The 56,725-nt window shown below is 60.8% G+C and carries 55 protein-coding genes (1 of these 55 only partly in view); 28 read left to right on the top strand and 27 right to left on the bottom strand.

Annotation, left to right across the window (positions count from 1 at the left end; genetic code table 11):
* Positions 1-48: 48 nt before the first annotated feature.
* Positions 49-774 (bottom strand): GNAT family N-acetyltransferase, encoded by a 726-nt coding sequence (locus BT119_RS21815; RefSeq protein ID WP_072366914.1) that lies wholly within the window; start codon positions 772-774, stop codon positions 49-51.
* 574 nt (positions 775-1,348) lie between these two features.
* Here BT119_RS21815 and katB point away from each other — a divergent pair.
* Both katB and BT119_RS21805 read left to right on the top strand, forming a co-directional pair.
* Positions 1,349-2,854 carry a catalase KatB gene (gene katB / locus BT119_RS21810; protein ID WP_003370364.1) on the top strand — a complete coding sequence of 502 codons (1,506 nt, stop codon included), beginning with the start codon at positions 1,349-1,351 and terminating at the stop codon, positions 2,852-2,854.
* 60 nt (positions 2,855-2,914) lie between these two features.
* On the top strand, positions 2,915-3,490 hold the full coding sequence (locus BT119_RS21805) for an ankyrin repeat domain-containing protein (RefSeq protein WP_003370362.1): 576 nt from the start codon (positions 2,915-2,917) through the stop codon (positions 3,488-3,490).
* 12 nt (positions 3,491-3,502) lie between these two features.
* Here the strand turns inward: BT119_RS21805 and BT119_RS21800 are convergent, their stop codons facing one another.
* From BT119_RS21800 to BT119_RS21790, 3 genes are all read right to left on the bottom strand, one after another.
* On the bottom strand, positions 3,503-5,596 hold the full coding sequence (locus tag BT119_RS21800; protein ID WP_032609924.1) for a hybrid sensor histidine kinase/response regulator: 2,094 nt from the start codon (positions 5,594-5,596) through the stop codon (positions 3,503-3,505).
* Between the two features lie 213 nt (positions 5,597-5,809).
* Positions 5,810-6,034: a DUF6434 domain-containing protein gene (locus BT119_RS21795; RefSeq protein ID WP_072366912.1), complete on the bottom strand. Its 225-nt coding sequence runs from the start codon at positions 6,032-6,034 to the stop codon at positions 5,810-5,812.
* A gap of 108 nt (positions 6,035-6,142) precedes the next feature.
* On the bottom strand, positions 6,143-7,027 hold the full coding sequence (locus BT119_RS21790) for a LysR family transcriptional regulator (protein WP_003436246.1): 885 nt from the start codon (positions 7,025-7,027) through the stop codon (positions 6,143-6,145).
* Positions 7,028-7,126: 99 nt separating this feature from the next.
* On the opposite strand from BT119_RS21790, the gene BT119_RS21785 reads away from it, so the two are divergent.
* Together BT119_RS21785 and BT119_RS21780 are read left to right on the top strand one after the other, a co-directional pair.
* Positions 7,127-7,606, top strand: coding sequence for a multidrug/biocide efflux PACE transporter (locus BT119_RS21785; protein WP_003370354.1), 480 nt, complete (start codon positions 7,127-7,129; stop codon positions 7,604-7,606).
* A gap of 103 nt (positions 7,607-7,709) precedes the next feature.
* The gene (locus tag BT119_RS21780) at positions 7,710-8,543 is read left to right on the top strand and encodes a PhzF family phenazine biosynthesis protein (RefSeq protein ID WP_003370352.1); all 834 of its coding nucleotides are present in this window, start codon (positions 7,710-7,712) and stop codon (positions 8,541-8,543) included.
* Positions 8,544-8,549: 6 nt separating this feature from the next.
* Here BT119_RS21780 and BT119_RS21775 read toward each other — a convergent pair whose 3' ends face one another.
* Positions 8,550-9,701 carry an MFS transporter gene (locus BT119_RS21775; RefSeq protein WP_003370349.1) on the bottom strand — a complete coding sequence of 384 codons (1,152 nt, stop codon included), beginning with the start codon at positions 9,699-9,701 and terminating at the stop codon, positions 8,550-8,552.
* Positions 9,702-9,925: 224 nt separating this feature from the next.
* Between BT119_RS21775 and rarD the strand changes: the two genes are divergently transcribed.
* Positions 9,926-10,810, top strand: coding sequence for an EamA family transporter RarD (rarD, locus tag BT119_RS21770; protein ID WP_072366911.1), 885 nt, complete (start codon positions 9,926-9,928; stop codon positions 10,808-10,810).
* Positions 10,811-10,813: 3 nt separating this feature from the next.
* Here rarD and zapE read toward each other — a convergent pair whose 3' ends face one another.
* Positions 10,814-11,929 carry a cell division protein ZapE gene (zapE, locus tag BT119_RS21765; RefSeq protein ID WP_072366910.1) on the bottom strand — a complete coding sequence of 372 codons (1,116 nt, stop codon included), beginning with the start codon at positions 11,927-11,929 and terminating at the stop codon, positions 10,814-10,816.
* Between the two features lie 87 nt (positions 11,930-12,016).
* Positions 12,017-13,462: a SulP family inorganic anion transporter gene (locus BT119_RS21760; protein WP_003370343.1), complete on the bottom strand. Its 1,446-nt coding sequence runs from the start codon at positions 13,460-13,462 to the stop codon at positions 12,017-12,019.
* A gap of 144 nt (positions 13,463-13,606) precedes the next feature.
* Between BT119_RS21760 and ampC the strand changes: the two genes are divergently transcribed.
* The gene (gene ampC, locus BT119_RS21755) at positions 13,607-14,764 is read left to right on the top strand and encodes a class C beta-lactamase (protein WP_072366909.1); all 1,158 of its coding nucleotides are present in this window, start codon (positions 13,607-13,609) and stop codon (positions 14,762-14,764) included.
* Here ampC and ada read toward each other — a convergent pair.
* Both ada and BT119_RS21745 read right to left on the bottom strand, forming a co-directional pair.
* Entirely contained in the window at positions 14,753-15,859 is a 1,107-nt protein-coding gene (ada, locus tag BT119_RS21750; protein ID WP_072366908.1) for a bifunctional DNA-binding transcriptional regulator/O6-methylguanine-DNA methyltransferase Ada, read from the bottom strand. The two genes, ampC and ada, sit on opposite strands and share 12 nt — an antisense overlap.
* Positions 15,860-15,928: 69 nt before the next feature.
* On the bottom strand, positions 15,929-16,594 hold the full coding sequence (locus BT119_RS21745) for a DNA-3-methyladenine glycosylase family protein (protein ID WP_072366907.1): 666 nt from the start codon (positions 16,592-16,594) through the stop codon (positions 15,929-15,931).
* A gap of 261 nt (positions 16,595-16,855) precedes the next feature.
* Here BT119_RS21745 and efeU point away from each other — a divergent pair, with 261 nt between their 5' ends.
* From efeU to efeO (BT119_RS21725), 4 genes are read left to right on the top strand one after another with little or no spacing between them, the layout of a single operon-like run.
* Complete coding sequence (gene efeU / locus BT119_RS21740; protein WP_003370335.1) at positions 16,856-17,710, top strand: iron uptake transporter permease EfeU; 855 nt, start codon at positions 16,856-16,858, stop codon at positions 17,708-17,710.
* Between the two features lie 8 nt (positions 17,711-17,718).
* The gene (gene efeO, locus BT119_RS21735; protein WP_072366906.1) at positions 17,719-18,930 is read left to right on the top strand and encodes an iron uptake system protein EfeO; all 1,212 of its coding nucleotides are present in this window, start codon (positions 17,719-17,721) and stop codon (positions 18,928-18,930) included.
* Positions 18,931-18,954: 24 nt separating this feature from the next.
* A complete protein-coding gene (gene efeB / locus BT119_RS21730; RefSeq protein ID WP_003370331.1) occupies positions 18,955-20,277 on the top strand; it encodes an iron uptake transporter deferrochelatase/peroxidase subunit in 1,323 nt (440 codons plus the stop codon).
* 29 nt (positions 20,278-20,306) lie between these two features.
* The gene (gene efeO, locus BT119_RS21725; protein WP_003370329.1) at positions 20,307-21,131 is read left to right on the top strand and encodes an iron uptake system protein EfeO; all 825 of its coding nucleotides are present in this window, start codon (positions 20,307-20,309) and stop codon (positions 21,129-21,131) included.
* 676 nt (positions 21,132-21,807) lie between these two features.
* Here efeO (BT119_RS21725) and BT119_RS21710 read toward each other — a convergent pair.
* The 3 genes from BT119_RS21710 to BT119_RS21700 form a co-directional block, all read right to left on the bottom strand.
* Positions 21,808-22,578 (bottom strand): molybdopterin-dependent oxidoreductase, encoded by a 771-nt coding sequence (locus tag BT119_RS21710; protein ID WP_003370326.1) that lies wholly within the window; start codon positions 22,576-22,578, stop codon positions 21,808-21,810.
* Positions 22,575-23,195, bottom strand: a complete 621-nt coding sequence (locus BT119_RS21705; RefSeq protein WP_003370324.1) for a cytochrome b/b6 domain-containing protein — start codon at positions 23,193-23,195, stop codon at positions 22,575-22,577. Before BT119_RS21705 ends, BT119_RS21710 begins: the two co-directional genes overlap by 4 nt.
* A gap of 74 nt (positions 23,196-23,269) precedes the next feature.
* Positions 23,270-23,875 carry a hypothetical protein gene (locus BT119_RS21700; RefSeq protein ID WP_002554191.1) on the bottom strand — a complete coding sequence of 202 codons (606 nt, stop codon included), beginning with the start codon at positions 23,873-23,875 and terminating at the stop codon, positions 23,270-23,272.
* A gap of 170 nt (positions 23,876-24,045) precedes the next feature.
* Here BT119_RS21700 and BT119_RS21695 point away from each other — a divergent pair, with 170 nt between their 5' ends.
* Entirely contained in the window at positions 24,046-24,735 is a 690-nt protein-coding gene (locus BT119_RS21695; protein WP_002554192.1) for a heavy metal response regulator transcription factor, read from the top strand.
* The gene (locus BT119_RS21690) at positions 24,714-26,102 is read left to right on the top strand and encodes a heavy metal sensor histidine kinase (protein WP_044308510.1); all 1,389 of its coding nucleotides are present in this window, start codon (positions 24,714-24,716) and stop codon (positions 26,100-26,102) included. The genes BT119_RS21695 and BT119_RS21690 overlap by 22 nt, the downstream gene beginning before the upstream one ends.
* A gap of 19 nt (positions 26,103-26,121) precedes the next feature.
* Here the strand turns inward: BT119_RS21690 and BT119_RS21685 are convergent, their stop codons facing one another.
* Positions 26,122-26,790: a polysaccharide lyase family 7 protein gene (locus tag BT119_RS21685; protein ID WP_011268396.1), complete on the bottom strand. Its 669-nt coding sequence runs from the start codon at positions 26,788-26,790 to the stop codon at positions 26,122-26,124.
* A gap of 535 nt (positions 26,791-27,325) precedes the next feature.
* On the opposite strand from BT119_RS21685, the gene BT119_RS21680 reads away from it, so the two are divergent.
* From BT119_RS21680 to BT119_RS21660, 5 genes are read left to right on the top strand one after another with little or no spacing between them, the layout of a single operon-like run.
* Positions 27,326-27,778: a MarR family winged helix-turn-helix transcriptional regulator gene (locus BT119_RS21680; RefSeq protein ID WP_003305524.1), complete on the top strand. Its 453-nt coding sequence runs from the start codon at positions 27,326-27,328 to the stop codon at positions 27,776-27,778.
* Positions 27,775-29,862: an FUSC family protein gene (locus tag BT119_RS21675; RefSeq protein WP_072366904.1), complete on the top strand. Its 2,088-nt coding sequence runs from the start codon at positions 27,775-27,777 to the stop codon at positions 29,860-29,862. Before BT119_RS21680 ends, BT119_RS21675 begins: the two co-directional genes overlap by 4 nt.
* Entirely contained in the window at positions 29,859-30,068 is a 210-nt protein-coding gene (locus BT119_RS21670) for a DUF1656 domain-containing protein (RefSeq protein WP_003315925.1), read from the top strand. Before BT119_RS21675 ends, BT119_RS21670 begins: the two co-directional genes overlap by 4 nt.
* Positions 30,065-30,949, top strand: coding sequence for an efflux RND transporter periplasmic adaptor subunit (locus tag BT119_RS21665; RefSeq protein WP_003436207.1), 885 nt, complete (start codon positions 30,065-30,067; stop codon positions 30,947-30,949). The genes BT119_RS21670 and BT119_RS21665 overlap by 4 nt, the downstream gene beginning before the upstream one ends.
* The gene (locus BT119_RS21660; protein WP_072366903.1) at positions 30,946-32,379 is read left to right on the top strand and encodes an efflux transporter outer membrane subunit; all 1,434 of its coding nucleotides are present in this window, start codon (positions 30,946-30,948) and stop codon (positions 32,377-32,379) included. The genes BT119_RS21665 and BT119_RS21660 overlap by 4 nt, the downstream gene beginning before the upstream one ends.
* Positions 32,380-32,399: 20 nt before the next feature.
* Here the strand turns inward: BT119_RS21660 and BT119_RS21655 are convergent, their stop codons facing one another.
* Positions 32,400-32,942 carry a GNAT family N-acetyltransferase gene (locus BT119_RS21655; RefSeq protein ID WP_072366902.1) on the bottom strand — a complete coding sequence of 181 codons (543 nt, stop codon included), beginning with the start codon at positions 32,940-32,942 and terminating at the stop codon, positions 32,400-32,402.
* 234 nt (positions 32,943-33,176) lie between these two features.
* Here BT119_RS21655 and BT119_RS21650 point away from each other — a divergent pair, with 234 nt between their 5' ends.
* Together BT119_RS21650 and BT119_RS21645 are read left to right on the top strand one after the other, a co-directional pair.
* Complete coding sequence (locus BT119_RS21650) at positions 33,177-34,010, top strand: ion transporter (protein WP_003370300.1); 834 nt, start codon at positions 33,177-33,179, stop codon at positions 34,008-34,010.
* A 103-nt stretch (positions 34,011-34,113) separates the two neighbouring features.
* The gene (locus tag BT119_RS21645) at positions 34,114-35,112 is read left to right on the top strand and encodes a sulfate ABC transporter substrate-binding protein (RefSeq protein ID WP_058397967.1); all 999 of its coding nucleotides are present in this window, start codon (positions 34,114-34,116) and stop codon (positions 35,110-35,112) included.
* A gap of 59 nt (positions 35,113-35,171) precedes the next feature.
* On the opposite strand, the gene BT119_RS21640 is transcribed toward BT119_RS21645, so the two are convergent.
* The 10 genes from BT119_RS21640 to ccmA are packed head-to-tail and all read right to left on the bottom strand — an operon-like array spanning position 35,172 to position 42,562.
* Positions 35,172-35,579, bottom strand: coding sequence for a hypothetical protein (locus BT119_RS21640; protein ID WP_003370296.1), 408 nt, complete (start codon positions 35,577-35,579; stop codon positions 35,172-35,174).
* Between the two features lie 11 nt (positions 35,580-35,590).
* On the bottom strand, positions 35,591-36,784 hold the full coding sequence (gene ccmI / locus BT119_RS21635) for a c-type cytochrome biogenesis protein CcmI (protein ID WP_003370294.1): 1,194 nt from the start codon (positions 36,782-36,784) through the stop codon (positions 35,591-35,593).
* Positions 36,781-37,251, bottom strand: a complete 471-nt coding sequence (locus BT119_RS21630) for a cytochrome c-type biogenesis protein (RefSeq protein ID WP_003370291.1) — start codon at positions 37,249-37,251, stop codon at positions 36,781-36,783. Before BT119_RS21630 ends, ccmI begins: the two co-directional genes overlap by 4 nt.
* On the bottom strand, positions 37,248-37,784 hold the full coding sequence (locus BT119_RS21625; protein ID WP_003436201.1) for a DsbE family thiol:disulfide interchange protein: 537 nt from the start codon (positions 37,782-37,784) through the stop codon (positions 37,248-37,250). The genes BT119_RS21630 and BT119_RS21625 overlap by 4 nt, the downstream gene beginning before the upstream one ends.
* Entirely contained in the window at positions 37,781-39,754 is a 1,974-nt protein-coding gene (locus tag BT119_RS21620) for a heme lyase CcmF/NrfE family subunit (RefSeq protein WP_058416919.1), read from the bottom strand. Before BT119_RS21620 ends, BT119_RS21625 begins: the two co-directional genes overlap by 4 nt.
* Positions 39,755-39,757: 3 nt before the next feature.
* Complete coding sequence (gene ccmE, locus BT119_RS21615) at positions 39,758-40,225, bottom strand: cytochrome c maturation protein CcmE (RefSeq protein WP_003370285.1); 468 nt, start codon at positions 40,223-40,225, stop codon at positions 39,758-39,760.
* A complete protein-coding gene (gene ccmD, locus BT119_RS21610; protein WP_003370283.1) occupies positions 40,222-40,398 on the bottom strand; it encodes a heme exporter protein CcmD in 177 nt (58 codons plus the stop codon). The genes ccmE and ccmD overlap by 4 nt, the downstream gene beginning before the upstream one ends.
* A complete protein-coding gene (locus tag BT119_RS21605; RefSeq protein ID WP_003436197.1) occupies positions 40,395-41,198 on the bottom strand; it encodes a heme ABC transporter permease in 804 nt (267 codons plus the stop codon). The genes ccmD and BT119_RS21605 overlap by 4 nt, the downstream gene beginning before the upstream one ends.
* A gap of 54 nt (positions 41,199-41,252) precedes the next feature.
* Positions 41,253-41,924 carry a heme exporter protein CcmB gene (gene ccmB, locus BT119_RS21600; protein ID WP_003370279.1) on the bottom strand — a complete coding sequence of 224 codons (672 nt, stop codon included), beginning with the start codon at positions 41,922-41,924 and terminating at the stop codon, positions 41,253-41,255.
* Positions 41,921-42,562: a cytochrome c biogenesis heme-transporting ATPase CcmA gene (gene ccmA, locus BT119_RS21595; RefSeq protein WP_032609920.1), complete on the bottom strand. Its 642-nt coding sequence runs from the start codon at positions 42,560-42,562 to the stop codon at positions 41,921-41,923. Before ccmA ends, ccmB begins: the two co-directional genes overlap by 4 nt.
* Positions 42,563-42,751: 189 nt before the next feature.
* On the opposite strand from ccmA, the gene BT119_RS21590 reads away from it, so the two are divergent.
* Together BT119_RS21590 and BT119_RS21585 are read left to right on the top strand one after the other, a co-directional pair.
* Entirely contained in the window at positions 42,752-44,377 is a 1,626-nt protein-coding gene (locus BT119_RS21590; protein ID WP_003436193.1) for a flagellar hook-length control protein FliK, read from the top strand.
* Positions 44,377-44,700, top strand: coding sequence for an EscU/YscU/HrcU family type III secretion system export apparatus switch protein (locus BT119_RS21585; protein ID WP_003370273.1), 324 nt, complete (start codon positions 44,377-44,379; stop codon positions 44,698-44,700). Before BT119_RS21590 ends, BT119_RS21585 begins: the two co-directional genes overlap by 1 nt.
* Positions 44,701-44,721: 21 nt before the next feature.
* Here the strand turns inward: BT119_RS21585 and recR are convergent, their stop codons facing one another.
* Positions 44,722-45,324: a recombination mediator RecR gene (recR, locus tag BT119_RS21580; protein WP_003370271.1), complete on the bottom strand. Its 603-nt coding sequence runs from the start codon at positions 45,322-45,324 to the stop codon at positions 44,722-44,724.
* Positions 45,325-45,434: 110 nt separating this feature from the next.
* Positions 45,435-46,319 (bottom strand): LysR family transcriptional regulator, encoded by an 885-nt coding sequence (locus BT119_RS21575; protein ID WP_072366901.1) that lies wholly within the window; start codon positions 46,317-46,319, stop codon positions 45,435-45,437.
* Between the two features lie 96 nt (positions 46,320-46,415).
* Between BT119_RS21575 and BT119_RS21570 the strand changes: the two genes are divergently transcribed.
* The 5 genes from BT119_RS21570 to BT119_RS21550 all read left to right on the top strand — a co-directional run bounded on the left by BT119_RS21570 (position 46,416) and on the right by BT119_RS21550 (position 51,682).
* On the top strand, positions 46,416-47,552 hold the full coding sequence (locus BT119_RS21570) for a DSD1 family PLP-dependent enzyme (protein ID WP_072366900.1): 1,137 nt from the start codon (positions 46,416-46,418) through the stop codon (positions 47,550-47,552).
* Positions 47,542-47,934 (top strand): RidA family protein, encoded by a 393-nt coding sequence (locus tag BT119_RS21565; RefSeq protein WP_003370265.1) that lies wholly within the window; start codon positions 47,542-47,544, stop codon positions 47,932-47,934. The genes BT119_RS21570 and BT119_RS21565 overlap by 11 nt, the downstream gene beginning before the upstream one ends.
* Positions 47,935-47,953: 19 nt before the next feature.
* Positions 47,954-49,138, top strand: a complete 1,185-nt coding sequence (locus BT119_RS21560) for an NAD(P)/FAD-dependent oxidoreductase (protein ID WP_072366899.1) — start codon at positions 47,954-47,956, stop codon at positions 49,136-49,138.
* 38 nt (positions 49,139-49,176) lie between these two features.
* Positions 49,177-50,037 (top strand): GNAT family N-acetyltransferase, encoded by an 861-nt coding sequence (locus tag BT119_RS21555; protein ID WP_072366898.1) that lies wholly within the window; start codon positions 49,177-49,179, stop codon positions 50,035-50,037.
* A gap of 184 nt (positions 50,038-50,221) precedes the next feature.
* Positions 50,222-51,682 (top strand): aldehyde dehydrogenase family protein, encoded by a 1,461-nt coding sequence (locus BT119_RS21550; protein WP_060708019.1) that lies wholly within the window; start codon positions 50,222-50,224, stop codon positions 51,680-51,682.
* A 740-nt stretch (positions 51,683-52,422) separates the two neighbouring features.
* On the opposite strand, the gene rlmM is transcribed toward BT119_RS21550, so the two are convergent.
* Positions 52,423-53,496, bottom strand: coding sequence for a 23S rRNA (cytidine(2498)-2'-O)-methyltransferase RlmM (gene rlmM / locus BT119_RS21540; protein WP_003370257.1), 1,074 nt, complete (start codon positions 53,494-53,496; stop codon positions 52,423-52,425).
* A gap of 192 nt (positions 53,497-53,688) precedes the next feature.
* Between rlmM and acnA the strand changes: the two genes are divergently transcribed.
* A complete protein-coding gene (acnA, locus tag BT119_RS21535) occupies positions 53,689-56,433 on the top strand; it encodes an aconitate hydratase AcnA (RefSeq protein ID WP_058416914.1) in 2,745 nt (914 codons plus the stop codon).
* 233 nt (positions 56,434-56,666) lie between these two features.
* Positions 56,667-56,725: the beginning of a methyl-accepting chemotaxis protein gene (locus BT119_RS21530; RefSeq protein ID WP_003436183.1), read on the top strand. 1,507 nt of this gene lie beyond the right edge of the window; the window shows 59 of its 1,566 coding nt (coding positions 1-59); it begins with the start codon at positions 56,667-56,669; the stop codon falls past the right edge of the window.

Below are 56,725 nucleotides of genomic sequence, written 5' to 3'. Positions count from 1 at the left end.
ATTATTGCCTTCTATCGGCACCGCCCCGTTCGCAAATCCTGTTCGTTATCAGTGCAGCCGCACGGTGTTTGATGCGCCGGCTGCCAGGCCATCATTGCCAAGACGTTGCTCGGCGAACGTTCTCGCTTCAAGAGTCATGCGGTCCAGATGGCGATCGCGTTGCTTCTCCGCATCGACCATCGCGCTTTTGCCGTGCTGTTTGAGCAGGTAAGCGTGGATCTGCCGCACTTCGACCGAGTTGTAGATGGGCGCGATATCCATGACCGCAAGCAGACCGTCAGTACCGTGATCACGCGTGTTCATGATGACCTGCGGACCACGCGCGCCCAGCACCTGAAAGCCCATTGCCTCGAAATACGCGACTTTGCCGACCACGCAATACAGCTCTGCGTGCGGATAGCGGCTCGTCATTTTCTCCAGCATCGAGCGTGCGATGCCCTGACGGCGGTGGCTGTCGCGCACCGCCATGTAGGCTACGGCGCAGGCCTGCGGATCATCCTGCACAGGCAGATAGAGCAAAAACCCCACTACAGTTTCGGGGTCTTCATCGTCCAGCGCGACGATCAGCTCCACGGTCAGCTGCTGCGAACCGTCCATGGCATTCAGGTACAAATGCACCTCATACCCCACGCCGTACTGGTAAAGGTTGTACAGCGGGTTGCTCGGCGCGATCGCCACCAGACTGATGTCGGTCACGTAGTCGACGACCATCTGCTGGATCTGGCTACGGATGAATTCCGGCGGCGGGGTTTTCAGCAGCATGATCGTCGACATGGGACAAGGGGCTCCATTAATAGGTGTGTTTGTACGGGATGTGGCCACATGATAGCGCGTCGAGGCATTCAGAACCGATATTGTCATATTGCCAGCATGCTGCAGCGCGCCAACTTAGTTGCAACTTATACGATGATTTTAAAAAAAGAATATCAAATAGCCATCCACCCGAAAGACCACCGCAAGTATCGGTACGATCGTACCAGCACACACCACAGTCGCCAGTCTGTTACCAAATAATAAAGTTGATAATGATTCACATCTACCTGGGTAAGGGGATACAAGGAAGTTTAATGACTGTTGACATTCAATAAAAATCCAATTTTTTCAAAGGGATGCATAACTAGCAAAAAATGGAAATATAACTTGATTTACAGCGACCGAACGTGCAATCAACGCATCAGGCCAACTCGGTACAAACATCCGTTACCGGGTCCACCTTTTGTTCGAGTATTTATCTCAATCACCCCAATATATTTTTATAATCACCGTATTTCCCTCACGCGCCTAAGATTATCCGGCCTACTAAAAATATGAGGGATTCAAAATGCCGTTATTAAACTGGTCCAGACACATGGTGTGCCTGACTGCAGCCGGTCTGATTACTGTTCCGACCGTTTATGCAGCCGACACCCTGACCCGCGACAATGGCGCCGTCGTCGGCGACAATCAGAACTCTCAGACCGCAGGCGCCCAGGGCCCTGTCCTGCTGCAAGACGTTCAGTTGCTGCAAAAGCTGCAGCGCTTTGATCGCGAACGCATCCCCGAGCGCGTCGTGCATGCCCGCGGCACCGGCGTCAAAGGCGAATTTACGGCCTCTGCCGACATCAGTGATCTGAGCAAGGCGACCGTTTTCAAATCCGGTGAGAAGACGCCGGTATTTGTACGCTTCTCCTCCGTGGTTCACGGCAATCACTCGCCTGAAACCCTGCGCGACCCGCACGGCTTCGCCACCAAGTTCTACACGGCTGACGGTAACTGGGACCTGGTTGGCAACAACTTCCCGACGTTTTTCATTCGTGATGCCATCAAGTTCCCGGACATGGTCCACGCGTTCAAACCTGATCCACGTACCAACCTGGACAACGACTCGCGTCGCTTCGACTTCTTCTCCCACGTACCGGAAGCCACCCGTACGCTGACCCTGTTGTATTCGAACGAGGGCACCCCAGCAGGCTATCGCTTCATGGATGGCAACGGTGTACACGCCTACAAACTGGTCAATGCCAAGGGCGAAGTGCACTACGTCAAGTTCCACTGGAAATCCCTGCAGGGCATCAAGAACCTTGATCCCAAGGAAGTCGCTCAGGTCCAGTCCAAGGACTACAGCCACCTGACCAACGACCTGGTTGGTGCGATCAAAAAGGGTGACTTCCCGAAATGGGATTTGTACGTTCAGGTCCTGAAGCCTGAAGAGCTGGCGAAATTCGACTTCGATCCATTGGACGCCACCAAGATCTGGCCGGACGTTCCCGAGAAGAAGATCGGGCAGATGGTCTTGAACAAGAACGTCGATAACTTCTTCCAGGAAACCGAGCAGGTCGCCATGGCCCCGGCCAACCTGGTTCCAGGTATCGAACCTTCCGAGGACCGCCTGTTGCAAGGCCGTGTGTTCTCCTACGCTGACACCCAGATGTATCGCCTTGGCGCGAATGGTCTGAGCCTGCCTGTCAACCAGCCCAAGGTTGCGGTCAACAACGGTAATCAGGACGGTGCGCTGAACACTGGCCACACCACCAGCGGCGTCAACTATGAGCCGAGCCGTCTGGAACCTCGTCCAGCGGATGATAAGGCGCGCTACAGCGAACTGCCGCTCAGTGGCACTACCCAGCAGGCGAAGATCACGCGTGAGCAGAACTTCAAGCAGGCGGGTGATCTGTATCGCTCCTACAGCGCGAAAGAGAAGACTGACCTGGTGCAGAGCTTCGGCGAGTCGCTGGCCGACACCGATACTGAAAGCAAGAACATCATGCTGTCGTACCTGTACAAGGCAGATCCGGACTACGGCACTCGGGTAGCCGAAGTCGCCAAAGGCGATCTGAGCAAGGTCAAGTCCCTGGCTGCAAGCCTCAAGGACTGATGATCTGATACCCCGTCCCGGTGCTCAGTCGCCGGGACGGTTCCCGTCAGGAGAACGCCCATGAAGCATCTGATCTATGGCTTGCTGCTGTTCGCCGCAGCCGCGAACGCCACACCACCGACATCAACAACGACCCCCACTCCACCGCCCCCGGAGCTGACTGCCGAACAGACGGCCAGCCAGCTGCGCACGCTGTTTTTCGACGCCTCCCGTGAAGGCAACAACCCGATGCTGGACACGTTTATCGAGGCTCATTACGACCTTAACATCCGCGATGAACAAGGCTATACCGGTTTGATTCTCGCGGCCTATCACGGCCATGAAGACTCGGTGATACGCCTGATAGATGCCGGAGCAGACCCTTGCGCCAAGGACAATCGCGGCAATACGGCGCTGATGGGTGCGATTTTCAAAGGTGAACTGAGCATCGCCAAGCGTCTGGTTCAGGCAGATTGCGGTGCGAACCTCACCAACAATGCCGGGCAGACCGCAGCCATGTACGCCGCCCTGTTCAAACGCACCGAAGTGCTCAAGGAGCTGACCGACAAGGGCGCAGACCTGAGCATTCGTGACAGCATGGGCAATGACGTGGAAGGCTTGTCCAAGGGTGAATTCCAGGCGCCGCCCACCCGCTGACGGCTGCTGGAATCAGTCTTCGCGCTCAATCATTTCGTAGATGCGGCTGGCAAACGCTTCCATGGTGAAGGGTTTGGTGAGCACCCACATCCCCGGATCCAGATGGCCGTTGCCAATGATGGCGTTCTCAGCGTACCCGGTGATGAACAGCACCTTGAGGTCGGGTCGAATGATGCGCGCGGCATCGGCCAATTGCCGGCCATTCATACCCCCCGGCAACCCGACATCAGTCACCAGCAGGTCGATACGCGCATCGGACTCCAGCACCTTGAGCGCAGATGCGCCTTCGCCCGCCTCGATCGGAATGTAGCCCTGATCCTCCAGCACTTCAGCCACCAGCATGCGGATGGTCGGCTCATCGTCGACAATCATCACGGTGCGCTCGGTCTGCACAGGCGCCGATCCAGCAGCATCTGCAGCCTCGATCTCTTCCGGTGCCCCAACGTAATGACGCGGCAGGTAGAGACACATGTTCGTGCCCTGATCAGGCTCGGAATAGATACGCACCTGCCCGCCGGACTGGCGCACGAAACCGTACACCATCGATAAGCCCAGCCCCGTACCCTGCCCCAGTGGCTTGGTGGTAAAGAAAGGGTCGAAGGCCCGATTGATGACCTCGGGCGACATGCCTGTACCGGTGTCGCTGACACACAGCGACAGGTATTGCCCGGGGATCAGATCGCGGCTTTGTGAGCCGCGCTCGTCAATCCAGCGGTTGGCTGTCTCGATGGTAATTCGCCCGCCGCGCGGCATGGCGTCCCTGGCGTTGATGCACAGGTTCAACAAGGCATTTTCCAGCTGCGGTGCATCGATGAACGTTGACCACAACCCGACCGAGGTCACCACCTCCACAGTGATATGCGGTCCGACCGTACGACGAATCAGCTCTTCCATGCCGATGACCAATCGGTTGACGTCGACCGGCTTGGGGTCAAGGGTCTGCCGGCGCGAAAACGCCAGTAATCGGTGAGTCAGTGACGCCGCACGTTTGGAGGCATCCTGCGCAGCCCCTATGTAGCGGTCCAGTTCATTGAAACGGCCCTGGCTGACCCGTGTCTTGAGCAGTTCCAGCGAACCCGTGATGCCGGTCAACAGGTTGTTGAAGTCATGGGCGATACCGCCCGTCAACTGGCCTACGGCTTCCATCTTCTGGGACTGGCGCAAGGCTTCTTCAGCCTGGCTCAGGCGCTCCTGCTCGCGAAGCCGTTCGCTGACATCGTAGGCAAACAGGTAGGCCCCAATGGCCTGCCCCTGAGCATTGCGCAGCGTGCTGTAACGTATTTCAAAATGACTGGCCGGATCGTTCGAGTCACTGAAGCTGACACTTTCGGCGAACTCTTCGCCCGCCAACGCACGCGTCCAGCGCCGTTCAAGATCAGCCTTGCTCTGCGGCCGGTCGTCGAGCAGGTCGAGCATATTGTCACCCACCTGCGGCCGAACACCGAACAGACGCTCGAATTCGCGCAGGGCAGCGCCATTGATGGCCATCCAGCGAAAATTGCAGTCGACGACATGAATGAACGCATTGGTGCCGTTGACGACGTCGGCCAGCACATTACGCTCGGCCACCGCTTCGATAATGCGTGCTTCCAGAGTTTCGTTCAGTTGCTTGAGCGCCAGTTCAGCGCGTTTGCGTTCAGTGATGTCTTGAAACAACACCGCGACCTGCTTGCGGCTGGCCGGCTCGATGCGAAACGCGGTCAAGGCCAGATAGCGCCCTGTGGCCACCAGTTCGCGCTCGAAACGGATCGGCTTGCCGGTCCGCAACACGTCGCCGTAAAACTCCAGCCAGCCATCAGCCTCCTCGGGAACCATCTCGCGCAGCTTCTTGCCCACCACGTTGGAAATGCCGGCGTGGTACTCGTAGGCCGGGTTGGCTTCGACGTGAATGTAATCGCTCAGCGGACCGTGTGGACCGTCAAAGAACTCAATGATGCAAAAGCCTTCATCCATGGCGTTGAACAGAAAACGATAGCGCTCCTGGGATTGGGCCAGGGCGTATTCGGCCTCCCGACCGGTGACGCTCAGGCTCTCTTTAAGCGAGGCATTTTCCTGCTCCAGAGCCGCCAATCGGCTCTGGAGATGTTGTAAATCTGTCGGGGTCAAAGCGGCGGCACCTGAGGTATTGGTTGCGCCGCTTTCCCGTCATGCGGGGCGGCACAAGCACGCTACGAGAAAAACCGCTCGCATGCAAAAATAATGGCGTTTTGAGCTCAGAAATTCTGGTTTTTTTGACCCAGTCAGCGCGATAGGTACTTTTGTGAACAACATTCACGAGTACAGGGGCCACGCCGTACCGATCCCGATTGACCCGTGATATCAGTTCGACGCCGAAGCTGCGGCATGCAGGCGCAACCATTGGTCCGCGACTTGCCCCATGTTCTTGGGCTCGCCATTGTTGATCCATGCCATGAATGGCCGATCGAACCTGAACGACGCCCCGCACTGCCCGGTCATGAAACGCCTCACGTTCTGCGTGTTCCGATAGATGTCATCCACTGGCGTATCACGCGTGATGAGGTCGGAGTGCCAATTGAAAGCCATGCCTGATTCCTTCTGCCGTCGGGTTGCAGGCACTCTTTATAGCGGGATTCTGTTGCAGTCGCGAGGTTGGAAGGGCTTGTGGCGTACAGGAATTCGCTTAAACCCGTCTCACTCTCCCGCGAACGGCACCAGCGACTCCAGCAGCCACGCGCCCGCAGGCCCCAGACTGCGCTGAAACGACCAGATGACGTCCACCGCCGAGCGCCGCGGCCAACCGGAGACGTGCAGTTCTTTGAGCAGTCCGCCCGAATAGCGCGACACCAGCCAGCGCGGCAATGCCGACCAGCCAAAGCCGAACGCAGCCATGTCCATCAACAGCAGGTAATTGGGTGCCGACCAGTGCCGATGGCCGCTGGTGGGCAAGTCGTCGGTGGGGATGCTGTGCTCGATCAGCGTATTGAGGCGCAAGGCGCGATAGCGGGACAACTGTTGGTAATCGACCCGTTCCAGCGCGGCAAGCGGATGTTTGTGCGACACGAACAGACCGAAATCGGCACTTTCATCGATGGTCGCGTGACCGATTTCCGGTGGGTAGCTGGCTTGCGCCGACAGCAGCCCCAGCGACGCCCTCCCCGACTGCACCAGGCTGATGGCGTCGCCATGCTCGGCGAACACGCATTCCATCTCCAGCTCTGGAAAGCGTTGATCGAGTTCGGTCATCAGCCGCTCGAAATCAGCAAACTGGTTGGCATCCGACAGCACCAGCGTGAGCCGCGGCTCGACGCCTGCTGCAAGCCGCGCGGCAGCACGACGCAGCCGGTCCGAGGCGCACAGCAGATCATCGACACGGCCAAGCATCACCCTACCCGCTTCGGTCAGGACTGGTTGCCTGGAAGAACGGTCGAACAGCTCCAGCCCCAGGTCGATTTCCAGGCGGGCGATCGCCTCACTGATGGTCGATTGACTCTTGCCCAGACGGCGTGCGGCGGCGCTGAAAGAACCCAGCGCGGCAATCTGGGCGAAGGCTTCCAGGGCTTCTGGTGAATAACTCATGGCGCTCTCATATCGGTTTAACCGATGGTACTGATTTTCAGCTTAACGCAAACACCGATGATAATACTGCCATCCATCAGCACCAAGGACAGCGTAGTCATGAGTAACAACCAACCGCACACCGACCGGCAACCCGGCGTCGCCAGCAAAACCCTGCGTGAGCGGGCGCTGCATGCCGCGCTGTTCGAGATCGGCGGTGTGATTCTGGTCGCACCACTGCTGGCCTGGCTGATGGACCAATCGCTGGCGATGATGGGGGCCATGACGGTGATGATCTCGACCATCGCCATGTTGTGGAACATGACCTACAACGCGCTGTTCGACCGTCTGCGCAACCGCTGCGGATTTACCATGAACCTGACGGTCCGCATCCTGCACGCAACGGGGTTCGAAGCCGGACTGATTCTGGCCGTGGTGCCGCTGGCCGCATGGTGGCTGACAATCAGCCTGATGGAAGCGTTCTGGCTGGACATCGGTCTGCTGCTGATGTTTCTGCCCTATACCCTGCTGTTCAACTGGGCCTACGACACGCTGCGTGAACGCCTGATGCAGCGACGCCTGGCGAGGTGTGAGGTGTGACGCATCAGGCAGATGGATGCCGTGCATCAAATGTTCTCACTGGATAATCAAATCCTTGCCATTGCACACTGTCCCCTACTGACCCAGGCAAGGACAACCTTCTATGACAACTGAAGTACTCAAACTGGCGGCGTTCAGCGATGGAGATCGCGGTGGCAACCCGGCAGGCGTATGGATCGGCGATGCGTTACCCGATGATGCCGTCATGCAACAGATTGCCGCCGACATCGGTTTTTCCGAAACGGCGTTCGCTGCGCCTGTCGAAGCCGGCTGGCGGGTGCGGTATTTCTCGCCGCTGGCAGAAGTACCGTTTTGCGGGCACGCCACCATCGCCCTGGGCGCAGCGCTGGCGGCGCAGCAAGGCGATGGCGTGTATCAGCTGACACTCAATCAGGCGCAGATTACTGTCGAAGGCCATGCGCAGGGCTCTCTGACGTCGGCGGCGCTGCAATCGCCGCCCACGTTCAGCACGCCGATCAGCGCGCTGTTGCTGGAAGAAGCCCTGGCGCTGTTCGGCTATAACCATGCCGATCTGGATGAGCGCATTAGCCCCGCGCATATCAATGGCGGTGCCGGGCACCTGCTGTTGGCGCTGAACAGCCGCGCCAGGCTCAAGGCCATGCGCTATGACCAACAAGCGGGGCACGACCTGATGGTCCGTGAAGGCTGGGCGACGATTTTGCTGGCGTGGGCCGAGACCGATCAGTTGTTCCACACCCGCAACCCGTTTGCGTTCGGTGGCGTTTATGAGGACCCGGCCACCGGAGCGGCCACGGCGGCACTGGGCGGCTATCTGCGCGATATCGACTGGCCGCATGGCGGTTTGATAGACATTATTCAGGGCGAGGACATGGGCAGCCCATCGCGCCTGCGCGCCGAAATCCCGCAGCAACGGGGAAGCTCGATCCGGGTGTCGGGGATGGCGCGCAGGTTGTAGCGGGGATCAGGTCCTGAGTTTGCTGCCGCCGATCGCCACGCCCAGAAGCATCACGGCAACGACCATGAACGCCAGTTCAAGGCTGCTGACATGGGCGATGAAACCGATTGCCGCAGGACCGATCAGAATCCCGGCATAACCGACTGTGGTAATCGCCGGGATGGCCACGCTTTCGGGCATGGTCTTCTGCCGACCGACCGCGCTGTAGCACACCGGCACGATGTTCGAGCAACCCGCGCCTACCAATGCATACCCCAGCAGCGCCGCCTGCCAGACCGGGATCAATGTCGCGACGGCCAGACCCGCTGCGGCACACAGTCCGCCAAGAATGATCACCCGATTGGAGCCCACCCGTTTTACCACCGCATCGCCAAACAACCGCCCCAGGGTCATGGTCGCGGCGAATACCGCATAGCCCAGCCCGGCATACGCCGCTTCGACACCACGCAACGAGGTCAGGAATACCGCGCTCCAGTCGAGCATCGCGCCTTCGGCCAGAAATACGGTGAAGCACAGCAGGCCGATGAACAGCACCACGCCACGCGGGATGGCAAAGGCTGGCCCATCGGCCGGACTGCCGTAAGGCAACAGATTCGGCGCCGCTTTGGCCAGCGCAACCAACGTCAGAAATACCACGATCAGCATCGCCGTGAACGGCGAGATGCCCAGACTGAGCAAGCCGGCGACACCCGCGGCACCGACAATCCCGCCGAGGCTGAACAGGCCGTGGAAGCCCGACATCATGGTCTTGCCGCTGGCGCGCTCGACGATCACCGCCTGCACGTTGGCCGTGCAATCCACCCCGCCCATGCTCGCGCCAAACAGAAACAGCGTGGCGATCAATAGCGGCAGACTGGAAATCGTCGCCAGCAGCGGCAGACACAGGCAGATCAGCAGCGTCGAACAGACCAGCAGGCGCCGACAGCCTAACCGTGCCGCCAGTGCTCCCGCCAACGGCATCGAAATGATCGAGCCCACCCCCAGACACAGCAACAAGAGCCCGAGCGTGCCCTCATCGAGGCCCATCCGCTGTTTGACGTAAGGCACCAGCGGCGCCCACGAGGCGACACTGAAACCGGCAATGAAAAACGCGATACGCGTCGAAGACTGCTCCGCCCGAGCCTTGGCATCCTGGGCTGCGGTGCTGAAAGAGGTCATGCATGCTCCTTGTAATTTGCCGAGTACGGTCACGCCGGCCAGCGCGACAGCCTAACAAAGCTGATCGATTAGCCAAAACCTCTGATGCACTTGCACGAGGCTCGTTCCATCGTCGTGCAAGGGCCGTCCGATTTGCAGCTTTTTGCACCTCAGGCCAGTAGACTGACGACCACGCGCACCAGACAGGTGCGTAATCTGTCGAATCAGCTGTCGCGGAGGCCGTTGTGTACAAAGGTGTGGTGCTGTCGGTCCTGGCGTCAACGCTGTTTGGGGTCATGTATTTTTATACGTCACTGATGACCCCGCTCGACGGTGAAGAGATCTTCGGCTGGCGCATGCTGCTCACCGTGCCATGCGCGACGCTGTTCATGCTGGTCAGCGGTGACTGGCGGCGAGTCCGCGAAGTGGCTGTCCGGCTCAGGCAGCAACCGCCGCTGATCTTCGCGCTGCTGCTGTCTTCGGTGCTGCTCGGTGCGCAGTTGCTGATCTTCATGTGGGCACCGTTGCACGGGCGCAGTCTGGAGGTATCGCTGGGCTATTTCCTGCTGCCGCTGAGCATGATTCTCACTGGCCGCTTGGTATACGGCGAGCACCTCTCCTACCTGCAGAAAGTCGCTGCGGTGTTTGCCATGATCGGCGTGGTGCATGAGCTGTGGAGGCTGGGCAGTTTCTCCTGGGAAACCCTGCTGGTCGCGGGCGGCTATCCCCTTTACTTCGTGCTGCGTCGCAAGCTCAGGACCGATCACCTCGGCGGGCTCTGGTTCGACATGCTGCTGATGCTGCCCATCGGACTGTGGTTCATCGCCAACGGCCATCCTCAGGCCATTCAACAGGCACCGCTGTTGTACCTGCTGATTCCGCTGCTCGGGGTGATCAGTGCCTCGGCGCTGGTCAGCTACATCCTTGCCAGCCGCCTGCTGCCGTTCAGCCTGTTCGGGCTGCTCAGTTATGTCGAGCCGGTGCTGCTGGTCGGCGTCGCCCTGCTGCTCGGCGAGAGCATCGGTCGCGAGGAATGGCTGACGTACCTGCCGATCTGGATGGCCGTCGTGGTACTGATGATCGAAGGCGCCAAGCATATGCTGGCCCAGCGACGCCGGGATGCGAGCTGAGCGTCAAGACTCGGTGAAACGCTCCAACTGCATTTCCTGAAGTCGACTGAGGGTGCGCCGGAAGGCAAACGACAGATAGCCCTCGGTGTACAGCTCGTCCATCGGCACCGGCGCTTCGACATACAGCGGAATGCGCCGGTCATAACACTCGTCGACCAGCGCGATGAAGCGTCGCACGCCATCATCGTTGGGCGACAACTGCGGCAGCTCGCGATCGCCTGCGCTCACCTGCTCGACGCCATCCTCGGTGCCGCGGGCGATTTTCGCTTCGCGCTGTGCTGCCCCCAGCAGCGGCACCTCGCTGAGCAGAATCACCGAAAAGCGATCGCACAGCGCGATGAAATCCATGGCCGCCAGCGGCTGTTCGCAAAGGTCGCGGTAACGGCACCACACGGCGGTGTCGGAATGCTGAACCACGTTGATGCTGCGATAACCGAGCATGACCTGCGAGTCGTGAACCGGCTGATCCGCGCTCAACGCTTCGAAGATGCCCTGCAGGGCGCTGGGTCGACCGGCTTCGGCAATCCAGTAGCGCTGATGCAGTTGCCCGGGGTGCAGTCGGTGATCCTCGCCGCCGTCGACCGCCACGACATCCATGTACTTGAGAATGGCCGCAACCGCTGGCAGGAAGCGCTCGCGATTATGGCCGTGACTGTATAACTGCTCCGGTGGCTGGTTGGACGTGCAGACCAGCACCACGCCCTCCTCGAACATGACCTGCAGCAGCCCGCCCAGGATCACTGCGTCGCCAATATCGGTGACGAACAGCTCATCGAAACACATCACCCGCACGTCACGCGCCAGCTCCCTGGCAACCACGGTCAGCGGCTGGGAGGTGCCCATCAACTCGAACATGCGTTTATGCACCCAACGCATGAAGTGATGAAAATGCTGACGCCGGGCCGGTACGCTCAGGCTTTCGAAAAAGCGGTCCATCAGCCAGGTTTTGCCACGCCCGACCGGCCCCCACAAATAAACGCCCCGGGCCCGACCTCGAGCGTCGGCCAGCCCCTCGTAACACACCTGCAATTGCCGGGCGGCCTGCAACTGCGCCTGATCGGGTTGAAAACCACGCTGGATGGCACGTTCGTAGGCTTGCAGAGGAGAGACAGCATCCATCAGGCACACACCCTTCGCTATCGGAGAAAAGACATCCAGCCTATACGAGGCTGCGCCGCGCAACGCAACTCATCAGCTCAACTCAACTCAGGCATGCTGCACGCCGGCACGCTTGAGCAGTCGCTTGCAGCGCTCGGACAGGTGGACCACACGCAGATGCTTGCCCGCCTTGGCGTAGCGTTCGCGCAGGGTTTTGAGCGCAGCGATGGCCGAGTAATCGACAAAGCTCAGGTGGCGGCAATCCAGTGTCACCTGCGCCGGGTCTTCGGCCGGGTTGAACTGGTCGAGAAACGGTGTGGTCGAGGCGAAGAACAGCGTGCCATGCAGGTGGTAGACCTTGCTGCCGTCGGCTTCGACATGGCTGTCGGCGTACAGCTCACGAGCCTGCTGCCAGGCGAAGTTGATCGCCGCGATAATGATCCCGAACAGCACTGCAGTGGCCAGATCGGTCAGCACCGTGACCACCGTCACGGCAATGATCGCCAGCACATCGTTGACCGGCACCTTGCGCAGCACACGCAGCGAGGCCCAGGCGAAAGTCTGTTGAGCGACCACGAACATCACCCCGACCAACGCCGCCAATGGAATGCGCTCGATCAGCGGTGAGAGGAACAGCACGAACATCAGGATCATCAAACCTGCAACCACGCCCGACAGACGACCACGGCCGCCAGAACTCAGGTTGATGACGGTCTGGCCGATCATCGCGCAGCCGCCCATGCCGCCGAAGGCACCGGAGACCACGTTGGCAGCGCCCAGCGCTACGCACTCACGATCCGGATAGCCACGGGTTTCGGTGATCTCGTCGGTCAGGTTCAGGGTCAGCAGGGTTTCCAGCAGACCGACCAGCGCCATCAGAATGGCGTAAGGCGCAATGATGCGCAGCGTCTCCAGATTCCAGGGGATGTCCGGCATGGCGAATACCGGCAAGCCACCGGCAATGTGCGCCATGTCGCCCAGGGTGCGGGTCGGCAGGCCGAGCAGGTAGACCGCCAGCCCGACGCTGAGGATCGCCACCAGCGCTGGCGGCGCAATGCGGGTCAGGCGTGGCAACAGATAGACAATCGCCATGGTCAACGCCACCAGACCGAGCATCACGTACAGCGGCGTACCGCTGAGCCATGACTCACCCACCTTGAAGTGCTCCAGTTGCGCCATCGCGATGACAATCGCCAGGCCGTTGACGAAGCCCAGCATCACCGGATAAGGCACCAGCCGCACCAGTTTGCCGAGCCGCAGCAGCCCGAACAGGATCATGATCAAACCGCCCAGCAATACAGTCGCCAGTAAATACTGCACACCCTGCTGAACCACCAGCGCGACGATTACCACCGCCATCGAACCGGCCGCGCCGGACACCATGCCCGGACGCCCGCCGAACAGCGCAGTCAGGGTACAGATGATGAACGCGCCGTAGAGCCCCATCAGCGGATTGAGATGAGCCACCAGCGCAAAGGCGATGCACTCGGGCACCAATGCAAAAGATGTGGTGAGGCCTGCCAGGACTTCGGCACGTATACGGATCGTTTTCATGGGTTACCTGAGCGGCGCTCCGTGGAAGAAGCGCAAAAAAGTGGGCATATTACGCAAACCTTTGACGACCGACCACCACGGAGGGGCTCCCAGGAAGGCTCTCTGATGATCGGCCCATGCCCCAAAACAACAAGGAATAACCCAATGCAATGGAATGGAACGCTGCTCTGCACAGGACTTCTGCTGGCCAGTGCGGTGGCTGTTGCAGACGACGACACCGTGGCTGTCGACGCATTCGTGCGGGCAGAAGCCAGCAAAGTGATGCAGGAAAATCATATCGCGGGCCTGGCGATCGCCGTCACTCACCAGGGCAAACAGCAGTTCTACGCATACGGCGTCGCGTCAAAAGCCACTGGCCAGCCAGTCACCCGCGATACGCTGTTTGAACTTGGCTCGATCAGCAAGACCTTCACCGCCACCCTCGCTACCTGGGCACAGGCCAATGGGCAGCTGTCGCTGACGCAAAGCATCGACAGCTATATTCCGCAGTTGCAGGCTACGCGACTGGGCAAGGTGCCGGTTTTCCATCTGGGCACTCACACGGCTGGCGGCTTCCCGCTTCAGGTGCCGGATAAAGTGCACAACGCCCGTCAGTTAATGGAATATTTCAAGGCGTGGCAGCCCGAATATCTATCCGGCACCCATCGCACCTACGCCAACCCCAGTGTGGGCCTGCTCGGCATGGTTGCGGCGCGCAGCATGAAGCTGCCGTATGAAACAGCCCTGCAGCAGCGGCTGTTTCCAGCGCTGGGTCTGAGTAATACCTATATCAACGTGCCCGATGAAAAACAGGCGCTGTATGCGCAGGGCTACAACAAGCTCGACGAGCCGGTCAGGGTCAATCCAGGTCCGCTGGCGGCGCAAGCCTATGGCGTGAAATCGAGTGCCCGGGACGTACTCCGTTTTATCGAAGCGAACATCAGCCTCGGTCAAAACGACGCAGCACTGCAAAAAGCCCTGCGCGATACAAGGACCGGCTATTTCAAGGTCGGCGGCATGACTCAGGACCTGATCTGGGAACAGTATCCGCTGCCGGTGCGTCTGGAGACGCTGCTTGAGGGCAATGCCAGCGCCATGCTGAACACGGTCAAAGCCGAAATGATCGAGCCGCCGCAGGCAGCGCAATCTTCGGTCTGGGTCAACAAAACCGGATCAACCAACGGTTTCGGTGGCTATGTGGCGTTCATTCCGGAGCAGCAGCTGGGGATTGCCATCCTCGCCAACAAAAACTACCCGAACGAGGAGCGGGTGAAACTGGCCTATCGGATTCTGCAGAAAATGGGCTGCTGCTCAACTCCCTGAAAACAGCCCTGCCTGCTCGGCCGCTTCGAGTTCAAGCAGCTTGCGCTTGCGCTCGACGCCCCAGCGATAGCCCGACAACGATCCATCACTGCGCACCACCCGGTGACAGGGAATGGCCACCGCAAGCTTGTTCGCACCGCAGGCGTTGGCAACCGCACGGACTGCACTGGGCAGTCCTATCTGCGCCGCGATCTGCGTGTAGGTGGCCGTCGATCCAGCGGGAATGTCCCTGAGCGCCTGCCAGACCCGCTCCTGAAACACCGTGCCGCGGATATCCAGTGGCAGCGCCAGGCCGGTCGCGGGTGATTCGACAAAACCCACGACCTCGGCAACCAGTTGTTCGAACGCTGCGTCTGCACCGATCAGGTTGGCATTGGGAAACTGGTCCTGGAAAGCTTGGATCAGCGCATGCGGGTCATCACCGAGCGAAATCGCACAGATGCCCTTGCTGCTGGTGGCCACCAGAATCGAACCCAGCGAACTTTCACCCAGGGCGAACCTGATATCGACATTGGCGCCGCCCGCGCGGTATTCAGAAGGTTTCATGCCGAGCATGTTCTGCGAAGCCTCATAGAAACGACTGTTGGAGTTGTAGCCCGCCTCGTACAACGCACGGGTAATGCTTACGTCCTCTGAGAGCTGAGTTTTCACCCGCGAGCGTAACGAGGCGACGCTGTAGGCCCTGGGCGTCAGCCCGGTCAGCCTTTTGAAAATACGGTGAAAATGAAAACCGCTCATCCCGACCTGCTCGGCGAGCTCGGTCAGATTGGGCATCGATTCGGCGGCATCGATCAGTCTGCAGGCTTGGGCAACGACTTCTGCGTGCCTGAGTTGCAGCGCATTCGGGTCGCTGGCATTGCGCAGGGACGGGCGAAACCCGGCAGCCTCGGCGTCGCGCGCACTGTCAAAAAACACCACGTTCTCCGGACGCGGAAGGCGTGTCGGACTGCAAGGGTTGCAATAGATGCCGGTGGTCAGCACGCCATAAACGAAGTCAGCGCCAGCGTGTGAACGCCGATTGACCAGAATGTCCCAGCGCGGGTCGTCTTCAGTGCGCGGGGCGCGTGCCGGTTGGGTGCGTTCTGTGCTGTCCATGGTCGAGCCTGCCTTGAGTTTCGATAAGCCTGCGCCTGTCAGGGCCACCGGGCACTCCGACTCTTGCTTTCAAATTCGAGATGAGCCGTTTTCGCTGAAATCGGCCGGCACTCGCCACAGATACCAGGCAGCAATGGTTCGGTAAGGCGCGAAGCGCTCGGCAAGCCGGGCCATTTGCCGGTGCGACGGTTTGAGTTCCAGAGCATACAGTCGCCGGTAGCCTTCGCACACGCCGAAGTCGCTGGCGGGCATCACATCCAGCTGACCGAGCCCGTAAATGAGCATCATCTCCACGGTCCAGCGCCCCACACCAGGCAGTTGGATCAGGCGTTCGACCAGCGCTTCGTTGCCCATGGCCAGCGCCGCACTGACCTCAGGCACCAGACCGTCCACTCGCGCAGCGGCAATCGCCTTGATCGCCCGGCATTTGGACGCCGAGAACCCACAAGAGCGCAGTGCCTGATCATCCAGCTCGACCAGTGAATGCGCCCCCGGGAAGCTGTCATCCACAAAAAGCGCACGCAACCTCATGACCATCGCATCGCCTGCCCTGGCATGCAATTGCTGGTAGGCGACGGCCTTGACCAGCGCCTGAAACGGGTCCTGCGCTGCACTGACCGGGTGCAGACAGGGGCCGACCTGGTCAATCAGCGACTGCCATTGCGGGTCTATGGACCTGAGCGCAGCGACCGCCTCGGCATGCCTGCGGTCAGCGCTGTCTGATTCTGATGACATGATGATTTCCGGAATAAAGCGGTCAGAGGGGCAACCACGGTTTACAGGGGTGTTGAAAATGATCGCTGATTTCCGAAGACCGCGGAACGTCCAGAAAACCGTGATCGATTAGCTGAACCTGACCTGAACGACTTTTCAAAAACGCAATCCCGATAAAAAACAACTACACGCATTCAAGAATGAGTATCATTATGTTACGCAGTGTTTCCGGCCTACGACATGCCGAGACACCTTCACCCTACAGCTTTGACTCGGTGAGATATGCTCGTTCCCTTTTTGATCATGCTGCGCGAAGGCATCGAAGCCGCGCTTATCGTTGGCATTATCGCCAGTTACCTGAAGCAGACCGGCCGCGGCGAGTGGATGCCTGCGGTGTGGATCGGCGTATTTCTGGCCGCCGCGCTCTCGCTGTTCGTCGGTGGCGGGCTTGAGTTGATGAGCGCCGAGTTCCCACAGAAGCAGCAGGAACTGTTCGAAGGGATCGTCGGCCTGATCGCGGTCGGCATTCTCAGCTCCATGGTGTTCTGGATGAGAAAGGTCGCGCGGTCGATCAAGCATGCGCTGCACGAATCACTCGACGCGGCCCTCACCGGCTCGAAAAACCAGACCTACGCGCTGATCGCCATGGTGTTTTTTGCCGTGGCCCGCGAAGGGCTGGAAACCGTATTCTTTCTGCTCGCCGTGTTCCAGCAGAGCGAAGGCTCCGGCGCGCCATTGGGTGCGCTGCTCGGCCTGTTGCTGGCGGTCGGTTTCGGCGTAGCCATCTACAGCGGCAGCATGCGTCTGAACCTGAGCCTGTTTTTCCGCTGGACCGGTTTGTTCATTCTGGTGGTAGCGGCGGGCATTCTCGCCAACTCCGTTCAGGCACTGCATGAAGCCGGCGTCTGGAATCACCTGCAGGAGGTGGTCTTCGACATCAGTGCGCTGCTGCCGATGGACGGCCCTGCCGGTTCGGTACTGGCGGGCATGTTCGGTTATCAGGACGCGCCGACGGTCAGCACCCTGAGTGCCTACCTGATTTACCTGATCGGGGCACTGCTGCTGTTCTTCAAGCCGCACACACCGACGACTGGCAAGGTCATGCAGCCAAACACATCTTCTGTTACGAACGAATAAGGGCCTCCATGTCTAACCGTCCCTCAGGGCCTTCCGGGAAAGCCCGGCCGCCCCGTGTCCTGCGATTGGCAGTCGCCGGCTCAGTGATCCTGATGATCGCCGCCGGCGGGCTGTTCTACTACGCCTCGCAGGTCGCGGCCAAAAAGCGCGCGGCCAATGCCGGTACTGAAACCGTGGTCAATATCCACGCCCACAACTGCGAACCGAACGCCTTGACGGTCGCGGCGGGCAAGAACGCCTTCCGCATCGTCAACCGCTCGGAGCGCGCCGTCGAATGGGAAATCCTCGATGGCGTGCTGGTGATTGAAGAACGGGAAAACATCGCACCTGGGCTAAGCCAGGTGATCAATGCCAACCTGGCACCCGGCGATTACGCGATTACCTGCGGTCTGCTGAGCAATCCGCGCGGCACCTTGCATGTCACGCCGACCGCAGAGTCCGACGCCAAGGCCAAGGCGCGTCCGTCCATGACCGCCTTCATCGGGCCGCTCTCCGAATACCGCGTGTACCTGAGCCTGCAGAGTTCGGCGCTAATCAAGGCAGTCAACGCCCTGCAACAGGCCATCGATGCCGGCGACCTGAGCGCTGCCCAGGCGGCCTACCTGCCCGCCCGCGCCGCCTACCAGCGCATTGCACCGGCGGCGCAGCGCCTGGCCGAACTGGACAACGCAATCAACGCCCGCGCCGACTATTACGAGAAACGTGAACAGGACCCCGGCTTCGGCGGCTTTCACCGCATCGAATACGGCCTGTACGAGCAACACAGCGTCGAGGGCTTGGCGCCGATCGCGCAGCGTCTGCAAACCGATGTCACCCAGCTCAAGCAACAGTTGATGGCGCAATCGCTGGCGCCCGAACAGCTGGCGGCTATTGCCACTCGCACACTGCGTAGCCTGGCTGAGGCACGCAGCAACGGCGAAGAGGAACGTTACAGCCACAGCGACCTGAACGGTTTTGCCGCCAACCTGGACGGCACCCGCAAGATCGTCGACCTGCTGCGTCCGTTGCTGAGCCGCAGTGCAGGCGATCTGTTGCAGAAGATCGACGCCGCCATGGCGGATCTGGACACCACGCTCGATGCATTGAGCAGCGCTGATGGTGGTGTGCGCCCCTACGACCAGGTGGATGAGGCGCAGCGCAAGCAGATCGCCGCCAAGGCTGGCGCTCTGGCTGACGCACTCAATGGCATCGACCCGGCACTCGGCCTCTCCGGCCTCTGATTTACTGGAGCACAGCACATCACGATGAAAAATCCGGACAGCAATCCAGAAACAACCAACGCTCCGGCCTCCCTGCAACGCCGCCGCGTGCTGATGGGGCTCGGCGCTGCAGGGGCCGCGCTGGCTGGCAGCAGCCTGAGTGGCAACGTACTTGCCGCAGCACCTGCACAAGTCGCCGAAGCGCCGAACAGTGAAAAAACGCAGGATCACAACGAGTTTCACGGCCAGCATCAGAGCGGCATCGTCAACCCGCGCCCGGCCGCGGGCATGCTTGTGGCATTCGATGTTCTGGCCGCCGACCGTGAGGACCTGGAACGCCTGTTTCGCACGCTGAACGAGCGCATCGCGTTCCTGATGACCGGTGGCCCGGTGCCGGAGATCGATCCGAAACTGCCACCGCTGGACTCGGGCATTCTCGGTCCGGTGGTGACCCCGGACAACCTGACCATCACCGTGTCGGTGGGCGAATCGCTGTTCGATGAGCGTTTTGGTCTGGCCCCGGTCAAGCCGAAACGCTTGAGCCGCATGACCGGTTTCCCCAACGATGCGCTGGATCCGGCCAGTTGCCACGGCGACCTGAGCATCCAGTTCTGCGCCAACACTGCCGACAGCAACATCCATGCGCTGCGCGACATCGTCAAGAACCTGCCCGACCTGCTGCTGGTGCGCTGGAAACAGGAAGGCACCGTGCCGCCCCAGGCACCGAAGAAACCCGGTCAGCCGCCGGAAAGCGCGCGCAACTTCCTGGGTTTCCGGGACGGTTCGGCGAACCCGGATTCCAACAACCAGAAGACCATGAACGAGCTGGTCTGGGTGCAGCCGGGCAGCGATGAACCGGCCTGGGCCGCCAATGGCAGCTATCAGGCGGTGCGCATCATCCGCAACTTCGTCGAGCGCTGGGACCGCACGCCGCTGCAGGAGCAGGAATCGATTTTCGGCCGCAGCAAAAGCACCGGCGCGCCCATGGACGGCAAGGTCGAGAGCGATGTGCCCAACTATGCGGCCGACCCGGAAGGCAAGAAAACCCGGCTGGATTCGCACATCCGCCTGGCCAACCCGCGTACTGCCGAAAGCCAGCGCAACCTGATCCTGCGCCGCCCGTTCAATTACTCCAATGGGGTTAACAAGAACGGTCAGTTGGACATGGGCCTGCTGTTCATCTGCTACCAGGCCGATCTGGAAAAAGGCTTCATTACGGTACAGAGCCGGCTTAACGGCGAGCCGCTGGAGGAATACCTCAAACCAATCGGAGGCGGCTATTTCTTCACCCTGCCGGGGGTAACCGGCGACCAGGATTTCATCGGTCGCTCGCTGCTGGCGGCCGTAGCGCCCACTAAAAACGCATGACCTATCCACTCCCGACCCGGAAGACACTCATGAAAAAGACGCCCCTGGCTTTGCTCCTGACCCTTGGCCTGCTCCAGACCCCGCTGGCGGCCTTTGCCGCCACCGCGCCGCTGGATCTGGTAGGCCCGGTGTCGGACTACAAGATCTACGTGACCGAGAACATTGAAGAGCTGGTCAGCCACACCCAGAAATTCACCGATGCCGTGAAGAAAGGCGACATCGCAACGGCCAAGAAGCTCTACGCTCCGACCCGCGTGTACTACGAGTCGGTAGAACCGATTGCCGAACTGTTCAGTGACCTGGACGCATCCATCGACTCACGCGTCGACGACCATGAACAAGGCGTGACGGCGGAAGACTTCACCGGCTTCCATCGTCTGGAATATGCGCTGTTCTCGCAGAACACCACAAAAGATCAGGGCCCTATCGCCGACAAGCTGTTGAGCGACGTCAAGGACCTGGAAAAGCGCGTGGCCGACCTGACCTTCCCGCCGGAAAAAGTCGTCGGCGGCGCCGCAGCCCTGCTGGAAGAAGTGGCAGCGACCAAGATCTCCGGCGAAGAAGACCGTTACAGCCACACCGACCTGTATGACTTCCAGGGCAACATCGACGGCGCGAAAAAAATCGTCGACCTGTTCCGCCCGCAGATCGAACAACAGGACAAGGCCTTCTCCAGCAAAGTCGACAAGAACTTCGCCACCGTGGACAAAATCCTCGCCAAGTACAAAACCAAGGACGGTGGCTTTGAAACCTACGACAAAGTCAAAGAGAACGACCGCAAAGCCCTGGTCGGCCCGGTCAACACCCTGGCAGAAGACCTCTCGACCCTGCGCGGCAAACTGGGCCTGAACTGACCTGAAACGCCGCGCCTGAAAGCGCTTTTTAACGCGATGGCACTGACGACGCAGAGTGCGACGTCAGTGCCAGGGCGAAGGAACCCGACGAAGTCGGGCCGGAAACCGGAGCTGGGACTTTGCTTACTTTGGTCCCTCAAAGTAAGGCGCCGAGGGGCGAAAAGGTGACCTGAGCCGAACCTCAATCCACCTGACAAAGAAAAAACCGCCATGTGACGCAGAGCGTCACGAACGGCATTCCCACGCGGAGCGTGAGGAACGATAGTCAAAAACGTATTAACTACCACCGAAATGCTTTTCAACCACGATGGCACAGACAACGCAAATTGCGACGTCAGTGACGGCTGAGTCCTGGCGCTGATCCGGGGGTAGCCTGGCAGGACGCCAGGCTAGCCGCACCGGGCCATGGATGGCCCGTTGCGGCGACCCCCGGATCAGTGACAGGGCGAAGGAACCCGACGAAGTCGGGCCGGAAACCGGAGCGAAAGGCTTTGGTTACTTTGGCCTCATCAAAGTAACTCGCCGAGGGGCGAAAAGGTGACTTGAGTCGAGCCTACATCCACCTGACACCACAGAACCGCTGTGTGACGCAGAGCGTCACGAACGGCATTCCCACGCTGGAGCGTGAGGAACGATAATCTCACTACCGCCATCGTGCGACGCTCTGCGTCCGCTCCTAGATCCCGCTGAACCAGTTGTACCCCTGATCCTCCCAATACCCCCCAGGATTCTCGTTGCTGACGAAAATCTCGACGATGTGCTTGGGATTCTTGAAACCCAGCTTGGTCGGCACCCGCACCCGCAACGGGTAACCGTAATCAGGTGGCAGCGCCACTTCACCGAAGTCCAGCGCCAGCAACGTCTGCGGATGCAGCGCAGTGGGCATATCCAGGCTCGAGTAATAGCGGTCAGCGCACTTGAAACCGACAAAGCGCGCCGTCGTATCAGCGCCGATGTACTCCAGGAAGGTCTTCAACGGCACACCGCCCCACTGCCCTATCGCGCTCCAGCCCTCGATACAGATCAACCGCGTGATGTCCGTGCGTTGCGGCAGTTTGCGCAGCGCCCCCAGCGTCCATGGCTGCTTGTCCCGCACCAGCCCCGACACCGCCAGCTGGTAATCGGAAAGATCCAGCTCCGGCACGTTGTACTCAGGGTAGAAGGCATTGAACGGGAACGGGTTGGTCAACTGCGCCTTGCTGTAGGTCGGCGCCAGCTTCTGGCCATTGAACAGCCAGGCCTGAACCCGGTCATTCCAGCGCGACATGGCCCACAGCACCTTGTCGACCTGATCGCCATCCTGCAGGTTGCAGCCCGTGAGCATCGACATCGCGCCCACGGTCAGCCCCGCGCGCAGAAACGAGCGGCGCTGAATATCGATCAGTTGACGCTCCTGCGCGGGCTCCAGGCGGATACGCTGAGTGATGCGTTTACGTGGTTCGTTCATGATTGCGCAGTTCCGTCTTCGTTCGGCTGGCGGCCGCCGGTAATCATCGGCAGCAAAGTACTGGGCACCAGCACGACCAGCAGCAGATGGACGATGACAAATGCGCCGATGGCGGTCATCGCCCCGAAATGTACCCAACGGGCGAAATCGAATCCGCCCAGCAGACTGACCAGCCCCTGAAACTGCACCGGTTTCCAGATGGCCAGGCCGGACAGCACCACCAACACACCCATGGCCAGCACCAGCCAGTACATCAGCCGTTGCACCGCGTTGTAACGGCCTTTGACGTGGACCAGTCGAAAACGCAACGCGTCACTCATGTCACGCGTCACTTCGGACGGCCGGACCGGCAGCAGGTCGCGTTTGAAATGGCGGCTGAACACGCCATACAGCACATAAATCAGACCGTTGATGACCAACAGCCACATCACCGCGAAGTGCCAGGCAATGGAACCGCCCAGCCAGCCGCCGAGTGTCAGGAATTTGGGAAAGGTGAACGGCATCAGTGGCGATGCGTTGTAGATCGCCCAACCGCTCATGAACATACAGACCATGCCCACGGCATTGACCCAGTGCGTCAGGCGCACCGGCCACGGATGAATGGGGCGGGTTTTCATGTCGAGATCCCTCTGATCAGGCATGGAAAAGGCTGTCAGGGGCAGCCTTGCGCCCCTGACAGCCCTGGCGGTGATTACATCGGCGGGGTAAACCCGTCCTTGCCGACTGCCACACCACGAGCAGACTTGCCGTCGTCAGCCGGGAACACCACGACCTTGGCGCCCTTGGTCAACTGATCAACCTTGCCTGGCTCGACGTAGGCGATAGGCACATCCTGCGGCACCACCAGCTTCTTCTCGCCACCCTCGTATTTGACGGTCAGCGTGCGGCCATCGGTGCCAGCCAACGTGCCAACGGTGCCATTGGTCATGGTGCCGGTGCTGCCATCAGCGTTTTCCCAGCCATAGTGACCTTCGCCGCTGCCTTTGAGGCTGGCTTCAAAAACGGTCACCTCCAGCGCTTTCAGTGTACCGTCCGCCTGCGGGATGGCAGCCGAACCGACAAAACTGTCGCCTTTGATTTGCTTGAAGTCAGCTTCGGACACAAGACGAATACCGGTCTTGTCAGTCAGCTTGATACTTTCGTGCTGACCCGAGCGGGTGGTGAAATCGAGGGTGTCGGCGCTTACGCTGTCGACGGTCCCGCGCATCGGTTTAACCACCTTCATGTCAGCAGCCTGAGTCATGACAGCAGCGCTGAGCAACAGCAGGCCGAACGTAGTAGAGAGTGCAGTCTTCATCGGTACTTCCTTGGCAGTTGATATCTGAAACCCATCCTTGCACCGTTACCGGCACCGCAGAATGACCGGGCAATGACATTTTTGTCATTCGCCGGACACCTCGTCGGCAACTGGTTAGACTCCGGCATCGGCGCACCATGGGTGCAGGCAAAAGCGTAGCGGACAAAACGATGCATATCCTGCTGATTGAAGACGACACCAAAACCGGCGAGTACCTGAAGAAGGGTCTGGGTGAGTCCGGCTACAAGGTGGACTGGACCCAGCACGGGGCCGACGGCCTGCACCTGGCGCTGGAAAACCGCTACGACCTGATCGTGCTGGACGTGATGCTGCCAGGCATCGACGGCTGGCAAATCATCGAAGTACTGCGCGCCCGGCAGGACGTGCCGGTGCTGTTTCTCACCGCGCGCGACCAGTTGCAGGACCGGATTCGCGGCCTGGAACTGGGCGCCGACGATTATCTGGTCAAGCCATTTTCCTTCACTGAACTGCTGCTGCGCATCCGCACCATCCTGCGCCGGGGCGTGGTGCGCGAGGCGGACCATTTTCATCTGGCCGATCTGGAACTGGACCTGTTGCGCCGCCGGGTGACGCGTCAGCAACAGGTTATCGTGCTGACCAACAAGGAGTTCGCCCTGCTGCACCTGTTATTGCGCCGCGAAGGCGACGTACTGTCCAGGGCACAGATTGCCTCGGAAGTCTGGGACATGAATTTCGACAGCGACACCAATGTCGTCGACGTCGCCATCAAGCGTCTGCGCAGCAAGGTCGACCTGCCCTACCCGGTCAAGCTCATCCACACCGTGCGCGGCATTGGTTATGTGTGCGAGGTACGGCCATGCGACGCCAGCCTTCCCTGACCCTGCGCTCGACCCTGGCATTTGCCCTGGTGGCGATGCTCACCGTCAGCGGTGCCGGCCTGTATCTGTATCAGTCAATCGAAGCAACAGTGATGCAACGCAGTGACCATGCCGTGCTCGCGCGACTGGACCACTTTCGCAAGCTGCTGCGCTATGACCTGACCATGGACAACCTCAAGGGCAGCCCGCAGCTGTTCGAGAACATGCTCGACAGCGAAGAAGACATCTTCATCATCGGCGAGCCGGGCAAGTCACCGGTTATCTCCGTCAACCCGCAGCACGCGCCCTTGCCGGAACTGCCGACCGTGGCGCAGGACCAACCGCTGCGTGTCGATGACCTGCGCAGCGGCATGAGCCTGCAAGGCGTGCCGTTGCGCGCTGCTGCCGTACAGGTGATGTCCAACGGTGTCGAAGTACGTTTGCAGGCAGCGCATTTGATGGTCAAGGAAATGGCCATGCTCGCCAGCTTCCGTCAGCGCATCTATATAGCCGTGGCCCTGGCGTTTCTGATCACCGCAGCCCTGGGTTATGTACTGCTGCGTCGCGGCTTGCGTCCACTGCGAAGAATGGCTGCCCATGCCGCCGCAATCACCCCCGCCAGCCTGCACAAACGCCTCGACAGCCGTGATACGCCCGTCGAGCTGCAACAATTGAGCGACGCCTTCAACGCCATGCTTGACCGTCTGGACGATGGCTACCGACGCCTGATGCAGTTCTCTGCCGATCTGGCCCACGAAATCCGCACACCGGTCGGCTCGCTGATGGGCCATTGTCAGGTTGCCTTGCGCCAGAACCGCAGCGCCGATGAATATCAGGCGCTGCTGGCCTCCAATCTGGAAGAGCTGGAGCGCATCTCTCGGCTGGTGGAAAGCATCCTGTTTCTGGCACGGGCGGACGAAGCCCAGGCCGCTCTGGAGCGTCAATCGCTGGATCTGCATGATGAACTGCAACGGGTTGCCGGCTATTTCGAAGGGCTGGCCGAAGAACGCAACCTGACCCTGAGCCCCCATGGACAAGGTACGTTGCAGGCCGATCCGATTTTGCTACGGCGTGCATTGAGCAATCTGGTCGCCAATGCGATCCGCTACGCCGATGAAGACAGCGAGATTCTGATGCAGGTGACGGCTGTGGACAGGCACTGGAAGATCGATGTGGAGAACCGTGGACCGGTGCTGCCGGAAGCCACGCTCGCACGCTTGTTTGATCGTTTCTATCGCGGTGATGCCTCACGCCATGAGCGTTCGGATTCCAACGGCCTGGGGCTGGCGATCGTCACGGCAATCATGCAACTGCACGGCGGTCGGGTCGAAGTCGCTCAACCCGCCGTCGGCAGAATCTGCTTCAGTCTGATATTCCCGGCGGCCTGAAGCCTGCGGCGCGAAAGGATCAATTCTTTTTCTCGTGGGCAATGGCCAGCTTGTAGAACGTGGCCGAGCCGCCTTCCGTGGTGTAGCCGGTGTTGTCCTGGGTGTAGACCCCTGCCTTGAAATAGAACAGTTTGCTGGCCCAGGCTGAATCCAGCTTGGCGTACCAGACTGCGTCGAAGGCATTCACCGTCAGATCGCCAGACGGCGATAGGTTGATGGTGTAGTTGAACTGCTTATTGAGCGGCACACCCTGGGCGATGTTGATGACCTCGATTTCCGAGTCCGGCGTACGACGAAACTTGGCGACGATATTGCCGGTCTGCAGCTTCTCCTTGTACTGATACTCCACCTTCAGCAGCGGTTCGGTGCTCTGGTAGCAGTGAATCTGACCGATCACGATCTTGCCGCTGGAAGGCACCTGATCGACTTCCAGGGTCGCGCGCAGAAAGTTGTCGGCACTGGAGTAGGCCCAGTTGAAGACTCTTCCGTCCGACGTCGTCTCGCGCAATTCGGAACGCGGGTACTTGGCGTTTTCGGTGGTTGAACCCGTCACCGGTGCCCAGAAGAACAGCGTATCCCCGGACTGGAAATAGCCATCCCGATAGCCCTTTACCAATTTGGGGGTTTCGATGATGGTCGCAGGGCTTCCGACAGGGACGGAGAGATTCCAGGTAGCAAGGTCGATCATGGCGTAGCTCGCAAGGTGCGCATCGCGCACCAACTGAATGGCTCTGGAACGGGTGTGCTGGCCCGTTTGGTCATCCAGACTATCGGCTGAATCGTTTATTTTTTAAACAGCATCGACAATGCTTTGGCGTCAACAAAACGTCTAAATATAGCCGATGCCATCATTGCGATATCAATTGTTGCGATGAAGCTATGTGCCACCACCAAGCTGCAAGCGTTGATTAACGTGAAGAAGTGTTTTGCGAAGCGCGTCATTTTTTTGAATGTATCGAGGCCGATACAGCGCAAAAAGCCGCAAATTACCGACAGACGGTAGCAATTATCTTCATGGAAAATGAACTTATGGCACTTGAAACTGACAAAGGCGCCCCTTCATCAACGCTACGCCGCCTCGAAATACGCTTTCGCCGGGTTAAAAAAGCGCCTCCGCCGGGCGGCTTCGGGTTGACTGTAAGCAGTTGTTACGGGATATTAGTTAGCAAGCTATTTATCTCCCTGCTAACAATATCGCTCCTAACTAAATTCCTGGTGTTTCCATGTCTGTCGAATCCCTGCATCGGACAATCAGCAGTGGCCTGGTGGCCGCGTCTCGCCAATGGCGACGCATCTGCCAGAACACGCTGGTGACCTATGGCATTTCCGAAGCCTGCGCAGGTCCGTTGCTGGCCATTGCGCGTCTGGGCGATGGCGCACATCAGGTGAAAGTCGCCCAGGCGGCTGGCATGGAGAGCCCGACGCTGGTGCGTCTGCTCGACCAGTTGTGCAAGGCCGATATCGTTTGCCGCACTGAAGACCCGAATGACCGCCGCGCCAAGGCCTTGAGCCTGACTCGCAAAGGTCGCGCACTGGCCTGCTCCATCGAAGCCGAGCTGACCCGCTTGCGCGCCGAAGTGCTGCAAGGTCTGCAGCCTGCCGATCTGGAGGCCACCTTGCGTGTGTTACAGGCCTTTGCTGATGCGGCGCAGCGCGAACACGGGGGCCAGGCTTGAACGGATTTTTCTCCAGCGTTCCGCCGGCACGTGACTGGTTCTACGGTGTGCGCACCTTCGGCGCGTCGATGCTGGCGCTGTACATCGCATTGTTGATGGAAATGCCCCGCCCCTACTGGGCGATGGCCACGGTGTACATCGTCTCCAGCCCCTTCGTCGGCCCGACCAGCTCCAAGGCGCTGTACAGAGCGGCCGGGACGTTGGCCGGTGCAGCGGCGTCGGTGCTGCTGGTGCCTATGTTCGTACAAACGCCCTTGTTGCTGGCCATCGTGGTCGGGCTGTGGACCGGGACCCTGTTGTTTCTGTCCCTGCACTTGCGCACCGCCAACAGCTACGCCCTGATGTTGGCCGGCTACACCATGCCGCTGATTTCGCTGCCGGTGGTCGACAACCCGCAGGCTGTGTTCGACATCGCGGTGTCGCGTACCGAAGAGATTTTTCTCGGCATCATCTGCGCCGCCGTCGTAGGTGCGATGTTCTGGCCCAGGCGCCTGGCACCTGTGTTTCAGGCCACCACGGAGAAATGGTTCAGTGATGCCGCGACCTACAGTCAGCGCTTTATCAGCCGTACCTGTCAGCCCGAAGAAATCGGCACGCTGCGCAATTCGATGGTCGGCAGCTTCAACTCGCTGGAAATGATGATCGGCCAGTTGAGCCACGAAGGCGCCCGTAAGCAAACCGTGCGCAACGCCAATGAACTGCGCGGCCGGATGATCCACCTCTTGCCGGTCATCGATGCGCTGGATGACGCGCTGTGGGCGCTGGAGCGGCGCACGCCCGAGCTGCTGGCCAGCATCAAGCCCTTGTTGCAAAAGGCTTGTGACTGGCTCGAAAGCACTGCCGACGCGCCGCAGTTGGAAGGATGGCAACAGTTGCACCACGACTTGCAGAGCCTGCAACCAGATTCCGCGCAACTGGACGATCGCGATCAACTGCTGCTATCCAATACGCTGTTCAGGCTGGGTGAGTGGATCGACCTGTGGCTGGATTGCCGAACCCTGCAATACGCGATCAAGACCGACGATCAGTCACAGTGGCGCGCGGTCTATCGCCACTGGCGCCTGGGCCGGTTGACCCCGTTTCTCGACCGCGGCCTGATGCTCTATTCGGTGACTTCGACAGTACTGGCGATCATTGCTGCGTCGGTGTTATGGATTCTGCTCGGCTGGAAAGACGGCGCAAGTGCCGTGGCACTGGCAGCGGTGTCGTGCAGCTTCTTCGCTGCCATGGACGACCCTGCTCCGCAAATCTACCGGTTCTTCTTCTGGACCCTGCTCTCGGTAGTGTTCGCCAGCCTGTACCTGTTCGTGGTGCTGCCCAACCTGCATGACTTCCCGATGCTGGTGCTGGCCTTTTCCGTGCCGTTCATTTGCGTCGGTACCCTGACCGTGCAACCGCGCTTCTTTCTCGGCACGCTGCTGACCATCGTCAACACCTCGTCGTTCATCAGCATCCAGAGCGCTTATGACGCGGACTTCATGAACTTCCTCAACTCCAACCTGGCGGGTCCTGCCGGGCTGTTGTTCGCCTTCATCTGGACCCTGGTGTTCCGCCCGTTCGGCGTCGAACTGGCCGTCAAGCGTCTGACCCGTTTCAGCTGGCGTGACATCGCCAGCCTCAGTGAAAACGCTTCTCTGTCCGAACACCGGCGCATGGGCGTGCAAATGCTCGACCGCCTGATGCAGCAATTGCCGCGCCTGACGCTCACCGCTCAGGACACCGGGATTGCCCTGCGTGAGCTGCGTGTCGCGCTGAACATGCTCGACCTGCTGGCCTACACCCGCCGCGCCACGCCCGCGGCTCAGGTATTGCTGCGTCAGGTGATCGACGAAGTCAGCGGCTATTTCAAACAGTGCCGCAAGGCCGGTGAACGACTGCCCGCGCCCAGAGGCCTGCTGATGGCCATGGACCGCGCACGCCGTTCACTGACCGATCAGGAGATGGGCGACAACCCGGCCCGACTGCACCTGCTGCATGCTCTCAGCGGCCTGCGCCTGGCGCTGCTGCCGGGGGTCGAAATCGTCACCGTGGGCGGGGAACTGACCGAGCAACTGCCGCATAACATCGATGGAGCGCCCCTGTGATCGGTGATCTGGATATCAGCGGGATCTTCATCCCCACGTTTCTGGCGATGATGGGCATCGCCTATCTGCTGTTTCTTGTCGTGCATGCGGTGCTGTCGCGTGCCCACTTCTACCGTCTGGTCTGGCACCGGGCTTTGTTCAACGTAGGTCTATACGCTTTGTTGCTCGGCGCCGTGGATACTCTAAGTCGATACCTGATGACATGAAAAAACCGATACTGACACTGGGCCGCGTGGTCCTGACCCTGCTGGTTGTCACCCTGGCCGCCGTGGTCGTATGGCGCATGGTGATGTATTACATGTATGCACCGTGGACGCGAGACGGGCATATCCGCGCCGACATCGTGCAACTCGCACCGGACGTCTCCGGGCTGATCCAGAAGGTCGAAGTCACTGACAACCAGCCCGTGCACAAGGGCCAGGTCCTATTCACCATCGATCAGGACCGCTTCCGTCTGGCACTGCGCCAGGCGCAGGCGACGGTCGCCGAACGTCAGGAAACCTGGGAGCAGGCACGCCGTGAGAACAAACGTAACCGTGGCCTGGGCAATCTGGTCGCCCGCGAACAACTGGAAGAAAGCCAGTCACGCGAAGCCCGAGCCCTTTCCGCACTGGGCGAATCAAAGGTTGCAGTGGACGCCGCGCAGTTGAACCTGGATCGCTCGGTGATACGCAGCCCGGTGGACGGCTACCTCAACGACCGCGCGCCCCGCGAACATGAGTTCGTCACTGCCGGGCGTCCAGTGCTTTCGGTGGTTGATTCGACGTCGTTCCACATCGACGGCTATTTCGAGGAAACCAAGCTCGATGGCATCCATGTCGGCCAGGGCGTCGACATCCGCGTCATCGGCGACAACGCGCGGCTGACCGGCCATGTGGTGAGCATCGTTGCCGGTATCGAAGACCGCGACCGCAGCAGTGGCTCGAACCTGCTGCCCAACGTCAACCCGGCTTTCAGCTGGGTGCGTCTGGCGCAGCGGATTCCAGTGCGGATCGCCTTCGATGACGTGCCCGCCGACTTCCGCATGATTGCCGGACGTACCGCGACGGTGTCGATCATCGACGACACGCAGGAGCGCAGCCGATGAAACGTGCTTTACGCGTGGCCGCGCTCGGCTTTACCGCCGTGCTGTCGGCCTGCCAGATGGTCGGCCCGGATTACCGGTTGCCCAAGGAGGGCGCGATCAACCGTCCGGACCTGCAGGGTGAACTGGCGGGCCGCTCGGTCAACACGGTTTCCGCCCCGGTGCCGGCGCACTGGTGGCGTCTGTATCAGGATGCGCGGCTGGATGAGCTGGTGCGCCAGGCCATCGCTTCCAATACCGACCTGCGCATCGCCGCCGCCAACCTGCAGCGTGCTCGCTATCAGACCTCGGAAGCCGAGGCGGCTGGCGGCTTTACCAACGGCGCGAAGATCGGCGCTCAGCGCGTGCAGGAGTCCGGCGAGGCGTTTCTGCTGACCGACAAGGTGCCGGTGGCCAATGTCGGCGACGTGGGTCTGACCACTTCGTACCAGTTCGATCTGTTCGGCACCTTGCAGCGTGGCATCGAGGCGGCGCAGGCCAATGTCGATGCCAATCAGGCGGCGGTGGATACGGCACGTATCACAGTGGTCGCCGATGTGGTGCGCGCCTACACGCAGATTTGTGCCGCCAACGAAGAGCTCGATATCGCCCGCGAATCGCTGGACCTGCAACAACAGAGCGTGACCCTCAACCAGCGCCTGCGCGATGCCGGGCGTGGCGATGAAACCCAGGTCACTCGTTCGCAGACGCAGTTCAAGTCATTGCGCGCCGAAATGCCCCGTTACGAAGCGCGCCGTCAGGCCGCGATGTTTCGCCTGTCGATGTTGCTGGCCAAACCTGTCGAGCAACTGCCCGCCGGGGTAAGCGCCTGCAACCAGTTGCCGCAGATTGCGCAGGTCATTCCTGTGGGCGACGGCGCAGCACTGCTCAAACGCCGCCCGGATGTGCGTCAGGCTGAACGCCATCTGGCGATGTCGACTGCCGAGATCGGCGTTGCCACCGGCGAGTTGTATCCGGACATCAGCATCGGCGCGAGCATTGGCACCACCGGCCTGATCGAGAACCTCGGCAAACCGGCGGCCAATCGCTGGGGCTTCGGCCCGCTGCTGAACTGGACCATCCCTTCAAATGGCTCGCGCGCCCGCATCCATCAAGCCGAAGCCTCGGCGCAGGCGGCCCTTGCGCGCTTTGATGGTGTGGTGCTCAACGCCATCCGTGAAACCCAGACTGGCCTGGCGCAATACACCGCCCTGCTCGACCGCCGCGACGCTCTCAGAGAAGCCGAGCAATCTGCCAAAGAAGCGGCTGACCAGACGCACCGCTTCTATCAGGCCGGGCGCGCCTCGTTCCTCGCCGACCTGCAAGCCACGCGCACTTACACCGACGTACGCGCGCAGATGGCAGAGGCCAACACGCAGGTGGCGATGGGGCAGATCAATCTGTTTCTGGCTCTCGGCGGCGGCTGGGAGAAGGATGACGTGGCGCAGCAGTAGGATGCGCGTTCGCCACGCCATCAGGCGTGGTTCGGATTGATCAGTGCTCTGAGGACATGATTTTCCCAGACACCGGCAATTTTCAGGTAGGCGCGCGCGTGCCCTTCCTTTTCGAAGCCGAGTGATTGCAGAAGTCGCTCGCTGCGTACATTGGCTGGCATGTGGCTGGCCATAATTCGATGCAGCCCCATCTGTTCGAAACAGTAGCGATTGGTGACTTCCAGCGATCTTTTCATCAAGCCACGCCCCTGAGCGGTTTCTGCCAGTGAGAAGCCGAGGTTGCAGGCCTGGAAAGCGCCTCTCACGATGTTGGTGTAGCTGCAGCGTCCCAGCAATTCGCCGCCCGGAGCTGTTATGAGGAAAAAGACCGCGCTGCCGGTCTGCATGCTTTCCCATTGCTGCTGGACCCTTGATCGGGTGTTTTCGAGGATGAAATAGTCATCGTCCCTTAGCGGTTCCCAGGGCTGCAGATGCTGGCGATGGGTGTTTTCATAACGGCTGATCAGCTCGGCATCATCAAATGCCAATATCCTGAGAGAAAAGCCTTCGCCTGCATACTGCATGTTTACTCCCCGTGTCAGTCACTACCCGGATTATCGTTCACACGCTCCAGCGTGGGAATGTAGTTCGTGATGCACTGCGTCACACGGCGGTTCTGCGATATCAGGTGGATTGGGGGTCGGCTCAGGTCACCTTTACGCGGCTGTAACGACCTCTTCGCGAGCAAGCTCGCTTGTGTGCTTGCACTTGCCGATCCATGCTCCTAGGCTCACCCGATCTTTGATTCGGGAAGCACCATGGACAGCTCTCTCAGCCGCCGCGAGCGGTTGCATATTGTTATTTTCGAGGCCAATACGCCTGCCGGGCGGATGTTTGACAAGGCGGTGCTGGTCGCGATTCTGCTCAGTCTGCTGGTCACTATCATCGACAGCATCGAGAGTATTCATCGTGATTACGCGATGCTTTTCGCATGGATCGAATGGGGCTTTACGCTGATGTTCGCCATCGAATACATCCTGCGCCTCTATTGCTCGCCACGGCCGCTGAAGTACGCATTCAGTTTCTACGGGCTGGTGGACCTGCTGGCCATCGTGCCCGGCGTGCTGTCGATCTATTACAGCGATGCGCAATACCTGCTGATCGTGCGGATCATCCGTATGCTGCGGATCTTCAGGGTGCTCAAGCTCGGCACCTACCTGCGCCAGGCCAACTATTTGCTGGCGGCGCTGCGTGGCAGCAAGCAGAAGATCATCGTGTTTCTGGTCACCGTGTCTACACTGGTCACGGTGTTCGGCACGCTGATGTACGTGATCGAAGGCCCAGAGCATGGCTTCACCAGTATTCCCAAGGGCATTTACTGGGCTATCGTGACCCTGACGACGGTGGGCTTTGGCGATATCGTGCCCAAGACCCCGCTCGGCCAGATGCTCTCTTCGCTGGTGATGATTACCGGCTACTCAATCATCGCCGTGCCTACCGGGATATTCACCGCCGAGCTGGCCAATGCCATGCGCGGCGAGCAACTGAAACACGACTGCCCCGTGTGCTCGAAAAACCTTCACGAGCATGGCGCGGCGTTCTGCTCAAGATGTGGCAATCAATTGTTCAAAAAAACCGAGCACAAGGCATAAGCAAAGATCTTTTCGGTCTTTAAACCGCAGGCGCGATGCTGATAGTGTCGCGGCATTACGCCATCAGGCTTGTCACACGACTCTTCATCTCAAGGACCCTGCAGTGAATAAACTCTTCGCCGCCTCGCTACTGGCCGCCGGCCTGGCTTTTGCCAGCGCTGCCCAGGCAGCTCCAACGCTGCTCAACGTCTCTTATGACGTGATGCGTGATTTCTACAAGGACTACAACAGCGCCTTCCAGAAACACTGGAAAGCCGAGAAGAATGAAGAGGTGACCGTGCAGATGTCCTTCGGCGGGTCGAGCAAGCAGGCGCGCTCGGTCATCGACGGGCTGCCGGCTGACGTGATCACCATGAACATGGCCACCGACATCAACGCCTTGGCCGACAACGGCGAGCTGGTGCCGAAAGACTGGGTCAGCCGCCTGCCGAACCACAGCGCGCCCTTCACGTCGGCCACGGTGTTCATTGTGCGCAAGGGCAATCCGAAGGCCCTCAAAGACTGGCCGGACCTGATCAAGGATGGCGTGGAAGTCATCGTGCCCAACCCGAAAACCTCGGGCAACGGTCGCTACACCTACCTCTCGGCATGGGGTTACACCCTGAAAAAAGGTGGCGATGAAGCGGCGGCGAAGAAATTCGTCGGTGATCTGTTCAGCCATGTGCCGGTGCTTGATACCGGCGGCCGTGGCGCGACCACGACATTCATGACCAACCAGATCGGCGACGTGCTGGTCACCTTCGAGAATGAAGCGGAAATGATTGCCCGCGAATTCGGTCGCGATCAGTTCGAAGTGGTTTATCCCTCCGTGTCGGCAGAAGCCGAGCCACCGGTGAGTGTGGTCGACAAGGTCGTGGACAAGAAAGGCTCCCGCCTCCTGGCTGAGGAATACCTCAACTACCTGTGGTCCCCGGAAGGCCAGGAAATCGCTGCCAAAAACTACCTGCGCCCACGTGATCCGGCGGTGCTGGCCAAGTACACCGATCGCTTCCCGAAAGTGGACTTCCTCTCGGTGGAGAAAACCTTCGGTGACTGGCGCACGGTGCAGAAGACCCATTTCATCGATGGTGGGGTGTTCGACCAGATCTATCCGGGTAAATAAGCCGCTCAGGCAATGCAAAACGGCGACCTTCGAGGTCGCCGTTTTTGTTGAAGCCTGAATCATTTACTGAACTGTTTGCCCAGCCCTGCCGGTACACCACTGACATCGGTCGCCTGCCACGGACCGTTGGGGCTGGTTGCCCAGCTCCAGCCGTCATTCCACTGGTAATAGGTGCGCTGGCGATAGAAAGTGTTGGGCTGATCGTCCATCACGTACACGCCCAGGCGCGGGTCCCAATGGCTGCCGCCACCCGGTGGCGGCGCGAAGCTGGCCGAGGTCTTCGGCGCTGCGGCAGGTGCCTTGGCAGGCTCCGAAGGTGCGGTACTCGGACGCGGCGCGCCGGGCTGTTGGCCACCCGGCAGGTTAAGAATCGGATCCTGGCTGTGAGGCGGTGCCGGATGCTGGACAGCACAGGCACTCAGGCCAACGACCAGACCCAACAAGGTGATGCGTGCGGTACGGTACATAAGCGATTTCTCTAGTTATCCGGACTGTCGATGGTCAATGCCTGCTGCGCCGCAGTATCACTGGCCAGAGGCTGACTGCGGCCGACCCACTCACCGGTGGTTGGCTGCCCCGCGCGAGACACTCGCGCAACCAGTTGGACTTGCGCGAAGTTCGACAGGTTCAGTTGCGGCATCATCGCATCGGCATCGCTCAGTTCCACGTCGGCAGGCAAGTCCGCCACGGTAATGCGTTTGACCGCCAGAGGTGCCGCCGGGCCATTGATGGCGCGGGCGAAGATGAACACGCTGTCACTCGGCCTTACTTTGCCTTGAAGCCCGGGAGCCAGCTCGACATGAATTTTTATCGACTTCGCCTTCACTGCCGGCGCCGCGTCTGCAGCGCGTTTGGCAAGGTTATCTCTGGCGCGGGCAATGCCGCCTTCCAGTGCCGAACGCGATGCGTCATCTGCGGGCAGTGCGGCAAGTAACCGGGTCCAATAATCCACGGCCGCCTGATAGCGCTGTGTTTCGAACGCGGCAATCCCGAGCAGGCCAAGGCTGGTGACTTCCCTGGGGTCAGCCTGCAGCGCTTCGTCGGTCAGCGCCTGCACCTGTGGCGTGAAGTGCTTGTCGCGGGCGAAATACAGCGCCTGAGCCCATTGCCCGAGCAACTCGGGCTGCCTTCCGGCCAGCGCCACCGAACGCTCGAACATCTGCGCGGCATCACCGGGGCGGTTCTGCGCCATATAGCTGCGCGCCAGAAAATAGAGGTTTTCGGCGGAATCCGGCTGAGCCTGCACGCTGCGCTCAAGGCGCTGGGTCATGTCTGCCAGCGAGGTCGGTGGTCGAGCGAATTCGCGACTCAATTCAACCCGGTCACTGGCACCCAGTTGAAGATAGCCCGCCAGTCCCAACACCGGGACCAGCACCGCAGCCAGCACCAGCAAGGGCTTGCCCAGACGCGATGTCCGGGCAGGCTCTGCGCCTTCGGTGTCGGCGAGCAGCTCGCGCGCTGCTTCGGCACGTGCAGCCTGCAATTGCGTCGTCAACAACACGCCCTGCTCGTGCTGAACCTGTAACTCGCTCAGTCGCTCCTGATACAACGCCACGTTCAGAGCCGTGCGGTCTTCTTCCCGTTGCGCGCGATGGCCGCGCAGCAGCGGAATCAGCAAAAAGCTCAGCGCGACCAGCAGCAACAGCCCGGTTGCCATCCAGAAATCGATCATGGGCGGTGCTCATCCAGCAAGGTGGCAAGACGCTGCCGCTCATCTTCGGAGAGTCCGTCGGCCTGTGCGGATTGTGCCTTGCGGCGGCGGCCAACGATAAGCCCGATCACCACAAGCCCGCCGACCAGCAGGCAGGCCGGCCCGAACCACAGCAGCCAGGTACGTGCAGTCAGGCTCGGTTTGTAGCGAACGAAATCGCCATAGCGATCGACCATGAAATCGATGATCTGCTGATTGCTCTGCCCTTCGCCCAGCATGCGGTAGATTTCCTTGCGCAAATCGGCGGCAATCGGCGCATTGGAGTCGGCGATGTCCTGGTTCTGGCATTTCGGGCAGCGCAGTTCTCTGGTCAGTTCGCTGTAGCGCGCGCGCTCGGCGTCGTCGCGAAAGGCATAAGCGTCGATGGCCGCGTGAGCAATACCGGAACACAGCACGCCGAGCAGGACGATCAACAGACAGCGCTTCATGGCCGTGCCTCATCAACCAGTTGCTGATAACGCGCGGCAAGCTTTTCGCGCCACACCGCATCGTCGATGACCCCGACGTGTTTGTAACGGATGACGCCTTGAGCATCGATCAGGAAGGTTTCCGGCGCGCCGTACACCCCCAGGTCGAGCCCCAGAGAGCCCTCCTGGTCACGAATATTCAACCGATACGGATCATGGAATTCCTTGAGCCATTTCAGCGCGTCCGCGTTGACGTCCTTGTAATTCACGCCGTAGATCAGCACGCCCTGCTGCGCCAGCCGGGTCAGGACAGGATGCTCCACCCGGCAGGCCACGCACCAGGTGCCCCAGACGTTGACCAGCGCAGGTTTGCCGAGCAGATCGGCACGGCTCAACATCCGCTCGTCCTGCACCGCCGGCAGCGAGAACGCCGGAAAAGGCTTGCCGATCAGTGCCGAGGGCAGCTCGGCGGGGTCCAGATACAAACCGCGATACAACAACGCCGCCACGCCCAGAAACAGCACCAGTGGCAGTACCATGACCCAGCGTTTCATTGTGCAGCTCCCGACAGACCCAACGCCTCGCGCACCTTGTTCTTGACCCGGGTGCGATAACGCCGATCGAGCGCCGCCAGCACCCCGCCCAGACCGGTCAGCAGGCCGCCAAGCCAGATCCAGCGCACAAACGGTTTGACATGAACCCGAACAGCCCACGCACCATCGCCCAGCGGTTCACCCAGGGCGACATACAGGTCGCGACTGAAACCGGCATCAATGCCCGCCTCGGTCATCATCGATTGCTGCACGGTGTAGAGGCGTTTCTCCGGGTGCAGTTCGGTCAGTTGAACGCCGTTGCGTAACACGCGAACGGTGCCCCGATCCGAGGTGAAGTTCGGCCCTTCATAATGCCGGGCGCCCTCGAAGACAAAGGTATACCCACCCAGTTCGGTGGATTCGCCGGGGGCCATGCGCAAATCGCGCTCGGCGCTGTTCTGGCTCGACAGCACCACGCCCAGCGCGCACACGACAATGCCAAGGTGCGCCAGCTGCATGCCCCAGTAGCTGCGGGTCAGACTGCGTGCGCCACTGAGCAGCCCCTTGTGGCGGGTCTTGTCGAACAGGTCGCGAACCCCGGCCAGCAGCACCCAGGCGGCAAGCATCAGAGCGGCCAGCACCGCCCACTGGAAATCGTCCAGCAGCAGACCGGCCAGCACTGCCAGAACGACGCTGCCGAGCAGTACCGGGGCCAGCATGCCGAGCAGCCATTTCAGTGGTGTGTCCTTCCAGCGCACCAGTACACCGACCGCCATGACCACCAGCAACAGGCCCATCAACGGCACGAACAGCGTGTTGAAGTAAGGCGGGCCGACCGACATCTTGGCGCCGCTCATGGCATCGATCACCAGCGGATAAAGGGTGCCCAGCAGAATCATGGACGCGGCAACCACCAGCAACAGATTATTGCCCAGCAGCAGGGTTTCCCGCGACCACAGACCGAACCCGACGTGGCTTTTGACCACCGGTGCGCGAATCGCAAACAGGGTCAGCGAACCGCCGACCACGAACAGCAAAAACATCAGGATGAACACGCCGCGCGCCGGGTCCGAGGCAAAGGCGTGAACTGAGGTCAGCACTCCGGAACGGACCAGGAAAGTGCCCAGCAGGCTCAGAGAAAACGCAGCAATGGCCAGCAATACCGTCCAGCTCTTGAACACGCCACGTTTTTCCGTGACCGCCAGCGAGTGAATCAGCGCAGTGCCCACCAGCCAGGGCATGAACGAGGCGTTTTCCACAGGGTCCCAGAACCACCAGCCGCCCCAGCCCAGTTCGTAATACGCCCACCACGAGCCAAGGCTGATGCCGATGCCGAGAAAGGCCCAGGCCACCAGCGTCCACGGCCTGGACCAACGCGCCCAGGCGGCGTCGAGTCGGCCGCCGAGCAAGGCCGCGATGGCGAACGCAAAGGCCACGGAGAAGCCGACATAGCCCATGTACAGCATCGGCGGATGCACGATAAGGCCAATGTCCTGCAACAGCGGGTTCAGATCACGTCCGTTGGCAGGCATCTGCGGCAACAGACGCGCGAACGGGTTGGAGGTGAGGATCAGAAACGACAGAAAACCCAGGCTGATCATGCCCATCACGGCGAGGACCCGCGCCAGCATCACCTGCGGCAGTTGCCGGGAAAACACCGACACGGCGAAGGTCCAGCCACCAAGAATCAACGCCCAGAGCAGCAGCGAACCTTCATGCGCACCCCACACGGCGCTGAATTTGTAGTACCAGGGCAGCGCGGTGTTGGAGTTCTGTGCAACGTAGGCGACTGAGAAGTCGTCGACCATGAACGCGTAGGTCAGACAACCGAAGGCGAAGATCAGAAAGCTGAACTGGCCCCAGGCTGCCGGACGGGCAAGGCTCATCCACAAGCGATCACCGCGCCATGCGCCGATCAGCGGAATGATGGCCTGCACCAGCGCAAAGCAGAATGCCAGAATCATGGCCAGCTGGCCGAGTTCGGGAATCATCGGTCAACCCTGTTTGACGGGTGTGGAAGACGCAGCCGGTGCCGCCTGACCGCTGTCACGCAGCGCCTTGGTGACCTCGGGGGGCATGTATTTCTCGTCATGCTTGGCCAGTACTTCATCAGCCACCACTACGCCCTGTGCATTGAGTTTGCCCAGCGCCACGATGCCCTGCCCTTCACGAAACAGATCAGGAAGAATGCCTCGGTAGGTGATGGTCACCGACTTGTTGAAATCGGTGACCACAAAACGCACGTCCAGCGAATCGGCCGAGCGCTGCAATGAGCCCTTTTCGACCATGCCGCCAGCCCGAATGCGCGTATCCAGCGGTGCCTCGCCATTGGCGATCTGGCTGGGGGTGTAGAACAGGTTGATGTTTTCCTGCAAGGCGCTGAGGGCCAGGGTCACGGCCAGACCGACACCGGCCAGCAGCGCGACAATGATCAACAAGCGTTTTTTGCGCAACGGGTTCACGGGCGATTCTCCCGCTTCAGGCGACGCGCCTGCTGTTTCATAAACCGCTGCCGTGCCCATAGCGGCAGCGCCACGTTGACCAGCAGTACCACAAGGCACAGACCGTAGGCCGACCAGACAAACACGCCGTGGCGGCCCATGGCAAGAAAGTCGCTGAACGATGCAAAACTCAAAGCGTGTTCTCCGACTGCGCGGTTGAGTGACCCAGGCTGCGCAGTATCTCGGCCTTGACCCATTGCGTGCGCGCTTCGCGACGCAATACTTCAAGACGCATGCGCATCATCAACAGCACGCCGAACAAGCAGTAGAAACCCAGCGTGGTGAACAGCAGCGGTAGCCACATTTCAGCCGGCATGGCGGGCTTCTCGGTGAGGCTGAACGTCGAACCCTGGTGCAGGGTGTTCCACCACTCGACCGAATACTTGATGATCGGAATGTTCACCACACCGACGATGGCCAGCACCGCGCAGGCCTTGGCGGCGCTGTCGCGGTTACTGATGGCATTGCCCAGCGCGATCAGGCCGAAATACAGGAACAGCAGAATCAGCATCGAGGTCAGTCGCGCGTCCCAGACCCACCATGCTCCCCAGGTGGGCTTGCCCCAGATCGCGCCGGTCGCCAGCGCCAGCACGGTCATCCACGCGCCAACAGGTGCAGCGCAGTGCAGTGCGACATCGGCCAGCTTGATTCTCCAGACCAGCCCGACCAGCCCGCACACGGCCAGCATGACGTAACAGGACTGGGCGAGCATCGCGGCAGGTACGTGGATATAAATGATCCGGAAGCTGTTGCCCTGCTGGTAATCCGGCGGCGCGAACGCCAGGCCCCAGACCATGCCGATGACCAGCAACAGCACGGCGGCAACACTCAACCAGGGCAGCAGGCGTGCGCTGACGCGATAAAACCCTTTCGGTGAGCCGAGCGTGTGCAGCCAGGCCCAACCGATGCTGCTTTTCATGGCGTTGCTTTTCATCAGGGTACATCCAGGGTATTGAACGGCATCGAAGTCTCGATCCCGGAACCACAATTATTCGCCGATGCTGATCTTCAGGCCAGCGGCTATCGCAAAGGGTGTCAGGGTGATCGCCAGCGCCGCCAGGCTGCCCAGCCACAACAGATAGCCGGTCGTCGGCATGCCCTGCAACGCGGCCTGCAACGCACCGCTGCCCAGAATCAGCACCGGGATATACAGCGGCAGTATCAACAATGCCAGCAGCAGGCCGCCACGCTTCAACCCTACGGTCAATGCCGCCCCCAATGCCCCCAGCAGGCTGAGCACCGGTGTGCCCAGCAGCAGCGAAACCATCAACACCGGCAGGCACTGCACCGGCAGGCCGAGCATCAAGGCCAGCAAGGGTGACAACAGTACCAGTGCCAGCCCGGAAAAAACCCAGTGTGCCAGCACTTTGATCAGCACCAGAAGGGCCAGCGGGTGCGGCGAAAGGACCCACTGCTCCAGCGAGCCGTCCTCGAAATCACTGCGCAACAGCCCGTCCAGCGACAGCAGCACGGCCAGCAGCGCCGCCACCCAGACCAGCCCCGGCGACAAGGTTTGCAACAATTGCGTCTGCGGTCCCAGCGCCAGCGGAAACAGGGCGACCACGATCGCGAAGAACACTAGTGGGTTAGCCAGCTCTGCGGGACGCCTCGCCAGCAGCCGCACCTCACGGAGCATCAGCAGGACAAACACATTGCTCATGCTGACCACTGCCCCAGGTCGAGGTCCCGATAGCCCGCAGGCACCCGGCTCAGGCTGTGGTGGGTGGTCATGACAATCATGCCGCCCTGTTCACAGTGCCCGGCAAGGTGGTTTTCCAGTTGCTCGATGCCTTGGCGGTCGAGCGCGGTAAACGGCTCGTCGAGCAGCCAGAGTGGCGGACCCGGCAGATACAGACGTGCCAGCGCGACGCGACGCTGCTGCCCGGCCGACAAGGTGTGACAGGGCACGTCCTCGAAGCCTGCCAGGCCGACCGCATCGAGGGCGGTGGCTATGGCGTCGGCATCGGCTGGCTGGTGCAGTGCACTGAGCCAGGACAGGTTTTCCAGCGGCGTCAGCACATCCTTGAGCGCTGGCGCATGACCGATCCACAACAGCTTGCTGCCCGGTGCCGCGGGCTCACGACCCACTGGCTGCGCGTCGAGCACTACCTGCCCGACCGTTGGCTGCATCAACCCGCACAGCAGGCGCAGCAGGCTGGTCTTGCCGCAGCCGTTGGGACCGCTGATCTGCAGCATGTCGCCTGTGTGCAACTGAAGATCGAGGTTTTCGAACAGCATCCGCCCGTCCCGCTCACACGCCAGAGCCGTCGCTTGCAAAAATGGGGTGGCTGGGATCATCGAGCGTTTCCAGTGCTTTGCGTCGCGAAATGTGCCAAAACAGACACATACGGAGTAAAACGCGGTTCAAGTCGGGGTTGATACGGCCGTTACATGAAGAGAAGTTAATGGCGGCTGGTCCGGTTTCGGCCGGTATTATACATGCGAGTCCTGTTATCAAAGGGGCAATTTCCTCGGGTCGATAGTTCAATGACAGGCGACATCACCAGCGTTCCGGCAACAAACGCCACCATGACACTGCTGCGCAACGGCATCTCCCCGGCGCAAGTGCTGACCATGCTGCAATCGGCGGAAAATCTGATCCCCGAAGGCGAGACCGTCAACGCCGAAGTGCTGACCCTCAAGCAGGTCAACCAGAACTTCCAGCTGTTGTTGCGACTGGTGCTCGCCAACGGCAGCCTGACCAATTTACCGGTCACCAGCAGCGTCCCGTTCACGCCCGGCAGCCTGCTGCAAGTGGCGCAGGCGTCGGCCAACGAGCTGACCTTGACGCTGCAGCAGCTCAACGGCGCGCTGAAAAACTCGATGACCAGCATCGATACCCGACAATTACCGGTCGGCACGCTGCTGCAGGGCAAAGTCATGACCAGCCAGGTGATCGCTCAGGGAGTCAATCAACTGGCCGGCCAGAACCCGGCCGCTGCGACGCCCACCTACCGGTCCATCGTGATGCTGCTCAACACAGCGCTGGCGGGTTCCAGCCTGACCATCGAGAGCCCGCAGCCGCTGACGGTGGGCAGCCTCTTGAGCGCTCAGGTGCAAGGCAATCAGGCACTCAACTTCGTTGCCCTGCCCGGTCGTTTCGACCAACTGGCCGTGGCGCAGCAACTGTCCGCACAGCAAAATCGCCAAGGCTCGCTGGACACTCTGATCAACGCCCTGCAAAACCTGCAGTCCGGCAGCCCGACCAGTACCAGCCCGGCCATCAGCGCGCCGCTGCAGGCCAGTATCAACCAGTTACTTGCCGACCTGCCCGACGTTGAGCAGATGACCACGCCCAAAGGCGTCGCACAGGCGCTCAACGCCAGCGGTGTATTTCTGGAAGCCAAGCTGCTGGCCGGATTGAACCCGGCGCACATGCCGGACATGAAAGCCAATCTGATGCGCCTGATCGCCCAGATCCTTCCCGGCCTGCCGGATAACACGTCCTATGGCGCAGCTGCGGCGTCCAATACCCTGGCGCGCACAATGCCCAATGCAATCCGCAATGCGCTGGGCACCCTGGGCCTGGTCGCGGCACGCACACAGCCAAGCATTTTTCCGCTGCCATCGCGCACGGTCAGCGGAGGCGAGAAGGAGGACGATCTGGAAATCCTCCTCAAGCTCGCTGCGGCTGCCGTATCACGCCTGCAAAGCCATCAACTGGGCGGTCTGGAGCAGACACGTACCAACGCCGACGGCACCCAGGTGACCACCTGGCAACTGGAAGTGCCAATGCGCAACGCCCACGACATCGTGCCCTTGCAGGTCAAGGTGCAGCGCGAAGACACGCCGGATCAGGAGGCCGCCGAAGACCGTGATGATGGCGAGATCAAGGACACCCGGGAAAAGCTCTGGAAAGTCGATCTGGCGTTCGACCTCGAGCCGTTGGGCCCCTTGCAGGTGCATGCACAGTTACTGCGCGGCACGCTGTCCAGCCAGCTGTGGGCCGAGCGCCCCGACAGCGCGGCATTGATCGAACATGAGCTGGGGTATCTGCGCGAACGGCTGATAGCCTGCGGCCTGGCAGTGGGCGAACTGGCCTGCAGTCACGGCACACCGCCAAGCGGTCCGCGTACCGCGCTCGAACAACGCTGGATCGACGAGAACGCCTGATGAGCCTACCCGACCACACTCCGCGCCAGGCTATCGCCCTCAGCTATGACGGCCAGCATGCTCCGACGCTCAGCGCCAAGGGCGACGACCAGTTGGCCGAGGCGATTCTGGCCATTGCTCGCGAATACGAAGTGCCCATCTACGAGAATGCCGAACTGGTCAAGCTGCTGGCACGCATGGAACTGGGCGACAGCATTCCCGAGCCGCTGTACCGCACGATTGCCGAAATCATCGCGTTCGCCTGGCACCTGAAAGGCAAGTTTCCGGCAGGTCAGGACCCGGACGCGCCACCTGTCGAGCGCGATATTACACCGCGCTACTGACAGCAGAAGCGCTGGCCGGTATCACATCGAAATCGGCTTGCGCCCTGCAAACGAGTGCGCCAGGGTACCGCCGTCGACCAGGTCCAGCTCGCCGCCCAGCGGAACGCCGTGGGCGATGCGCGACGCCACCAGGCCCTTGTCATGGAGCAACTGGGCGATGTAATGCGCCGTCGCTTCGCCTTCCACGGTCGGATTGGTCGCGAGGATCACTTCGGTGAAGGTGCCCTGCTGGCTGATGCGTTCCATCAACTGCGGAATGCCGATGGCCTCCGGCCCCAGGCCGTCGAGTGGCGACAGATGGCCCTTGAGCACGAAGTAACGACCGCGGTAGCCGGTCTGCTCCACCGCATAGACATCCGTCGGGCCTTCAACCACGCACAACAACGTGTCATCACGACGCGTATCTGCACATTGCGGGCAGAGTTCCTCTTCGGTCAGCGTGCGGCACGAGCGGCAGTGACCCACGCCGTCCATCGCCTGCCCCAGTGCCTGCGCCAGCCGCGAACCGCCGCTGCGGTCACGCTCCAGCAACTGCAACGCCATGCGCTGAGCGGTTTTCTGACCGACGCCCGGCAGCACGCGGAAGGCATCGATCAACTGGCGAATCAGGGGGCTGAAGCTCATGGAGAAAAATCCGACAAAAACACAAGACGCGGTTTATACCCGCGCGTTGCCGTGAGCGTCAATTAAGGTATTCAACCCTGCGACCAACAGCGTGCCGTTGCTTTGCCGGATCAGGTTTTCAGAGCTGTCTCGAGAAACTCGGTCAACGCCTGCACCCGTGCGCTGCGATGCTTGCGTACAGGCACCAGCAGGTTGATCGGCGCACTGGCCAGTTGCCAATCGGCGAGCACCCTTACCAGCCTGCCGCTGGCAATGGCGTCGCTGACGTCCCACTGCGAGCGCAACACGATGCCCAGCCCCTGCTCGGCCCAGCGCCGGGCGACCGAACCGTCGTTGCTGAGCAGCGCGGGCTCGATGCGCAGGGTCTTTTTGGTCTGGCCCTTGCTCAGGTGCCAGAGGGTGACGTCTTCATCGTTTTCGCGAATACAGATGCAGCGATGGGCAGCCAGCTGTTCGGGCGTCGAGGGCACACCATGTTGCTCGATATACGCCGGGCTGGCGCATAGCCAGCGATGGTTCTGCGCCAGCGGCCTGGCGATCCACTGGCTGTCATTGAGGCTACCGATGTGTATCACCGCATCGCTGTCATGACGGTCCGGCCAAGGTGTTTCGCGCAGGTCCAGCTGCAGACACAACTGCGGGTGCAGCCTGGCGAAGCGCGCCAGCAGCGGCGCAATGCGCTGGCGCCCATAACCGAATGGCGCTGCCAGGCGCAGCGTACCCACCAGCCGTTCGTCACGCTGCTTAAAGGACTCCGGGAGCGCCTCCAATTGCTCCAGCAACTGTGCGCTTTCGCGTGCGAAACGCTCGCCATCAGCGGTCAGACTCAGGCGTCTGGCGTCGCGATTGGCCAGGGTGATGCCCAGTTGCGCCTCCAGTTTGCGCAAGCGCATCGACAACGCCGGCGGCGAGACGTTGAGGATTCTGGCGGCAGCACTGAGCGATTCGCAGCGCGACAGGGTCACGGCCAAACGCAGGTCTTCGATGGCTATCATTCACTTCAGCTTAATGATTGATGATCACGCATTGAACCACAGCTTCATCATCGCTGCGTAGAGTGGCTGCCGTACCCAGCCACATGAGCGCTTTCCATGTCAGCCTCCCTGTCCTCTCTCGATACGCCTGTCGCGCTGCTCGATGTGTCGCGCATGCAGCACAACATCCAGCGCATGCAACAACGCATGAATGAACTGGGCGTGCGCTTGCGCCCACACGTCAAGACCAGCAAATGCCTGCCGGTCATTAAGGCGCAGATTGCAGCGGGCGCCAGCGGCGTCACGGTATCGACATTAAAGGAGGCCGAACACTGCTTTGCCGAGGGCATCGACGATGTGTTCTATGCCGTAGCCATTGCGCCCGGCAAGCTGGAGCAGGCACTCAGACTGCGGCGCAAGGGCTGCCGCCTGAGCCTCCTGACCGACAGCGTGGCGGCTGCCCGGGCGATTGTGGTCTTCGGCCAGGCGCATGACGAACGTTTCGACGTCTGGATTGAAATCGATTGCGACGGTCATCGTTCCGGCCTGACCGTCGACGATGCATCGCTCGTCGAGGTCGCGCGCACGCTGGTCGACGGTGGCATGCAACTGCGTGGGGTAATGACCCATGCCGGGTCCAGTTATGACCTCGACACCCCCGCAGCCCTGCAAGCCCTCGCCGAACAGGAGCGCAGGCTCTGCGTCAGCGCCGCCGAGCGGATTCGTCAGGCAGGACTGCCCTGTGCGGACGTCAGCATTGGTTCGACACCGACGGCCCTGTCGGCGCAGAGCCTGCACGGCGTGACCGAAGTTCGCGCCGGCGTGTATGTGTTCTTCGACCTGGTGATGCACAACATTGGCGTATGCCAGGCAGATGAGCTGGCCCTGAGCGTGTTGACCACGGTCATCGGCCACCAGCAGGACAAGGGCTGGATCATCGTTGACGCGGGCTGGATGGCCATGAGCCGCGACCGTGGCACTCAGCGCCAGCGCGAGGATTTCGGCTACGGCCAGGTGTGCAGCGAAAGCGGCGAGTGGATCGACGGTGCACGGGTCACCGGTGCCAATCAGGAGCACGGCATCATCACGCTCGCTACGGGCAGCGAGACCGACATCAGCAAGCGTTTTCCCATCGGCAGCCGACTGCGCATTCTGCCCAATCACGCCTGTGCCACCGGCGCGCAATTCCCGGACTACCACGCCTGCGACAGCGAAGGCGCAATCCATACCTGGAGTCGCCTGCATGGCTGGTGAGATGAAACCGATCAGTACGTCCCTGGCCGCCGCACCCGGTGGGCATTATTCGCAGGCGATGCTGCATCAGGGCACGCTGCATGTTTCCGGACAATTGCCGGTGCGCGCCGATGGCAGTCACAGCGTCGGGGAGCCGTTCGAGGTCCAGGCTGCGGTCGCGCTGGACAATCTGCTGGCCATCCTCGGCGCGGCGGGATGCAGCACGAATGACCTGCTGAAAGTGACCATTTATATCGCCGGCGTCCAACACTGGCCTGCCTTCGACCGCCTCTACGCGGGCTATCTGGGCGAGCATCGCCCTGCGCGTGCCGTAGTGCCGGTCCCGGAATTGCACCACGGCTACCTGATCGAGATCGAAGCCTTGGCGCGCTGTGATCAATGAACATGACCGGGAGCCCCTCATGACCCCACAAAAAAGCGATGTCCTGATTATCGGCGGCGGCTTCATGGGCGCGTCCTCCGCGTTTTTTCTGCGCCAGCACGGCCGTTCGGTCACCCTGCTGGAGCGTGACCAGATCGGCCAATATGCCAGCGGCGTGAATTTCGGCAACGTGCGCCGTCAGGGACGATTTCTTGGCCAACTGGAACTGTCCAATCGCTCTTGGGCACTGTGGAAGCGCCTGCCTGAGCTGATCGGTGAAGACCTGGAATTCATTCCCAGCGGGCATATGCGCGTTTGCTATCGCGAAGACGAAATTGCCGAACTGGAAGCCTATGCCGCCGCCCCGGAAGCCCGCGAGCTGGATTTGCAGATCCTTTCCGGCAAGGCTCTGCATGACCGTTTTCCGTTTCTTGGTGCACAAGTCAAAGGCGGTTCCTATGCGCCCCATGACGGGCACGCCAACCCACGGTTGGCTGCACCCGCATTCGCCCGTGCGGCGATTCGCGCAGGTGCAAGAATTGAAGAACGCACTGAAGTGATCGAGGTGCAGAAGGTCGGCGGCGAGTTTCAGGTCAGCACCGCCGATGGACAGCTATTCGTCGCCGAACAGTTGCTCATCACTGCGGGTGCCTGGGGCGCCAGGCTCGCTGAGCAATTCGGCGAGTCAGTGCCTCTTGAGCCGAACGGACCGCAGATGTCGGTGACAGAACCGATACCTTACGCGCTGCCGACGGTGATCGGGGTGTTCACCAGGATCAAGGAAGAAGTGATCTATTTCCGGCAGATCCCGCGCGGCAACATCATCATCGGAGGCGGCAATCGCAATAAACCGGACATGCTCAACCGCCGCGCCTACTTCAAGCCGGAGAGCCTGATCAACCAGATGAAACAGATGAAACGCCTGCTACCGGGTGCAGAGAAGCTGAACATCATCCGTGTCTGGAGCGGCATCGAGAGTTACACGCCGGACTCGCTGCCGATCATGGGCCGCAGCGGCAAGGTCGACGGCCTGTTCTACGCGTTTGGCTTCTGCGGCCATGGTTTTCAGCTTGGCCCCGGCGTCGGTGACGTCATGGCCGAGCTGATCAGCACCGGCAGCACGCGCACATTGATCAGCCCGTTCGATATTCGCCGCTTCACCGATCCGACCGCCATCGAGATGCCGCTCATGTCCAGCCTGATGAGCACTGGAAAGCTGGTATGAGCCCAACCACTCACCCACCCCATCGCAACGGAGGCGCCATGCCTGCAACCACAGACGCTCACTACCAGTATCGCCCGGTGACTGCGGAGGATATCCCGGCAGCCCACGCCCTTTCAGTGAGCCTCAAATGGCCACATCGCGAACAGGACTGGGCAATGGTGCAACGTACTTCCGAGGGCTTTGTCGCCGAGCATGATGGCCAGCTGGTTGGCGTAGCGTTTACCTGCCATCAGGGCGACTGGTCCTCGATCGGGCTGGTGATCGTCCGCGATGATCATCAAGGCAAAGGCATCGGTCGCCGCTTGATGAAGCTGTGTCTCGACGCGACGGCACCGCGCACGCCAGTCCTCAACGCTACGGAACTGGGCGCGCCGCTTTACCAGAGTCTGGGTTTCATGGATTTTGCCCGCATCCAGCAGCATCAGGGCATTGCTGACCTGTCAGGTCTGTTGGCACCGAAAGACGACCTGCCGATTCGTACGCTGGGTCCGACCGACCACGCAGAACTGATACGACTGGCCAACGCGGGCAGCGGCCTGGATCGCAATGCCGTGTTGACTGACCTGTTGTCGCGCGATGCAGAACGCGCGGTCGGGATTGAATACGCAGGTCAGTTGCAAGGCATCGCCCTGCTGCGCCGCTTCGGGCGCGGTCATATCATCGGTCCGGTGGTCGCCCGTGATGTCGATCAGGCACAACGATTGATTGAACACCTGTTGCAACAGATACCCGGCCTGTTCGTGCGCTTCGACATTCTGGCTGACTGCGGACTGGCAGCGTGGCTCGAAGGGCTGGGGCTGCCATGTGTCGACAGGGCACCGCGCATGGTGCTCGGGACGCCGCCCGCCTCCGCCCCGGATGTGCAGCAATTCGCGCTGGTGACTCAGGCGATCGGCTGAAAACAGCGCGGATAAACGGCCGAAACAGGTCCGCCATGTTAGCGGGTTGCATACAGCAGATTATTCTTTGCAACCCGGCAGATCGGCGCTTTTTATCCAGACTGCTTTGTTAGCTTATGGGTATCGAACGGCCCGACAGCAAAGTGCCTGGCCTTGACCATTATTGCTCCAGGGAGCCCGCTGGATGACCTCACAGTCCTTGAACAGCCATCACGTTGATCCGGACACCGCGCTGAAACTGTATATCGATGGGGGGTGGTCCGCCCCGCTCGACCCGGTCAGTATTGCGGTGATCAACCCTGCGACCGAAGAGGTGGTGGCGCATGTCGCCAGTGGCTCGGCCGCCGATGTCGACCGTGCGGTTGCAGCAGCGCGGGCAGCCTTTGCCGGCTGGTCCGGCACCTCGCCACACGCCCGGGCACAGATAATCGGTCGGATCCACGAGCTTATTCTAGAGCGCAAGGAACAACTGGCGCAGGCGATCTCGCTGGAGATGGGCGCAGCCATCAGTTCGGCGCGGGCCATGCAGGTGCCGCTGGCCGCCGAGCATGTGCGTGTCGCACGTGACCTGCTGGCGACCTATCGCTTCCAGACCGTTGAAGGCGGCACGGCAATCGAACGCGAGCCCATCGGGGTGTGTGGCCTGATCACGCCGTGGAACTGGCCGTTGTATCAAATCACCGCCAAAGTCGCCCCGGCCATCGCGGCGGGTTGTACGGTGGTGCTCAAGCCCAGCGAATTGTCGCCTTTGAGCGCCCTGCTGTTCGCGCAACTGGTGCATGACGCCGGTCTGCCGCCCGGGGTGTTCAATCTGGTCAATGGGAGCGGCCCCGAAGTCGGCGGCGCGATGGCGGCTCACCCTGATATCGACATGATCTCGATCACTGGTTCCAATCGGGCAGGCGCGTTGGTGGCGCAGGCCGCCGCACCGACGGTTAAACGAGTGACTCAGGAACTGGGCGGCAAATCACCGAATATCCTGCTGCCCGACGCCGACTTCGCCAAAGCGGTGCCGCCCGGCGTGATGGCCGCGTTCCGCAATGTGGGTCAGTCGTGCAGCGCACCAACGCGAATGATCGTGCCCAGGAACCGACTGGCGGAAGTCGAAGCGCTGGCTGCCGAAACGGCCGCGGCAATCGTTGTGGGTGATCCGCAGTCGGAGCACACGGTATTGGGCCCTATCGCCAACGAGGCGCAGTTTCACCGTGTCCAGGCGATGATCGATGCAGGGCTGAGCGAAGGCGCGAAGCTGGTGTGCGGCGGGCCGGGACGGTTGCTGGGCCATGAGCGAGGCTTCTATACCCGGCCAACGGTGTTTTCCGAGGTGGATTCGTCCATGCGTATCGCCCGGGAAGAGATTTTCGGCCCGGTGCTGTGCCTGATGGCCTACGACACGATTGAGGAGGCTATCGCAATTGCCAACGATACGGTCTATGGCTTGGGTGCGCATGTACAGGGGCAGGACCTTGACCTGGCGCGCTCGGTCGCTTCGCGCATTCGTGCCGGGCAAGTGCACCTGAACTACCCCGCCTGGAACCCGATGGCCCCGTTCGGCGGCTACAAGCGCTCTGGCAACGGTCGCGAGTATGGCGTGCATGGCTTTGAAGAGTATCTGGAGACCAAGGCTATTGTGGGGTTTGGTTGAGTGGCGCTGGTGCTGAAAGTCCGGAAAATGGGGCTCAGACTACGATGAGGATCGTTCCAACGCTACGCGTGGGAATGCAGTTCGTGACGCTCTGCGTCACACAGCGATTCTGTGGCGTCAGCTGGATTGGCGTTCGGCCCAGATTCTCCTTCCCACGCTCCGCGTGGTAATGCCTTTCGTGACGCTCTGCGTCACACAGCGGTTCTGTGGCGTCAGGTGGATTGGCGTTCTGCCCAGATTCTCGTTCCCACGCTCCGCGTGGTAATGCCTTTCGTGACGCTCTGCGTCACACAGTTCTGCGATTCAGTGAGATTCAGGCTCGACTTGAGTCACCTTTTCGCCCCTCGGCGACCTACTTTGATGGGGCCAAAGTAGGCAAACCCCCTCGCTCCTGTTTCCGGCCCGACTGCGTCGGGTTCCTTCGCCCTGACACTGATCCGGGGGTCGCCGCAACGGGCCATCCATGGCCCGGTGCGGCTAGCCTGGCGTCCTGCCAGGCTACCCCCGGATCAGCGCCAGGACTCAGCCGTCACTAACGTCGCACTCTGCGTCGTCAGTGCCATCGCGGTTGAAAAGCACTGAGTTGGCAGCGACTGCGTGTAAGGCATGACATTGTTTCGTATCGATGATTTGTGACGCAGAGCGTCACGAACTGCGTACCAACGCGGAGCATTGGCACGATAATCCGATAGTCACTGAAATCCTATAGTCACTGAAGCATGCGGCGCGAGTGTGAGAAATCACTTTCTCGCGGCTTTGGCCACGTCCAGCCTGCGCAGGTGGCAGGTGACTTCTTCGCGGTCGTGGTAGAGCTGTTTGCAGCCGATGGCCACCCGTACCCCTCGCGCCTGAAAGCCCTCTTCGATGCGGTCGAGCAGTCGGCGTACTTCAGCGTAGCGCTGTTTCATCGGCAACTTGAGGTTGACCACCGCTTCGCGGCACAGGCCTTCACCCAGCCAGGTCTCCAGCAGCGCCGCATTGCGCGCAGGCTTTTCGACGATGTCGCAGACCATCCAGTCGACTGGCTGTCGAGGCTTGTAGGTAAAACCGTCGGCCATCAAGTGCTGAACCAGACCGGTGTCCATCAGGCTTTCCGCCATCGGTCCGTTATCGATGGCGGTCACTAGCATGCCGCGGCGCACCAGTTGATACGTCCAGCCGCCCGGCGCGGCACCCAGGTCCACACCGGTCATGTCGCCGGAAAGGCGCTCGTCCCACTGGTCTCTGGGAATGAAGTGGTGCCACGCCTCTTCTAGCTTCAAGGTCGAACGGCTTGGCGCCTCGCGGGGAAACTTGAGGCGCGGGATGCCCATAGGCCACATGGCGGAGTTGTCCGCATCGGCCAGACCGAGAAACACCTCGCGACCACTCTTGAAGGTCAGCAGCAGGCGCGGCTTGCGCGGGTCATCCACCAGTTTGCCTGCCTGAGTCAGGGCCTTGCGCAGCGGCGCTTCGAACTTCTTGCAGAAATTCGACAGCTCCTTGCCGTCGTTGGTATCCACCACCTCAAGCCACAGACTGCCGCAGATCGGAAACGCCGCCAGCTGCGCCAGAATCACGCTGATGCGATCGGTTTCCGGCAACTCGAGAAACAGCCCCCGCGCCCACTGCCGGGGAAAGATCAGCTTGTCGAAGCGCTGACCGTTCATCAACCGCTCGGCACCATCCGCCTCGGTGCAGATGAATTCGGCGCAGGCGGTGTCGGGACGGGCCTTGGCATACCCGGCCACGTCCAGGCGCGCGGCGTGATCGGCTATTTCCGAGCAGACTTCGCCCTCAAAACCGGGTCGGCAGTGCATAAACAGTGTATTCATGGGTTACTCCTGGGCAGTGGGCACTCGGGCGTAACCCCGCAGACTTGAAAGCCGCGCATGATAGCTCAATCCAGGAACCACTGGTGCGGCCGAACAGTCCACAGAACTTGAAGCCTGATGCGGCGCTCCCGACCTGATGCACATGGAGCCCGTGAACCGATGTTCGGAGAACATTCCTCAAAGGAGACATTCATGCCCTCCCTCGATAGCCTGAAGAGCCTTAAAACCCTCGAAATCGATAACAAGACCTACCACTACTTCAGCCTGCCGGAAGCCGCCCGCTCCCTCGGCGACCTCGACAAGCTGCCCATGTCACTCAAGGTGCTGCTGGAAAACCTGCTGCGCTGGGAAGACAACAAGACAGTAACCGGCAACGACCTCAAGGCGCTTGCCGACTGGTTGACCGAGCGCCGTTCGGACCGGGAAATTCAATACCGCCCTGCCCGCGTGCTGATGCAGGACTTCACCGGCGTGCCGGCCGTGGTCGATCTGGCCGCCATGCGTGCTGCCGTGGCCAAGGCTGGTGGTGACCCGCAACGCATCAACCCGCTGTCCCCGGTGGACTTGGTGATCGACCACTCGGTGATGGTCGACAAGTTTGGCAACGCCGAGGCGTTCGGCGAGAACGTCGACATCGAGATGCAGCGCAACGGTGAGCGCTACGCGTTCCTGCGCTGGGGCCAAAGCGCTTTCGATAATTTCAGCGTGGTGCCGCCCGGCACCGGCATTTGCCATCAGGTGAACCTCGAATACCTGGGCCGCACGGTATGGACCAAGGAAGAGGACGGCCGCACTTACGCATTCCCCGACACGCTGGTCGGTACCGACTCGCACACCACGATGATCAATGGCCTGGGCGTACTGGGCTGGGGCGTGGGCGGTATCGAAGCCGAAGCGGCGATGCTTGGCCAACCGGTGTCGATGCTGATCCCGGAAGTCATCGGTTTCCGGCTGACCGGCAAACTGAAGGAAGGCATCACCGCTACCGACCTGGTGCTCACCGTCACCCAGATGCTGCGCAAGAAAGGTGTGGTCGGCAAGTTTGTCGAGTTCTACGGCGACGGCCTGGCCGATCTGCCACTGGCCGACCGCGCGACCATTGCCAACATGGCGCCCGAGTACGGCGCAACCTGTGGTTTCTTCCCGGTCGATGACGTCACGCTGGATTACCTGCGTCTGTCGGGTCGTCCCGACGAGACCGTCAAGCTGGTCGAAGCGTATTGCAAGGCTCAGGGTCTATGGCGTCTGGCAGGCCAGGAACCGGTGTTCACCGACAGCCTGGAACTGGACATGAGCACGGTCGAAGCCAGCCTTGCTGGCCCCAAGCGCCCTCAGGATCGTGTAGCGCTGCCGAATGTGTCCAAGGCCTTCAGCGATTTCCTCGGTCTGCAGGTCAAGCCTGCCAAGGTCGATGAAGGTCGCCTGGAGAGCGAAGGCGGTGGCGGTGTCGCGGTTGGCAACGAGGCCCAGGTCAGCGGCGAAACCCAATATGAATACAACGGCCAGACCTATCATCTGAAAGACGGCGCTGTGGTGATCGCGGCGATCACGTCCTGCACCAACACCTCCAACCCCAGCGTCATGATGGCAGCCGGGCTGGTCGCGAAGAAAGCCGTCGAGAAAGGCCTGAAGCGCAAGCCGTGGGTGAAAAGCTCATTGGCACCCGGCTCCAAAGTGGTGACCGATTATTACAACGCAGCAGGTCTGACCCAATACCTCGATGCCCTGGGCTTCGATCTGGTCGGTTACGGCTGCACCACCTGCATCGGCAACTCCGGACCGCTGCTGGAGCCTATCGAGAAAGCCATTCAACAGTCCGATCTGACAGTCGCGTCGGTGCTTTCGGGCAACCGCAACTTCGAGGGCCGCGTCCATCCGCTGGTCAAGACCAACTGGCTGGCATCGCCCCCCCTGGTAGTCGCCTATGCACTGGCAGGCTCGGTGCGCATCGACATCAGCAGCGAACCCCTGGGCGAAGGCGCAGACGGCAAACCGGTCTATCTGCGCGATATCTGGCCGAGTCAGCAGGAAATCGCCGACGCCGTGGCCAGCGTCAACACCGGCATGTTCCATAAGGAATACGCCGAAGTCTTTGCCGGCGACGAACAATGGCAAGCCATCGAAGTGCCGCAGGCTGCCACCTACGTCTGGCAGGACGATTCCACCTACATTCAGCACCCGCCGTTCTTCGACGGCATCGACGGTCCGCTGCCGGCTATCGAAGACGTGGAAAACGCACGCATCCTGGCCCTGCTGGGCGACTCGGTGACCACCGACCATATCTCCCCTGCCGGTAATATCAAGGCCGACAGCCCTGCCGGGCGCTACCTTCAGGAGAAAGGCGTCACGTATCAGGACTTCAACTCTTACGGCTCGCGCCGTGGCAACCATGAAGTGATGATGCGCGGGACCTTTGCCAATATCCGTATCCGCAACGAAATGCTCGGCGGCGAGGAAGGTGGCAACACGGTGCATGTGCCCTCCGGCGAGAAGCTGGCGATCTACGACGCGGCCATGCGTTATCAAGAAGAAGGGACGCCGCTGGTAATCATTGCCGGTCTGGAATACGGCACGGGTTCAAGCCGCGACTGGGCAGCCAAAGGTACCAACCTGCTGGGCGTCAAGGCGGTCATCGCCGAAAGCTTCGAACGGATTCACCGCTCGAACCTGGTGGGCATGGGCGTGCTGCCTTTGCAGTTCAAGAACGGCCAGACGCGCAAGACCCTCGGCCTGACCGGCAAGGAGACGCTGAAGCTCACCGGACTGACCAACGCAGACGTGCAGCCGGGCATGAGCCTGACCCTGCATATCGACCGCGAAGACGGCAGCAAGGAAACCGTCGACGTGCTGTGCCGCATCGATACGCTTAACGAAGTGGAATACTTCAAGTCGGGCGGCATTCTGCATTACGTGCTGCGCCAGCTGATCGCCTCCTGATATCTCATAAATGGGGCCTGCATCCTGCTTAAGGGGCAGGCCCCGACATGAAAATCTCTATAACCTCGCTCCTGCCCCGCCCACCTCAAGCCTGATGTATTACGGGCTGTTCACCTGTCCCATGCTGGCCTTACACGGCTGACGCTCCGGTCACTTGTCGCACGTCGCTCAATTTATCGACGTGCCCGCCGATAACCACGCCACAGTCTTCCGGATCGAAGGATCGAAATCCCATGCGCAACAACCAGCCCGTCACTCAACATGAGCGGACATTCCCTGCCGAACAACGACT

The organism is Pseudomonas sp. NFACC10-1, from assembly GCF_900119195.1.
In the GTDB taxonomy this organism is placed as follows: Bacteria; Pseudomonadota; Gammaproteobacteria; order Pseudomonadales; family Pseudomonadaceae; genus Aquipseudomonas; species Aquipseudomonas cerasi.
The sequence above is the reverse complement of the archived record's forward strand: the minus strand, read 5'-3'. Positions and strand labels throughout refer to the sequence as shown.

Coding starts and splice junctions, on each gene's coding strand:
- efeO (WP_003370329.1), top strand. CDS start 20,307: ATGAAAAAGACGCCCCTGGCTTTGCTCCTGACCCTTGGCCTGCTCCAG.
- BT119_RS21570 (WP_072366900.1), top strand. CDS start 46,416: ATGTCAGCCTCCCTGTCCTCTCTCGATACGCCTGTCGCGCTGCTCGAT.
- efeO (WP_072366906.1), top strand. CDS start 17,719: ATGTCTAACCGTCCCTCAGGGCCTTCCGGGAAAGCCCGGCCGCCCCGT.
- ccmI (WP_003370294.1), bottom strand. CDS start 36,784: ATGATCGATTTCTGGATGGCAACCGGGCTGTTGCTGCTGGTCGCGCTG.
- BT119_RS21665 (WP_003436207.1), top strand. CDS start 30,065: ATGAAAAAACCGATACTGACACTGGGCCGCGTGGTCCTGACCCTGCTG.
- BT119_RS21555 (WP_072366898.1), top strand. CDS start 49,177: ATGCCTGCAACCACAGACGCTCACTACCAGTATCGCCCGGTGACTGCG.
- ccmA (WP_032609920.1), bottom strand. CDS start 42,562: ATGATCCCAGCCACCCCATTTTTGCAAGCGACGGCTCTGGCGTGTGAG.
- BT119_RS21625 (WP_003436201.1), bottom strand. CDS start 37,784: ATGAAACGCTGGGTCATGGTACTGCCACTGGTGCTGTTTCTGGGCGTG.
- BT119_RS21710 (WP_003370326.1), bottom strand. CDS start 22,578: ATGAACGAACCACGTAAACGCATCACTCAGCGTATCCGCCTGGAGCCC.
- katB (WP_003370364.1), top strand. CDS start 1,349: ATGGTGTGCCTGACTGCAGCCGGTCTGATTACTGTTCCGACCGTTTAT.
- ampC (WP_072366909.1), top strand. CDS start 13,607: ATGCAATGGAATGGAACGCTGCTCTGCACAGGACTTCTGCTGGCCAGT.
- BT119_RS21660 (WP_072366903.1), top strand. CDS start 30,946: ATGAAACGTGCTTTACGCGTGGCCGCGCTCGGCTTTACCGCCGTGCTG.
- BT119_RS21805 (WP_003370362.1), top strand. CDS start 2,915: ATGAAGCATCTGATCTATGGCTTGCTGCTGTTCGCCGCAGCCGCGAAC.
- BT119_RS21795 (WP_072366912.1), bottom strand. CDS start 6,034: ATGGCTTTCAATTGGCACTCCGACCTCATCACGCGTGATACGCCAGTG.
- BT119_RS21550 (WP_060708019.1), top strand. CDS start 50,222: ATGACCTCACAGTCCTTGAACAGCCATCACGTTGATCCGGACACCGCG.
- BT119_RS21745 (WP_072366907.1), bottom strand. CDS start 16,594: ATGTCATCAGAATCAGACAGCGCTGACCGCAGGCATGCCGAGGCGGTC.
- BT119_RS21685 (WP_011268396.1), bottom strand. CDS start 26,790: ATGATCGACCTTGCTACCTGGAATCTCTCCGTCCCTGTCGGAAGCCCT.
- BT119_RS21705 (WP_003370324.1), bottom strand. CDS start 23,195: ATGAAAACCCGCCCCATTCATCCGTGGCCGGTGCGCCTGACGCACTGG.
- BT119_RS21650 (WP_003370300.1), top strand. CDS start 33,177: ATGGACAGCTCTCTCAGCCGCCGCGAGCGGTTGCATATTGTTATTTTC.
- BT119_RS21790 (WP_003436246.1), bottom strand. CDS start 7,027: ATGAGTTATTCACCAGAAGCCCTGGAAGCCTTCGCCCAGATTGCCGCG.
- BT119_RS21585 (WP_003370273.1), top strand. CDS start 44,377: ATGAGCCTACCCGACCACACTCCGCGCCAGGCTATCGCCCTCAGCTAT.
- BT119_RS21760 (WP_003370343.1), bottom strand. CDS start 13,462: ATGAAAACGATCCGTATACGTGCCGAAGTCCTGGCAGGCCTCACCACA.
- recR (WP_003370271.1), bottom strand. CDS start 45,324: ATGAGCTTCAGCCCCCTGATTCGCCAGTTGATCGATGCCTTCCGCGTG.
- BT119_RS21815 (WP_072366914.1), bottom strand. CDS start 774: ATGTCGACGATCATGCTGCTGAAAACCCCGCCGCCGGAATTCATCCGT.
- BT119_RS21690 (WP_044308510.1), top strand. CDS start 24,714: ATGCGACGCCAGCCTTCCCTGACCCTGCGCTCGACCCTGGCATTTGCC.
- ccmB (WP_003370279.1), bottom strand. CDS start 41,924: ATGAGCAATGTGTTTGTCCTGCTGATGCTCCGTGAGGTGCGGCTGCTG.
- BT119_RS21695 (WP_002554192.1), top strand. CDS start 24,046: ATGCATATCCTGCTGATTGAAGACGACACCAAAACCGGCGAGTACCTG.
- BT119_RS21630 (WP_003370291.1), bottom strand. CDS start 37,251: ATGAAGCGCTGTCTGTTGATCGTCCTGCTCGGCGTGCTGTGTTCCGGT.
- BT119_RS21620 (WP_058416919.1), bottom strand. CDS start 39,754: ATGATTCCCGAACTCGGCCAGCTGGCCATGATTCTGGCATTCTGCTTT.
- rlmM (WP_003370257.1), bottom strand. CDS start 53,496: ATGAATACACTGTTTATGCACTGCCGACCCGGTTTTGAGGGCGAAGTC.
- BT119_RS21785 (WP_003370354.1), top strand. CDS start 7,127: ATGAGTAACAACCAACCGCACACCGACCGGCAACCCGGCGTCGCCAGC.
- BT119_RS21605 (WP_003436197.1), bottom strand. CDS start 41,198: ATGAAAAGCAACGCCATGAAAAGCAGCATCGGTTGGGCCTGGCTGCAC.
- BT119_RS21560 (WP_072366899.1), top strand. CDS start 47,954: ATGACCCCACAAAAAAGCGATGTCCTGATTATCGGCGGCGGCTTCATG.
- BT119_RS21590 (WP_003436193.1), top strand. CDS start 42,752: ATGACAGGCGACATCACCAGCGTTCCGGCAACAAACGCCACCATGACA.
- ada (WP_072366908.1), bottom strand. CDS start 15,859: ATGGACAGCACAGAACGCACCCAACCGGCACGCGCCCCGCGCACTGAA.
- efeB (WP_003370331.1), top strand. CDS start 18,955: ATGAAAAATCCGGACAGCAATCCAGAAACAACCAACGCTCCGGCCTCC.
- BT119_RS21775 (WP_003370349.1), bottom strand. CDS start 9,701: ATGACCTCTTTCAGCACCGCAGCCCAGGATGCCAAGGCTCGGGCGGAG.
- BT119_RS21575 (WP_072366901.1), bottom strand. CDS start 46,319: ATGATAGCCATCGAAGACCTGCGTTTGGCCGTGACCCTGTCGCGCTGC.
- zapE (WP_072366910.1), bottom strand. CDS start 11,929: ATGGATGCTGTCTCTCCTCTGCAAGCCTACGAACGTGCCATCCAGCGT.
- BT119_RS21700 (WP_002554191.1), bottom strand. CDS start 23,875: ATGAAGACTGCACTCTCTACTACGTTCGGCCTGCTGTTGCTCAGCGCT.
- BT119_RS21780 (WP_003370352.1), top strand. CDS start 7,710: ATGACAACTGAAGTACTCAAACTGGCGGCGTTCAGCGATGGAGATCGC.
- efeU (WP_003370335.1), top strand. CDS start 16,856: ATGCTCGTTCCCTTTTTGATCATGCTGCGCGAAGGCATCGAAGCCGCG.
- BT119_RS21640 (WP_003370296.1), bottom strand. CDS start 35,579: ATGTACCGTACCGCACGCATCACCTTGTTGGGTCTGGTCGTTGGCCTG.
- acnA (WP_058416914.1), top strand. CDS start 53,689: ATGCCCTCCCTCGATAGCCTGAAGAGCCTTAAAACCCTCGAAATCGAT.
- BT119_RS21655 (WP_072366902.1), bottom strand. CDS start 32,942: ATGCAGTATGCAGGCGAAGGCTTTTCTCTCAGGATATTGGCATTTGAT.
- BT119_RS21680 (WP_003305524.1), top strand. CDS start 27,326: ATGTCTGTCGAATCCCTGCATCGGACAATCAGCAGTGGCCTGGTGGCC.
- BT119_RS21565 (WP_003370265.1), top strand. CDS start 47,542: ATGGCTGGTGAGATGAAACCGATCAGTACGTCCCTGGCCGCCGCACCC.